The following is a 56,993-nucleotide window of genomic DNA, read 5'->3' on the forward strand; positions in this document are numbered from 1 at the left end:
CGGCGTTTGAGGCGCGGGGGTCCGGGGGCTGGCCCCCGGGAGCGGCGCCGCAGACGGACGCGGGTCCGGGGCGGAGCCCCGGGGAACGGTGGAAGGGCGGGTAGGGGACAGGCCCCGCAGGGCCCCGCCCGTCACGGCGCGCCCGGCGGGAGGAACGGGAGCCCCGCCGGCGCCCCGCCCTCGATCAGGCGAAGCAGCGCCGCGGTGTCCGCGTGCTCCTCGATCAGATCGCCCAGCAGGTCCAGCTGCTGCTCCCGCAGGGCGGAGAACGACGTGTCCGGCGCGGGCACGAAGCGGCGGCCCGCGGCCGTCGCCACCTCCCGGAGGAACGCCCGGCGGAAACCGTCCGACTCCAGCGAGCCGTGCCAGTGCGTGCCCCACACGGCCCCCACCCGGCACCCGTCCAGGAACGGCTCGCCGCCCAGGACTTCGGCCACGCCGTGGTGGATCTCGTACCCCTCCACCGGTTCGCCCAGCGCGGAACCGACCGGCCGCGCCAGGGTCTTCTCCCGCTCGAAGCGGACGCGTACGGGCAGCAGCCCGAGGCCGTCCACCACCCCCGCCCGGGACTCGACCTCGTCGGAGATCCGCTCGCCCAGCACCTGGAAGCCGCCGCAGATCCCGAGGACGGGGCGGCCTTCCGCGGCCCGCCGCACCAGCGCGTCCGCGAGCCCCCGCTCCCGGAGCCACTCCAGCGCCTTCACCGTGCCCCGGGTACCCGGTATGACGACGAGGTCCGCGTCGGCCAGCTCCTCGGCACGGTCCACGAACCGCACCACGACCCCCGGCTCGGCCGCCAGCGCGTCGACGTCCGTGAAGTTCGACATCAGCGGAACCGCGCAGACCGCGACCCGCAGCACGTCCTCGCCGACCGGCGGCGCCACCACCGATTCCCGCACGGCACCCCGCAGGGAGACCCGCAGGCCGTCCTCCTCGTCGATGCCCAGCCCGTGCCGGAACGGCAGCACCCCGTACGTCGATCGCCCGGTCAGCCCCCGCAGCATCTCCATGCCCGGTTCCAGCAGCGAGACGTCCCCGCGGAACTTGTTCACCATGTAACCGGCGATCAGCGACTGGTCCTGCGGCGACAGCAGCGCCGTCGTCCCGAAGAAGGACGCGAAGACCCCGCCCCGGTCGATGTCCCCGACCACGACCACCGGGAACCGCGCGGCCCGCGCGATGCCCATGTTCACGATGTCGGTCCGGCGCAGGTTGATCTCGGCCGGACTGCCCGCCCCCTCGCAGATCACGGCGTCATACGTGCCCCGCAGCTGCTCCAGGCAGTCCGTGACGATGCCGAGCAGCTGCTCCTGCCGGCCCCCGTGGTAGCCGCGCGCGCTCATCTCGCCCACCGGCTTGCCCAGCAGCACCACCTGGCTGCTGCGGTCACTGCCGGGCTTGAGCAGCACCGGGTTCATCAGGGCGGTCGGCTCCACCCGGGCCGCCTGGGCCTGCATGGCCTGGGCGCGGCCGATCTCGGCGCCCTCCCGGGTCACGAAGGAGTTCAGCGACATGTTCTGCGCCTTGAACGGCGCCACCTTCACGCCCTGCCGGGACAGCCAGCGACAGATGCCCGCCGTGACCACGCTCTTGCCCGCGTCCGACGTGGTGCCCGCGACCAGCAGTCCGCCGCCGCGCTTCGCGCCGCTCATGCCCCCGCCCTCCTCATGTGCCGGCCCTTCCGTCCTCGTGTGGCCAGCGCCCGGACCGCCACACAGGCGCCCAGGGCCAGCCAGGTGACCTGCCGCGACAGCCGCACGGCCCGCTCGATGTCCGCGACCTCCACCGGCCGGCCCGCCGCGCCGTTCAGCACCGCCCGGTGCTCGACGCGCCCGCCGTAGGACAGCGTTCCGCCGAGCCGTACGCCGAGGGCCCCCGCGAAGGAGGCCTCCACCGGTCCGGCGTTCGGGCTCGGGTGTCCGGCGGCGTCCGCGCGCCACGCCCGTACGGCTCCCCGCCGGTCGGGGCCGGCCAGGACGGCGGCCAGCGCGGTCAGCCGGGCCCCCGGCCAGCCCGCCAGGTCGTCGAGCCGGGCGGAGGCCCAGCCGTAGCGCAGGTAGCGGGGGGACTTGTGGCCGACCATCGCGTCCAGGGTGTTCACGGCGCGGAAGGCGAGCAGCCCGGGGACCCCGGCGACGGCGCCCCACACCAGGGCGCCGACCACGGCGTCGGAGGTGTTCTCGGCGACCGACTCGACGACGGCGCGGGCCATCTCCTGCTCGTCCAGGGCCTGCGGGTCGCGCCCGCACAGGTGCGGCAGCCGCTCCCGGGCCACTTCGGCGTCCCCGGCGCCGAGGGCGCCGCCGATGGCGCGGGCCTCCCGGCCGAGCGAGGTGCCGCCGATGACGGCCCAGGTGGCGGCGGCGGTCAGCGCGATACGGGCGGCCGCGGGCCGGGAGCGCACGGCGCGGGCGCCGAGCGCGCCGACGGCGGCCGCGCCCCCGGCGCAGATCAGGGTGTGCAGGACGCCCGGCGCGCGGTCGTCGCGCCACAGGGCGCCCTCGACGGCGGCGGCGGCTCGTCCGAAGGCGGCCACGGGGTGCCCCCGGCGCGGATCCCCGAGGATCCGGTCGCCGATCAGGCCCGCCGTGACGCCGTACGCGAAGACGCGGTCGGCACGCATGGTGGCAGGTATGTCCTCACTCAGGGTCCGCGCCCTGGTTCGACGTGTCCGGCGGCGAGAGTTCCTGGCTCCCGGGTCGCGCAGGCGGTGTGCGCTGCCCGGTGACAGTGGCGGGACCGCGCCGGATTCGCACCGGACTTCCTCTCCATGCCGCCGTATTGGCTCGGGCAGTCCACCACGCACCGCGAACGCCCGTCAACTCGCCGTTGACCTGCGGTCGCGCCGGGCCGGGGCCGCCCTGCTGCCGGCCGCGCCGGGGCATGCGAAAGCTCCCCCCGGGAGAAACCCGGAGGGAGCGTTCACCGCTGGTGTGTCAGGCGACGATCAGGTAGATCCCGTACGCCACGGCCGCCGCGACGAGCGCGAAGCAGGCGTACGCACCGCTGCGGGCCAGGGTGGCGGTGCCGCCCTGCTCGGTGGCGGTCTCGTGCTTGGAGAGGCCCACCAGACCCAGGGTGAACAGGGCCACGAGCGCGACGGTGGCGGAGAGGCTGACCCCGAAGACGGAGCCGAGTGCTGCCCAGTCGATCTTCATACTGCCGCTTTCTGAGTGTCTCGGTCTCTGCAGGTCTCGGTCAGACCGCGGCGGCCGGAGCCGGGGCGGTCGTCGGGGCCGGCGTCTCGGCCGGGATGGTGGCCTTGAGGTCCTCGTCCGTGACCGCGGCGGTGGTACCGGCAGCGGCGACGGTCGGCGGGACGGTGACGGCGGCCATGGCCGTGGTGACGACACCCGGCTCCTCGTCGCCGGCCGGCCGCACGTCGTTGACGTTGTGGTGGTCGACGACCTGGCGGCGCGAGATGAACCAGATGGCGGCGCAGGCGGCGACCAGGAAGACCGCGACGGCGGCGACGCCCACGTCACCGGTGCGCATGACCAGCTCGGCGCCGGAGGCGACGAGGGCGGCGGCCGGCAGGGTCAGGCCCCAGGCGATGAACATGCGGGTGGCGGTGGACCAGCGGACCACGCCGCCCTTGCGTCCCAGGCCCGCACCCATGACCGCGCCGGAGCACGCGTGGGTGGTGGAGAGGGAGAAGCCGAGGGTGGAGGAGGCCAGGATGACGCTGGCGGCCGAGGTCTGGGCCGCGAAGCCCTGCTGCGGCTGGAGGTCGGTCAGGCCCTTGCCCATCGTCCGGATGATGCGCCAGCCGCCCAGGTAGGTGCCCATCGCGATGGCCATGCCGGCGGAAACGATGACCCAGACCGGCGGGTTGGAGCCGGGGGAGAGGGCGCCACCGGCGACGAGCGCCAGCGTGATGATGCCCATCGTCTTCTGCGCGTCGTTGGTGCCGTGGGCGAGGGAGACGAGACCGGCCGAGGCGACCTGACCGGCGCGGTAGCCCTTGGTGGAGGTCTTCTCGCCGACCTTGCCGCCCAGCTTGTACGTGACCTTGGCGGCCAGCATCGCGGCCGCACCGGCCACGATGGGCGCGGCGACGGCGGGGATGAGCACCTTGGTGACGACCACGCTGCCGTTGACGGCGTCGATGCCGGCGGAGGCGACCGCGGCGCCGATCAGGCCGCCCATCAGGGCGTGGGAGGAGCTGGAGGGCAGTCCGACCAGCCAGGTGACGAGGTTCCAGAGGATCGCGCCGACGAGGGCGGCGAAGATCACCTCTGGCTGGATGCCTTCCTCGTTGACCAGGCCCTTGGAGATCGTCTTGGCGACCTCCACGGACATGAACGCGCCGACGAGGTTGAGCACGGCGGACATGGCCACCGCCGTCTTGGGCTTGAGGGCGCCGGTCGAGATGGTGGTGGCCATCGCGTTGGCTGTGTCGTGGAAACCGTTCGTGAAGTCGAACACGAGAGCGGTGATGATCACGATCCCGAGGAGAAGCGTTATGTGCTCCATTTACCCAGGCTTCTGTTTGGCGTCAGTGGCACGGCGACCGTAGGCAACCTGGATGAACGGAAGGTGAACTGGCCCGGGCGGATCGGTGTACTGGAGCGGCGTGTGATCGGGCCGTTCGTCCCGATTCTGGCGTAGATATATCGATTAATGCACGTCAAAGCGGGGTGAACGAACCCCTCCGCGCGGCCGGCCGGCCTCCTCGGCGGTCCCTCCGGGGACCTCGGAGGAGACCTACATCACTCCCTCGCGCCCCACGGGCACCAAAACCGGAACATTCGCCTCCGGTGGCCCGCCGGAGCGTGCGCCTCGACACTGGAGCGGTGCGTACCGCCACAGCGACGGCAGCGGCCGTCACCACCACGCTCCTGGGCGCCGGCGCGGCCGCGGTCGCGGGCGCCCGGTACGCCGCCGACGCGGCCCTGCGCCCCGAACCCGGGCGCCCCCTGCCCGGCGGCCCGCGCCTCAGCGTCCACTCCACCGCCGCCGGCCGGATCGCCCTGACCCGCACCCTCGGCTCCCTGCGCCCCGGTACGTACGGACTGGACGCGCCCGGGGTGCACGCCGTGGTCGGGCCGGTCCTCCCCGACGTGGAGCACGCACCGGACACCGTCGTGCGCCGGCTGCTCGCCGTCACCCACGGCAGCCTCGACCCCGGCACCCGCGTCACCCTCACCCCCCAGGTCCACCTTGGGAACCCGCGCACCGCCCTCGGCCTCGACCACGCCGACGTGGACGTCCCCGGGGAGCTCGGCGCGCTGCCCGCCTGGTTCGTGCCCGCCGCCCGCGACGTCTGGGTCATCACCGTGCACGGGCTCGGCAGCAGCCGGGAGCACCCGATGGTGGTCATGCCGTTCCTGCACCGCCAGCGGCTGCCCGTCCTCGACCTCGCCTACCGCGGGGACCTCGGCGCCCCCGCCTCCCCGGACGGCCTCGGTCACCTCGGCGAGTCGGAGTGGCGGGACGTCGACGCCGCCATCCGCTACGCCGTGCGCTACGGCGCCCGCCGCGTGATCCTGCACGGCTGGTCCACCGGCGCCGCCATGGCCCTGCACGCCGCCGAGCGCTCGGCGCTGGCCGACCGGATCGCCGGACTGGTGCTGGACTCGCCCGTACTCGACTGGCACGCCACCCTGCGCGCCCTCGCCGCGGCGCGCCGCACCCCGGCCGCGGTGCTGCCGCTCGCGGTCCGGGCCGCCGAGGGCCGCGCGGGGCTGCGCGCCGATCGCCGGGCCCCGGGCGCGGACCCCGGCGCGCTGCGCGTCCCCGTACTGATCTTCCACGGCCCGGACGACACGTTCGCCCCCTGGGAGCCCTCCCGCCGGCTCGCCGCGGCCCGCCCCGACCTCGTCACCCTGCGCACGGTGCGCGAGGCCGGGCACGGTGCGATGTGGAACGCCGACCCGGCCGGTTACGAGGAAGCGCTGCGCCGTTTCCTCACCCCCCTCATGTGACGCGGCGGTGAAGGCCGTGTGGCGGCCAGGGAACCGGGGGCCGTTCGTGCCGGTATGCACCCCGGGTGAGGAGTGGAAACGGCCGATTCCGTTTGGGCTTTCGGCCAGTGACGGGCGAGACTGCTTCCGTGACGTCCCGAAAGCCTGATGAGCAGTTGGCTCGCGACTCCAGACTCCGACTCGTCTACCCGAGGTCCGTTGGTATGGCCCGCAAGGCGGTGACGGACCGGCGTACCCGGCCCGCCCAGAGGCCTCCGGCCGGCACGCCCGCCACGGCCGACCTCGCGAACCGGGCCCGGGCCTCGCTCGCCGACGCCGTACGCCTGACCCGCTGGGCCGAACGCAACCTCGGCGCCGGGGACGGGGGGCGGCCCGCCCCCGCGGGTGCCCTCCCCGCCGCCGACGTCGAACGGGCCGCCGACGACCTGAACCTGACGCACGGCCAGATCAGAGTCGGCTGGGACCGCGCCCGCCTCGCCGGCCTCGTCGAGGTCCACGGCGGCCACGCCCGGCCGGGCTGGCGGCTGCGCGCGTGGGACCGCGACGACGCTGCCGTACTGCGCGGCTGGGTCGCGCTCTTCGACGCCTGGTCGCTCGTCCACCCGGCCCCCGCCGACATCGCCCCCGCGGCCGTCGCCGAAGTCGTCGAGGCGATGCCCCAACTCCTTTCCCTGCTCCAGCTGTCGGCCGGTCCCGTGACCGTCCCCGACCTCCTCGACCTGCTCGGGCAGCGCGTCACCGAACTGCGCGACGAGCGGTGCGAAGTCCCGTACGACGCGGAGCCCGCGGCCGCCGGCTCCGCCGAGAGCCGGCCCGTTCCGCTCGCCCGGCTGCTGCGCTGGGCGCTCGGCGGGCTCGCCGCCGTGGACGCCGTCACCCTCGGCCCCGCCCGGGCCACCCTCACCCCGCTGGGCAGTTGGGCGGTCTGGGTCAAGCTGGAACAGATCTGCGTCGCCGCGCAGAGCCCCGCCGGGAACATCGAGCAGTCCGCCGCCGCCATGCTGCACGGCTGCGCCCGGCTCACCCCCGGCCCGGCCCGTGCCGAGTACCAGGCCTGGCTCGCTGCCCGCCCCGTCGGCCACGCCGTGGCCGAGCTCCTGCAGGCCGCCCGGGGCGAGGACGCCCTGCTGCGCGGCCTCGCCTTCGAGGCACTGCGCGTGGTCGGCGCCCCCGCCGAGCCGGAGGTGCGCGCGAGCGTACGGGAACCCGCCCTGCGCCCCTACGCCCTGCTGTGGCTCGCCGAGCACGACGGGGTCGACCCCGACGAGGCCCAGGACGTCCTGACCCCCGAGGAGTCCACCTGGCTCTGGGTGGACACCGCGGCCGCCATCGCCGACCACGGCGAAGCCGACCTGCTGGCCCGCCACCTCGACTCGGCCGTCCGGACCACGGTCCCCCGGCTGCTCGACGAGGTCCGGGCGGTCGGACACCCGCGCACCGTGCAGGTCCTGGTCGCGCTGGCCGCGGCCCACCCCGATCCGGCCCTGGCCAAGGCGGTCCGCCGGGCCGCCTTCCAGGTCCACACCGGCGGCGCCTAGCGAAGGGACGCGCCGGGGGGGCTCAGACCTGCGGCGCGTACGTCCCGAAGCTCCAGATGTTGCCCTCGGCGTCCTTGGCCATGTAGTCGCGGGAGCCGTAGTCCTGGTCGGTGGGCTCCATCAGGATCTCCGCACCGTGCTCCGCGGCCCGCCGGTGGTGCGCGTCCACGTCCTCCACCACCACATAGACCCCCGAGGGCCCCGCGTCCCCCATGGCCTTGTCGAAGACGCCGCCCTTCCCCTTGCTGCCGAGCATGACCAGGCCGTTGCCGTAGGCCAGCTCCGCGTGCACCACCGAGCCGTCCTCACCCTCGTACACCGCGACCTGGCTGAAGCCGAAGGCCTCGGTCAGCAGCCTGATGGCCGCCTTCGCGTCGCGGTAGAGCAGCGTGGGACAGATGGACGGAACGCCTGCCATGACGATCACTCCCTCTCGTGACGGTGACCCGCGTCACAGCATGGCAGGCGTCACCGGCCGTCAGCCGAAGGTGTTGCACTGGGCCATGTCACCCGTGCGGTAGCCCTGGTAGAACCACTGCTGCCGCTGCTGGGCCGACCCGTGCGTCCACGACTCCGGGGTGACGCGGCCCTGGAACTTCTCCTGGATCCGGTCGTCGCCGACCGCGGCCGCCGCGTCCAGCCCGTCCTTGATGTCCTGGTCGGTCAGGTTCGTGATCAGCGGCCTGCCCGTGGACTCGTCCGGGGTGCGGGTCGCGTTGTGCGCCCACACCCCCGCGTAGCAGTCGGCCTGGAGCTCGACCTTGACCGCGTTGCTGTTCGCCCCCGGCTGCCCGCCCCCGGCCCGCTGGAGCGTCCCCGTCAGGTTCTGGATGTGGTGCCCGTACTCGTGGGCGACGACGTACGCCTGGGCGAAGGGGCCGCCGCTCGCCCCGAACTTCGTGCGCAGGTCGTTGAAGAAGCCCAGGTCCAGATAGACCTGCCGGTCACCGGGGCAGTAGAAGGGGCCGACCGCGGAGGTCGCCGCCCCGCAGGCCGTGTTCACCCGGCCCGTGAAGAAGACCGTCGACGCCGGGGTGTAGGTGCCCCCGCGCCTGGTGAACTCCTGCCTCCAGAAGTCCTGCGTGCTGTTGACCACAGCGACCTGCCGGCAGTCCTCCCGCGTGTTCGCGTCCCGCCCGGTCCTGCAGCTCTGCTGCACCTGGTTGACGGACGAGGCGGAAGGCGCGGGCTCCTGGTCCCCGGAGGAGAGCCCCAGCTCCTCCGGGCCCACACCGAAGAACAGCCCCAGGAGCAGCGCGACGAAGCCGATGATGCCGCCGCCGACCGTGGCCCTCCCGCCGGGGATGCGGCTCCCGCGCACGTCCTTGACCTCGGACGTGTCCAGATCGGCGTCGTCGTCGAACTGCATCCCGCACCGCCCTCCATTCGTGGACCGGGGACGGTCGCGCCGCCGCCCCTGCGGCGAGTATCAACCCGTTCATCCCGATACGCGCCCCGGCCCGCCGGGGCCGCCCGGGGGCCGGACGGGGGACACCGGGAAGTGGCGTCCGGGGCCCCGGTACCCCGAAAAGTGGTTGCGCACCCCCGGTAGAATGAATCCCATGGCAAATCTCCTCGCGGATTAGCGGCGCTGAAGCTCGCGTCCTGCCCCCTTTCCGCCGTCCCCCCGCCCTGGAGTATTTCCGTGATCACCGCCACCGGCATCGAGCTGCGCGCCGGCGCCCGCGTCCTCATCGAGTCCGCCTCCTTCCGCGTCGCCAAGGGCGACCGCATCGGCCTGGTCGGCCGCAACGGAGCGGGCAAGACCACGCTCACCAAGTGCCTCGCCGGCGAGGGGCAGCCCGCCGCCGGCTCCATCACCCGCTCGGGCGAGGTCGGCTACCTCCCGCAGGACCCGCGCACCGGTGACCTCGACGTCCTGGCCCGCGACCGGATCCTGTCCGCCCGCGGTCTCGACGTGCTGATCAAGAAGATGCGGATGAACGAGGAGCGCATCGCCAACGGCTCCGGCGCCACCCGGGAGAAGGCGCTCAGGCAGTACGAGCGCCAGGAGACCGAGTTCCTCACCAAGGGCGGGTACGCCGCCGAGTCCGAGGCCGCGACCATCTCGGCCGCCCTCAGCCTGCCCGACCGGGTCCTCGGCCAGCCGCTGCACACCCTCTCCGGCGGTCAGCGCCGCCGCGTCGAGCTCGCCCGGATCCTCTTCTCGGACGCCGACACCCTGCTCCTCGACGAGCCCACCAACCACCTCGACGCCGACTCGATCGTGTGGCTGCGGGACTACCTGAAGAACTACCGCGGCGGCTTCATCGTGATCTCCCACGATGTCGACCTGGTCGAGACCGTCGTCAACAAGGTCTTCTACCTCGACGCCAACCGCGCCCAGATCGACGTCTACAACATGGGCTGGAAGCTCTACCAGCAGCAGCGCGAGGCCGACGAGAAGCGCCGCAAGCGCGAGCGCCAGAACGCGGAGAAGAAGGCCGCGGCCCTGAACTCGCAGGCCGACAAGATGCGCGCCAAGGCGACCAAGACCGTCGCCGCGCAGAACATGGCCAAGCGCGCCGAGCGGCTGCTCTCCGGTCTGGAGGCCGTCCGCGTCTCCGACAAGGTCGCCAGGCTGCGCTTCCCGGACCCGGCGCCCTGCGGCAAGACCCCGCTGACCGCCGAGGGCCTGTCGAAGTCGTACGGCTCACTGGAGATCTTCACCGACGTCGACCTCGCCATCGACAAGGGCTCGCGCGTGGTCATCCTGGGCCTCAACGGCGCCGGCAAGACCACCCTGCTCCGCCTCCTGTCGGGCACCGAGAAGCCCGACACCGGCACGGTCATCCCCGGTCACGGCCTCAAGCTCGGCTACTACGCCCAGGAGCACGAGACCCTGGACCCGGAGCGCACCGTCCTGGAGAACATGCGGTCCTCCGCTCCCGACCTGGACCTGGTCGCCGTACGCAAGACGCTGGGCTCCTTCCTGTTCTCCGGCGACGACGTGGACAAGCCGGCCGGGGTCCTCTCCGGTGGCGAGAAGACCCGCCTGGCCCTGGCCACGCTGGTCGTCTCCTCGGCGAACGTGCTGCTGCTCGACGAGCCCACGAACAACCTCGACCCGGCCAGCCGCGAGGAGATCCTGGGCGCGCTGCGCACCTACAAGGGCGCCGTCATCCTCGTCACGCACGACGAGGGCGCCGTGGAGGCGCTGGAGCCGGAGCGGATCATCCTGCTCCCGGACGGCGTCGAGGACCTGTGGGGACCGGACTACCGGGACCTGGTGGCCCTCGCCTGACCGGCCCGGGACCCTGATCCAATTCCTTATGGATCATTCGGCTCAGGGGTGATCCATCATCTGAGTGAGACGGTCTCGTACCGTTGCACGGCGTACGACGGCCCCGGCCGCACCCCCGAGCGGGCGCGGCCGGGGTCTTGCGTTGCCGGGTGTCCCGCCCCTGACCTGGCGATTCACCGTGAGGGCGGCGAAGTGTGACGGAGGTCATGCGGCGGAAGAGGAGATTCCGTTCTGCTCGGGTGTCCACCAGTCGAGAAATGCCGCCGTACCGACCTTGCTGAATGGGTGGCCAGGAAGCCGGGGAGGGGTGATCATGAGAAGTCCAGAGCGCACTTCCCATGAGGAGGCACGGGTGGCCGAGACTCTGAAGAAGGGCAGCCGGGTAACCGGCGCCGCGCGCGACAAGCTCGCGGCAGACCTGAAGAAGAAGTACGACTCCGGGGCGAGTATCCGGGCGCTGGCCGAGGAGACCGGCCGGTCCTACGGATTCGTCCACCGGATGCTCAGTGAGTCCGGGGTTTCGCTGCGCGGTCGCGGTGGCGCGACCCGGGGCAAGAAGGCGGCTACGGCCTGACCCCGGCCTCAGCGGTTCCAATGCTTTCAACGCTTCAAGGCTCCAAAGGCGTCATGGTTCCAGCGGTACCTTCGGTGACCCCCGGTCGGCCCCGCGGTCGACTGGGTGGTTACTGTGCAGTCACTTAGGCCGGGCTTGCGGCCGACTGCACACCGGAGGCACACGGATGACTCTGCTCGACAAGGACGGCGTACGACTCACCGTCGACGACACGCTCGCCACGGTGACACTGACCAATCCGGCCAAGCGAAACGCCCAATCCCCCGCGCTCTGGCGGGCTTTGGCGGAGGCCGGACGGTCGTTGCCGGGCAGCGTCCGCGTCGTCGTGCTCCGCGGCGAGGGCAAGTCCTTCTCCGCCGGACTCGACCGGCAGGCGTTCACCCCCGAGGGTTTCGAGGGCGAGCCGTCCTTCCTCGACCTGGCACGCGGTTCGGACGAACTGCTCGACTCCACCATCGCCGAGTACCAGGAGGCATTCACCTGGTGGCGCCGTAACGACATCATCTCCGTCGCCGCCGTGCAGGGGCACGCGATCGGCGCCGGCTTCCAGCTCGCGCTCGCGTGCGACCTGCGCGTGGTCGCGGACGACGTGCAGTTCGCCATGCGCGAGACCAGCCTGGGTCTGGTGCCCGACCTGGCCGGCACCCAACCGCTGACCTCGCTGGTCGGCTACGCCCGCGCCCTGGAGATCTGCGCCACCGGACGCTTCGTGCACGCCGAAGAGGCGGAGCGGGTCGGCCTCGCCAACCTCGTGGTCCCGGCGGAGGAGCTCGACGCGGCCGTCCAGGACCTCGCCACCGCGCTGCTGGCCCCGCCGCGGGACGCCGTGATCGAGACCAAGGCCCTGCTGCGCGACGCGCAGTCCCGGCCGTACGACGACCAGCGCACCGCCGAACGCGCCGCCCAGGCCCGCCGGCTCCGTGACCTGGCGGGCCTCTCCGACTGAGCCGGCCGGGGGCCCGGGCGGAGCCCCGGGCCCACGCCGACCGGCGTAGTCCCGGCGCGGGAGCGGCGTCGCGCGCTTAACGTGGTGCGCAGTGAGTCCGCACGCGTGAAGGGACGATCGATGAGCGAATCCGCACCCGCACCCGCATCCGGTGGCTCCGGCAAGGCACCCGGCGACCGGGGCCGCACCAGCATCGCCGACGGAGTGGTCGAGAAGATCGCCGGGCTGGCCGCGCGCGAGGTGGTCGGCGTACACGCCATGGGCAGCGGCAGCGGCCTCTCCCGTACCTTCGGCGCCGTCCGCGACCGCGTCCCCGGCGGCCAGAAGGCCTCCGTCAGCCGCGGCGTCAAGGCCGAGGTCGGCGAGGTGCAGACCGCCCTCGACCTGGAGATCGTCGTCGATTACGGCGTGTCGATCCGCGAGGTCGCCCGGGAGGTCCGTGAGAACGTGATCGCGGCGGTCGAGCGGATGACCGGCCTGGAGGTCGTCGAGGTCAACATCGCGGTCAGCGACGTCAAGCTGCCCGACGAGCCGGACGAGGAACCGGAGACCCGGCTCCAGTAGCCGGAGCCGAGAGGAGCCACGCAATGAGCATGGCGGTCGCCGGCCTCTTCGCCGGCATGGCCCTGGCGTTCGCCGGCTACTTCGGCGGCTTCGGAGCCTTCCTGCTGGTGGGCGCACTCGGCGCCATCGGCTTCGTCGTCGGCCGGTTCCTCGACGGGGACCTGGAACCCGGGGACCTCTTCCGCCGCCGCGACGACCGGCGCGGGTGAGGCCCCGATGAGCACGCCGTCCCGGGAGACACCCTCCCGGGAGACACCCTCCCGGGCCACACCCTCCCGGGTGCCACCCGCCGAGCGCGGGGCCACCCGTATCGCCGACCGGGTCGTCGCCAAGATCGCGGCCCAGGCCGCCCGGGAGGCGCTTGCGCCACGACCGGAGCAGGCCGCCGCTCCGCACGCGACCGTCACCGTGCACCACGACATCGCGCGCGTACGGGTGAGCCTGGAGCTCGACTACCCTTCCGACCTCGCCGCCCAGTGCGCCTCCGTACGCCGCCGGGTGGCGCTGCGCATCGAGGAGTACGCGGAGATGGCCGTACCCGAGGTGGACATCGACATCGAGCACCTGCACTCCACCCACACCCGGTCCGCCGCCGGCCGGGACCGGCGGCTGCGGTGACCGGCACGCACCGGTTCCGTTCCGCCCGGCGGATCCCGGCCGCGCTCGTCGCGCTCGTGCTGCTGGGGGCCGCGGGGCTGTTCCTGTACGACCTGGCCGCCGTACGGGCCGACCGGCCCGGCATGGGCTGGCGGCGCGAGCTCGGCCGCCAGCTGGACCGGCACACTCCAGCCGACCTGGGGGTGATCCTCGGCGGCGGGGCCCTCGCCCTGGCCGGGGCGGTGCTCCTGCTGCTGGCGCTGACCCCGGGGCTGCGCGGGATCCTGCCGATGCGGAACCCCGATCCGGCCGCGGGTGCCGCCGTACGGGCCGGGCTCGGCCGGAAGGACGCGGCGCAGGTGCTGCGGGACCGGGCGCTGGAGGTGTCCGGGGTGCGGTCGGTCCGCGTCAAGGTGGGCCGGTCCCGCGTGGGGGTGCGGGCCACCTCGCACTTCCGGGAACTGGACGACGTACGGGCCGACCTGGACGCGGTGCTCGGCGTCGGCATCGAGGAACTGGGACTCGCGCACCCGCTGCACCGGCGCGTACGGGTCAGGAGGTGAGCGGATGCTCGGGGTGGTGAACCGGATCCTGCTGGCGCTGGCCGGAGTGGTCCTGCTGGCGGCCGGGGTCTCGGTGCTGACGGCGTCGTGGCCGCTCGGCGGCCGGCACGCGCCGCTGCTGACGGCCGAGGCCCGCCGCCGGTACTGGCATGCCGAGGGCTGGTGGTGGTGGGCGGTGGCCGCCGGGCTGGGGCTGTGCGTGCTGCTCGCGCTGTGGTGGCTGCTGTCCCAATTGCGGCGCGCGCGGCTGCCGGCGGTGGTGGTCGACACCGGGGACGGGGCCTTCGCCGTGCTGCGGGGGCGTGCCCTGGAGGAGGCGGTGGCGGCGGAGGCCGGTGCCCTTGAGGGGGTTGCCGGGTGCCGGGTCGCCCTGCGCGGGCGGCGGGGCGCGCCGGCCCTGCGGGTCGCACTGGAACTGGAGCCCCACGCGGTCCCCGCCGACACCCTGGCCGCCCTCGCGGGCCCGGTGCTCACCCACGCCCGCACGTCGGCGGGCCTCGCCGCCCTCCCCACGGAGGCCCGCCTGAGGGTCACCCCCCACCGCCCCCAGCGCGTGACGTAGCGCGGCGGAACCCGTCCCGGCCGGGCGCCCCGGGGCTCCGCCCCGCACCCCGCGCCTCAAACGCCGGCGGGGCTGGAATTGCCCCGCCGGGCAGGCGGCATCGGCCATATCCAGCCTCGCCGGCGTTTGAGGCGCGGGGTTTGGGGCGGAGCCCCAGGACGCGGCGCGTCGGTAGCCGTGGACGGGACGTCGCTCGGGTTGGGGCGGAGCCCGGGAGACGGCGGGGCTGGAATTGCCCCGCCAGCAGGCGGCATCGGGCATATCCAGCCTCGCCGGCGTTTGAGGCGCGGGGTTTGGGGCGGAGCCCCAAGACGCGGCGCGTCGGTAGCCGTGGACGGGACGCCGCCCGGGTTGGGGGCGGAGCCCGGGAGACGGCGGGGCGGGAGCCCCGCCGGGTTGGGGCGGAGGCCCGGGGACGGGTGCTCAGAAGCCGTGGCGGGAGCCGCCGTCCACCGGCAGCATGACTCCCGTCAGGTACGACGCGGCAGGGGACAGCAGGAAGGCCGCCGCGCGGCCGAACTCCTCCGGGGCACCGTACCGCCGCAGCGGGATGCGGGACTCGTGCCCGGCCCTGGCGGCAGCGGCGTCGCCGGACATGGCGTCCAGCTCCCGCACCCGGTCGGTGTCGATCCGCGCCGGCAGCAGGCCGACCACCCGGATCCCGCGCGGGCCGAGGTCCACGGAGAGGGACTTCGCGAAGCCCGCCAGCCCCGGGCGCAGCCCGTTGGAGATGGTCAGTCCGGGGATCGGCTCGTGCACCGACCCCGACAGCACGAAGCCGATGACCCCGCCCTCGCCCAGCTCGGCGGCGGCCGCCCGCGCCAGCCGGACCGCACCCAGGAAGACCGACTCGAAGGCCGCCGACCACTGCTCGTCGGTGTTGTCCGCCGCCAGGCCCGCCGCCGGGCCGCCGACGCTGATGAGGATGCCGTCCAGGCGGCCGAACCGCTCGCGCGCGGCCGTGACGAGCCGCCCGGCCGCCTCCGGGTCGGCGTTGTCGGCGGCGATGCCCGCGGCGTTCGGGCCGAGCGCGGCGGCGGCGTCGGCCGCCCGCTTCTCGTCCCGGCCCGTCACGAGGACCTTCGCGCCGTCGGCGGTCAGTTCCCTGGCGGAGGCGAAGCCGAGGCCGCGCGTGGCCCCGGTGACGATGTAGACACGGTCCTTCAGTCCAAGATCCATGCCGACACGCTACGCCGTCGTCGTCGCCGGCTCCGACCCGGCGGCGGATCCGGCGGCCGATCCGGCGGCGGCCGCCGCCTCGCGGTCGCGCTTCTCGCGCCGTACGAGGACCAGCCAGCCCACCGGCACGGCGGCCGTGAACAGCCACCACTGCACGGCGTACGCCATGTGGGGGCCGATCGAATCGTGGTCGGGCTCGGCGATCGTCTCGGGGCTGCCGTCCGCGGGGGCCGGAGCGGTGAGTTCGAGGTAGCCGCCGAGGACGGGCCTGCCCAGGTACGCCGCCTGCTGCTCGCTGTTGATCAGCATCACCTGGCGGTCCGGCAGCCCCTTGCGGTCCTTGATGCCGCTGCCGCCGCTGGTCTCGTCGGCCTTCAGCCGGCCGGTGACCGTGACCTCGCCCCCAGGGGCGGCCGGCACCGGCGGGTAGGCGCGGGGGTCGTCACCGCCGGGCACCCAGCCCCGGTTGACCAGCACCACCCGGCCGTCGCCGAGCACCAGCGGGGTCACGACGTGGAAGCCGACCTTGTCATCGCCCGAGGTCCGCATCCGTACGACCACCTCGTGCGCGGAGTCGTACGTACCGGTCGCGGTGACGGAGCGCCAGAAGTCCGCGCGCGGGACGGTGTGGCGGGGGGAGGTGACCTCGGTCACGGGGACGGGCTCCGCCCGCAGGTTCGCTTCGATGAGCCGGTTCTGCGCGACCCGGTGCTCGTGGCGGTGGAACTGCCAGAAGCCCAGCTTGATCGTCACGGGGATGAGGACGAGGGCGAAGAGGGTGAGGCACACCCACTGCCGGGTCAGCACAAAGCGGTACACGCCCACGACGGTACCCCCAGCGCGGTCGACCCCGGCGGCCGGGTGGCCGTCCGGGGTCGAGGTGTACGGGGAGACGTGACGGAACTCGCAGGGAGGGCCGTACCGGGAGTCGTGCGGGCGGGAGGTGGCTCAGACGCGGTCGATAACGCCCACCTTCCCCTCGGAGCGGGCGCAGTGCGCCCCGCAGAACCACTGCCCCTCGACCTCGACGCCCTGCCCGATGATCTGGACCCGGCAGTGCTCGCAGATGGGCGCCATGCGGTGAATGGCGCAGGAGAAGCAGTCGAAGACGTGCACGGCGCCCTGCGCGTGCACCTCGAAGGACATGCCGTAATCGTTTCCGCAGACCTCACAACGTGCCATGCGCCGCATGCTCCGCACGGCAGCCGGCCGGAACAAGATCCACCGGGGTGAGTCGCCGTGCCTGCACCCGCCCGGCGCAACGCCCGCCCGGATCCGGTGCTCTGCGAGCCCCGCCCGGCCCCGCTCAGTCCTCGGCCGCCGCCACGTCCCGCAGGAGCTGGGTGAAGGCCGCCTCGTCGAGGACCGGCGTGCCGAAGGCCTTGGCTTTGACCGTCTTCGAGGTCGCCGAGTCGGGGTCGTTCGTCACGAGCAGGCTGGTGAGCCGCGACACACTCGTCGCGACGTGCAGGCCCGCCTCGACCGCGCGGTCCTCCAGCAGTTCGCGGTCCACCGAGGTGTCACCGGAGAAGGCGATGCGCATGCCCTGCTTCAGCGGCTTGCCGTCTTCGAAGCGCCCGGGGTTCGGATACGGGCACGGCGGCCGCTTGCGCGAGGCCCGCCAGGTGCCGCCGCCCCCGTAGGAGGCCTGGTAGCCCACCCGGGGGGTGGCGGGGGAGTCAGACCATTCGGTCAGCGGCCGGCATTCGAGCAGGGGCAGCCGTACGCCGTCCCGCGCGGCCGCGTGCAGCGACGGACGGAAGGCCTCCGCCAGCACCCGGGCGTCGTCGAGCGCGTGGTGGGCCCGCTGCTGGACCACGCCGAAGTGCGCGGCGAGCGACTCCAGCTTGTGGTTGGGCAGCGGCAGGTTCAGCTCCTTGGACAGGGCGATGGTGCACAGCCGCTGACGGACCGGCGCGGTCTCGGCGGCCCGCGCGTACTCCCGCGCGATCATCTGCCAGTCGAAGATGGCGTTGTGCGCGACGAGCACCCGGTCCGCGAGCCGGCCGGCGAACTCCTCGGCGATGTCCTTGAAGAGCGGGGCGTCGGCGAGCATCGCACTCGTCAGACCGTGGATCCACACCGGTCCCGGATCGCGCTGCGGGTTGACCAGGGTGTACCAGTGGTCCTCCACGTTGCCCTGGGCGTCGAGCCGGTAGACGGCGGCGGAGACTATCCGGTCGTCGCGAGCGAGCCCGGTGGTCTCCACGTCGACGACCGCGTACCCCTGTGGGTACGCGGTCGGCCACGTCGTCTCTGCGGTCGTACGGTCGTCGAGCATGGTCACAGAGGATATCGGCACGGACTGACACCGCCTGCCGCCCGGGATCAGCCCAGGGCCGCGACGAGGTCCCCGGCGGCCAGCTGTTCGAGCCCGCAGCCGTCAACGGGCCCCGGCAGCAACCGGTATACCGCTCCCCGCGCACCGGCCGGTGCCACGCCCCCGTCCACCAGCGCGAGGAGGGCGGACCGCCCCGAGGCGGCGGCTCCCGCGAGGGCCTCAACGTCCGGCGAAGCCAGGGCGGTGTCCGGATCGCCCAGCCCGACGAGCCGCTCGGCGAACGCCGCGGTGTCCTCGTGCGCGCGCCGGCGGTAGGTCCACAGCTCGTCGGGGTCGCTAGGCCGGGGCGTGCGGCGCAGTACGACGACCTCGCCGCAGCGGGCGGCGGCGTGCCAGCCGGCCAGCTCCCAGAGGGTGGTGCGGCCGGTGGAGAAGTACTGGAACAGGTCGCGGCCGATCCGGGCGAGGTCGTCCTGGTGGGCGTACACGCTGTGGTAGCCCTCGTCGTCCGGCAGGTGCACGTCGGTCCACAGGAAGCCGCGCCGCTCCAGGTCGACGAGGAGCGGTACGTGGATCCGCGAGTTGCCGACCAGGTCGTAGCGCTGCCGGACGGTCCGCGGGTCGTAGCGCGAGGTGCGCCCGTTGCGGCTGGGCAGCGCCATGAAGCCGGCGAAGGCGTCGGGCAGCAGCTCGAAGGGGATGTTGTTGTAAGAGAAGACGACCGGCATGGCGAAGCGCACGCCGGTGTCGGCGAGGGCGTCGAGGTCGATGTCCACGTACTCGCTCGCCCCGGCGGGCGCGGGGGCGGAGGTGAGGTCACCGGAGTGGACGACGGCCCGCCCGCCGTACACCAGGTTCGTGTAGTCGCACAGGCCCGCGTAGTTCCAGTCGGCGTCGAAGAGCACCACCGACAGGTCGAGGTCCACGGTCTTCTTCGGCGGTTCCATCCAGTGCAGGAACATCCGCAGCACCTCGCCGTCGGGCAGTGCCTGGAAGCTGCCCTTGGGGACGGTGACCAGCGCCTTGGCCGCGGCCCGCTCGGCGGAGGGCACGTGCAGGTGGGCCAGGCGCGAGTCCAGCACCGCCACGTCGTACGGCTCGGCCGCAGACAGCCGGCGCAGTACCTCCCGCTCGAACAGTGCGCTCACCGCGCGGGTCACCGGCTCGGCGAGCGGGGCGCGGGTGTCGTCCACGGTGAAGGAGTGCGCGACCTCGCCGCGGGGGAAGAACACCCGCCGGGTGCCGGGCAGATGGCGGATCCGCAGCCGCCCCAGCGCGGACAGCACCGGGCCCGGTCCGGCCTTGGGCAGCCGCTCCTCGAGCACCGCCGCGACCTGTTCGGGCAGGGCGTCGGCGCAGTAGCGGCGCAGCAGGTGGTCGAGGCGGCGTACGAGTTCCCCGGGCCGCTCCGCGAGGACCGCGAGGGCGCGGTCCGGGTCCCCGCCGCGCAGGGCCTCCTCGGCGCGCCCGGTCCAGGTGGCGGCCCTGATGCGGGAGCCGTCGACGCGTACGGCGTGCGGGTGGGCGGCGGCGGTGGCCAGCAGGGCGTCGCCCAGCGCGGTGCCCCGGACGTCGGTCTCCCGCAGTACGGCGAACGCCAGCGCGGCCCGCGGGTGGCGGCCGTGGTGCTCGAAGGGGTGCAGGATCTCGGCGGCGCGCTTCCAGGGGTCGGGGTGGCGCAGTACGTCCTCGACGAGCAGCGCGGGGTCCAGCCCGTCCAGCAGGCCGAGCAGTTCGCGCCGCAGCGCGCGCGGCAGGGAGCGCATCCGGGGCGGTGCCAGCAGGTCGGCCCCGCCGCCGGACCACACGGCCAGCAGCCGCAGGACGTCCGTGGCGGTGGTCAGCCACCGCGGCAGCAGGGCGCGTACGGCCTCGCGGGTGCGGCGCTCCAGCAGCAGGGTGCCCAGGACCAGGGCCTTGGTCTCGCGCACCGGGATGGTCTCCGGCAGCCAGCCGAGGCCGGGCGGCGCGCTCGCGAGGAGCACCCGCGCCTCCTCGGTGTCCTGGGGCGACAGCGGGGTGCGGCGGGCGAGCAGCCGGCCGAGGGCGGTGACCGCGTCCGCCGCGCGGTCGGTGCCCAGGGTGAGCAGCCGCAGCGGGCCCGCGGAGTCGGCGGGGGCGGGGCGGCCGGGCCGGACGGCCGGTACCAGGAAGGGGTCCTCGGGGTCGATCCGGCGGTGGCAGATCGGGCAGCCCGTGTAGACGCCGCCGTCCCAGCAGCTGCGGCAGACCAGGTGGGCGCAGGGCGAGACGGGGTGGACGCTGCCGACGGTCGCGCACAACACGCACGGCTGGGCGGGCCACTGGAGGAGGAGGGTGAAGACCCGGTCGATCCACAGGCCGTACGTGTCGTCGGGCACGGAGGCCGGGAAGGTGCGGAACAGCGGCATGTGGGTGCGGTCCGCTCCCAGCAGGACGTCGATGTCCCGGACCAGGCGGGTGCCGGCGTCGGCCAGCCCGCGGGGGCCGAGCCAGGCGAGCGCGGAGCGCAGCGGAGCCGTCAGGGCGAAGCCCCGGTCGAGGAGTTCGGCCTCCAGGGCCGTCAGGCCCTCGGTGGTCGAGGGGTCGCCCGGCCGCGGCCCGGCCTGGTCGACGTACACGGTGTGGAGACGGCGCAGCAGAACGGTCGACAGCTCGGGCAAAGGGGGGATTCCTCCGGAACCGGGGAGAGAGGTGGGGCGGGGGCGGAGAGGGGACGCGCTGCGGTTTTCAGAGTGGGATGAGAAGGAAGCACGTCGCGGAGCCGCCCCCGCGGACCAGATCCAACCACGGAGGCGGGCCGGCGCAAACCGATTTAGGGGGTGTCTTACGGATCAGGCCGGGCGGGACGTCGACGACACGGCCTAACGGCCCGTCCGCGGAGCCGGTGGGCCCGGTGGCAGCAGGGTCGCCACCAGGGCCCGTACGGAGAGCAGGAGGAGGCGTTCCGGGTCGGCGGGGCGGGCCAGGGCGCGGGCGAGCGCCGGGTCGTGGGGGGCGGCGGCCGGGTCCCAGAGCTCGCTCTCGGCCGGGGACTGGGCGGGGGAGCGCTCGCGGTTGCGCTCCACCAGAAGGAAACCGACGATCTGGAACTGGATCGCGCGCACCGCGTCGGCCGCCCGGGCGCCGCGCAGCCCGGCGGCGTGCACCTCGTGCACGAGCGCCTGCTGCGCGGGCAGGAACATCCGCTCGGTGAGGCCGCGTTCGTGGACCATCGCGATCAGGTGCGGGCGCTCGCGCAGTTCGCGCCGCAGGGTCCGGGCCACCGACAGGATCCGGTCGGCGGGGGTGCGGCCGGCGGGCCTGATGGCGCCCATTTCCTCGACGGTGCGTTCCACGAGGGCGTCGAGCAGTGACTCGCGGTTGCCGACGTGCCAGTAGATGGAGGTCACGGCCGTGCCCAGTTCGGCGGCGAGTTTGCGCATGGTGAGGGCGGCGGGGCCGTGCTGCTTGACCAGGGAGGCGGCGGCGTCCAGTACCTCGTCGCGAGTGAGCGTGGTTCTGGCCATGTCTGCGGTTCCACCGATCTGTCGATGTGTCAGTTCTCGTGTGTGCACGGGTCTTTACCCTTCATCGGTGGCGGTGTAACTGTGTTACAGAACCGACTCCGCCCGAGACGAGGGATGGTCGAATACATGGCACGCGTACGGTACGGAGCGCGCACGGAGGCCGAGATCGCGGCGTCGCGCGAGAAGAGTTCCAACCTCCCCGACATCTGGTCCACCGGTGTGGTGGCCGTCTGGGAGAGCGACCCGGACGTGGTGGCGGCGGTCCTCCCGCCGCCGCTCAAGCCGGCCGACCGGCCCCTCGTACGGGCCAACATCAGCAAGGTCGAGCTGCCCGGCTACCCGCTCGGCGCCGGTTCAGTGGCCGTCGCCGCCCGGCACGGCGGGGTCGAGGGCTGGTACCCGCTGGTCATGCCGATGAGCATGGAGCGCGCCCTGACCGGCGGCCGCGAGGTGTTCGGAGAGCCCAAGAAGCTCGGCGAGATCACCGTCGAGCGCGACGGCCTCGTCGTACGGGCCTCACTCGCACGGCACGGGATCGCCTTCGTGGAGGTGCGCGGGGCCGTGGACCGCGAACTGCCACTGCCCGAGCCCACGGAGAAGACCGACTTCTACTTCAAGTTCCTGCCGGCGGTGGACGGTTCCGGCTTCGACGCCGACCCGGTGCTCGTCCATTGCACGCGCCACGAGAAGGTGCGCAAGCTGGAGCACATCACCGGTGACGTGGTGCTCCGCGAGTCGATGTTCGACCCCGTCGCCGACCTCCCCGTCCGCCGGGTCGTGGAGATCACCATCGGGGAGAAGACCACCGACCAGAAGGGCCGGGTCGTCGAGCGGGTCAGCGCCCAGGCCCTCCTTCCGTACATCCACCAGCGCTACGACGACCCGATGCAGATCCTCGACGCGCCCCCGGAGGGATCGACAGGGGGGAGGGGCTGACATGCGACTCGAACCGGGACAGGTGGCCGTCGTCACCGGCGCCGCCAGTGGCATCGGCCTCGCCATGGCCCGCCGCTTCGCCGCCGAGGGCCTGAAGGTGGTCCTCGCCGACGTGGAGGAGGGCGCCCTGCGCAAGGCCGCCGAGGAACTCCTCGCCGAGGGCGCCCAGGTCCTCGCCAGGACCGTCGACGTCAGCGACCGCGACTCCGTGCTCTCGCTCGCCGACGCCGCCTACGAGACCTTCGGCGCCGTGCACGTGCTCTGCAACAACGCGGGCGTCGGCTCCGGCGCCGAGGGCCGCATGTGGGAGCACGAGCCCAACGACTGGAAGTGGGCCTTCTCCGTCAACGTGTGGGGCGTCTTCCACGGCATCCAGGCCTTCGTCCCCCGCATGATCGCGGGCGGCGCCCCCGGCCACGTCGTCAACACCTCCTCGGGCGACGGAGGCATCGCCCCGCTGCCCACCGCCTCCGTCTACGCCGTCACCAAGGCGGCCGTGGTCACCATGACCGAGTCCCTCTACGCCCACCTCAAGGCGGAGGGCGCGGCCGTCGGCGCCTCCGTCCTCTTCCCCGGACCGCACATGCTGCGCACCGGACTGTGGGAGTCCCACCGCAACCGGCCCGAGCGCTACGCGAAGCAGCGCCCGCGCAAGACCCCGTACCGCAGCCTCGACCAGTACGAGGCGGCGATGAAACAGGCCGGCCACGAGGTGAACTTCACCCCGGTCGAGGAGGTCGCCGAGCACGTCGTCGACGGCATCCGCGCCGACCGCTTCTGGATGCTCCCGGCGAGCGAGCACAGCGACCGGCAGATCCGCGCCCGGTCGCAGTCGATGCTCGACCGCGCCAACCCCGCCTACCTGGAGAGCTTCATCCTCGACTGAGGAGCCACGCCGTGAGTGACACACCGTACGAAGACCCGTACCTGATCATCTCCTCCGACTGCCACGCGGGCCTGCCGACCGAGCGGTACCGCCCCTACCTCGACTCCCGTTTCCACCGCGAGTTCGACGAGTTCCTCGGCGAACGCGACGCCCGCCGCGCGGAGGCCACCCGCCTGGGCGTCCGCAACGAGGCCTTCGCCGAGAAGTGGTTCCACGACCACGAGGAAGGCCTCAAGGGCGGCTGGGACACCGCGCAGCGGCTGAAGGAACTCGACGGCGACGGCGTGGCCGCCGAAGTCGTCTTCCCCGACGCGGACGCCGTCGACAGCCAGACCGCGGCCCCCTTCGGGGTGGGGCTGGGCCTCTCCGGCGACCAGGACCCCGAGCTGGGCATGGCGGGCGCGCAGGCGCACAACCGCTGGCTCGCGGAGTTCGTCTCCGAGAACCCGGAACGCCACTGCGGCGTCGCACTCCTGCCCATCACCGGTGAGCCGGACAGGGTCGTCGCCGAGATCCACCGGGCCAAGGAGTCCGGTCTGGGCGCGCTGATGATCCCCTCCATGTGGGTGGACAAGGCGCCCTACCACGACCGCCGCTACGACCCCGTCTGGGCGGCGGCCGCCGAGACGGCGATGCCGATCGTGACGCACTCCGGGGCCGCGCCCCGTCACGAGTACGGCGACCACCTCGGCATCTACGTCTCCGAGGTCACCTGGTGGCCCGCCCGCCCGCTGTGGTTCCTGCTCTGGTCCGGGGTCTTCGAGCGGCACCCGGGCCTGAAGTTCGGCGTCGCCGAGTCGGGCTGCTGGTGGCTCCCGAACCAGCTGTGGTTCATGGACCGGCTCTACCTCGGCGCCCACGGCGGCAAGAAGCTCTCGCCCTTCGCGGAGCTGAAGCGCCCGCCGAGCGAGTACCTCGACCGCCAGGTCTTCATCTGCGCGACGAACACCAAACGCCGGGAGCTCGCCCAGCGCTACGAGATCGGCGTGGACAACATCCTGTGGGGCTCGGACTTCCCGCACCCCGAGGGCACCTGGCCCGCCACCCGGAACTGGCTGGAGAAGACCTTCCACGACATCCCGGTCGCGGAGACCCGCCGGATGCTGGGCCTGGCGGCGGCCGAGGTCTTCGGCTTCGACACCGGGAAGCTGGCCCCGATCGCCCGCCGCATCGGCCCCACCCCGGCCGAGCTGGGCCAGAGCCCCGACCAGGCGGCGGTGGAGGCCTCCTGGGCCCGCTCCCGCGAGGTGGGCCGGCACTGGCTGACGGACCACGACTTCCCGGTCCTGGGTGTGTCGTCATGACCGACCGGACGGAGGACCGCTACACGGTCATCTCGGCGGACTGCCACGCGGGCGCCGACCTGCTGGACTACAAGCCGTACCTGGAGAAGCGGTACCACGACGAGTTCGACGCCTGGGCCGCCGGCTACGTGAACCCGTACGAGGACCTCCTCGCGGACACGGCGGACCGCAACTGGAACTCGGCCCGCCGGCTGGCGGAACTGGAGGCGGACGGCATCGTCGCGGAGGTCGTCTTCCCGAACACGATCCCACCGTTCTTCCCCAAGGCCTCCCTGATGGCCCAGCCTCCGACGGCCGCGGAGTACGCGATGCGCTGGGCCGGACTCCAGGCCCACAACCGCTGGCTGGCGGACTTCTGCGCGGACGCGCCGGGCCGGCGTGCGGGGGTGGTCCAGATCCTCCTCAACGACGTGGACGCGGCGGTGAAGGAGATCCGCCGCACGAGGGAGGCGGGCCTGACGGGCGGCATCCTGCTGCCCGGGGTCCCGCCCGGCTCCTCGGTCCCCGAGCTCTACTCGGACGCCTACGACCCCATCTGGGCGGTGTGCGACGAGCTGGACGTGCCGGTCAACCACCACGGCGGCTCGGCGTCCCCGCCGCTCGGCGACGAACCGGCGGCCCGGGCCGTCTTCATGGTGGAGACGACCTGGTTCTCCCACCGGGCCCTGTGGCACCTCATCTTCGGCGGCGCGTTCCGGCGCCACCCGGGCCTGAAGCTGGTCCTGACGGAGCAGGGCTCCGGCTGGATCCCGGGCGTGCTCGACATGCTGGACTACTACCACGGCCGCCTGGTCGCGGCCTCCGCCACGGCGGAGTCCAAGTTCGGGGCCGGCCTCGCGGAGTCGATGGGCCGGGGCCCGAGCGAGGTCTGGCGGGACAACTGCTTCGTGGGAGCGAGCTTCATGCGCCCGCACGAGGTGCCGCTGCGGGAGCGGATCGGCCTCGACAAGATCATGTGGGGCAGCGACTACCCCCACGACGAGGGCACCACCCCCTTCTCCCGCGAGGGCCTCCGCATCGCCTACGCGGGCCTCCCGCGCGAGGAGGTCGTCGCGATGGCCGGCGGCAACGCGGCCCGCGTCTACGGCTTCGACCTCCCCTTGCTGGACGCCCTGGCCGCCAAGCACGGCCCGCTGGTCTCGGAGATCGCCGAACCCCTGACGGAGGTCCCGCCGGAGGCCACCAGCCCGGCCTTCGCCCGAGGGGGGTCGGTCCGGGTCTGGTGACCTTCGGCTCCCGCCGGGAGCGGCTCAGGCCCTGAACGCGAGCCGCTCCGGCGGGATGGTCTCTGCACCCGTGACGGACGTGGCGCCGTGGACCTTGATCTTGAGTTGGTCCAGGTCCGACAGCGGAGTGAGATCGACCGTCCCGCTGGAGCCGGTCAGGAGAAGGGTCCTGAGTTCGGGCAGGGACCGCAGCGGAGCCAGGTCGAAGTCAGAGCACTGGTGCAGTGTCAGGTAGGTGAGTCGGTCGTGCGGGAGAACGTCGGTGAGGTCCGGCGCCGCATTGCTGATGAACAGGTTCGTGATCGGCGGTGCGGCGATGGTCGCGAGATCGTGGACCTGATGGTCGCCGGTGACCGTCAGGCTCCACAGCCGAGGCCAGCGGTCCAGGCCCTCGAGCGACAGGTGGCTGCTTTCGTTGTGCAGCGTGAGTGACTCCAGCCCTTCGGTCACCGGTAGGTCGGCAACGCGGTCCACCGGCAATCGGGATCCCAGGGTCAGATCGGTCAGTGCCAGACCGCGAAGCGGTCCCAGGGGCGTGCCGTCAGCAAGGTCGTACAGGCTCAGTTGGCGCAGCGGCAGTTCGGTGAGGGGAGCGAGGTCTCGCACGTTCGGGCATATCGACAGGCCGAGGAAGTTCAGGCGATCGAGGGGCGCCAGCAGGGACAGATCGTTCAAGGCGTCATTGCGGAAGACGAAGAGCCATTCGAGGTCGGGGCGTCGCGCCACCAGCCCCGGGAGGCCCGGGGCCCAGTGCAGGTTGATCCGCTTCAGATGGGTGAGCCGCCCGACCTCGGCCGCCTGCTCTTCGGTGTTCACGAGCAGGCTCGCTCCCGGTAGCTGAGCCGCCGACAGAACAGCGTCGGCGTACTCGGCCGCGTCGAACCGTGCCCAGTTGTCCGCCAGGGCGTAACCCACGCTCAGCCGGGTGTCCTGGCAGAACCGGGCGGTGATCTCCAAGGCACGCGGCCCGCCGACCCGCCCTGCCGTGAGCACGACGGCTTCCGCTTCTTCCTCGCTGAGGTCTTCGTCCAGCGGGAGGAGTTCCAGGACCAGCTCACCGGCCTTCGCCAGCTCCTCCGCCTCTCGGAGGGACCGCGGCGGCAGCAGTTTCGCGGTGCGCTCCTGCACCTCGGCGCGTATGGCCTGGTCGATCTCGGGAGCGTGCTCCAGAGAAGCTGCCGCCAGCAGGACGAGGCGGTCGTGCGCCGACTTCACCTTGTCCGCGCGGCGGAGCAGCCCCCGTAGCAGACGGACACGCTCGTCGGGACGCGCGTGGCCCACCGCCATCCGCACCACGTCGTCCCACGTGTCGTCCTGCGCGTTCTTCACCAGGACGCCGAAGTCCCGCGACTCCACCGCCGCCTTGGCGCCCAGGTAGTCCTGGAACGTGCGGTGGACGAAGACCACGGAGCCCGGCGCCGGTTCCAGGAGCAGTCCGCTGCGGATCAGCAGGTGCGAGAAGACCTGCTCCGCGCCGCCCTGCTCGCGCACCTGCGGCATCGCCTCCAGCCACTCGCCCACCAGCTCGACGGCCTCGTCCCGGCCCGCCTCCACCTGCCCGTTGCGGATCAGCCAGTACGCGAACCGCTGGAGCAACACGATCTGCTCGTCGCGGGTCAGGTAGACCCCCTCGACCCCGCCGATCTCCCGCTCCGTGTCCCGCCGGACCAGCAGCATGTCCAGGGCCGCGTCGTACAGCTCCTTCCTCGCCCGGGGGAGCTGCATCCGCCGGTCCTGGTTCAGGGCGCACAGCAGCGCGCACATCAGCGGGTTGGTCGCCAGCCGGGCCAGGTCCCGCCGGGAGGCGACCGCCTCCAGCAGGGAGGCCTCGTACACATCGACCTCCTGGCCCTCCGCCCGGGCCGCCGCGTGCCAGTGCGTGACGAAGGCCCGGATGTCCTTCTGCTCCATCGCCAGCATGGAGTGCGTCGCGAAGCCCAGCCCCGCGAGCCAGTCCTCCGGGACCGCGGAGGGCCGGGTGGTCACCACGTACCGGGCCTTGGGGAAGGCGGAGACCAGCGAGCGCAGCCAGGTCTCGGTACGGGCGCGCAGCCGCTGCGGGACCTCGTCCACGCCGTCGACGAGCACCAGCGCCCGTCCGCTGAGCATGAGGTCCTCCACCCAGCCGGGCGGGGCCGAGAGCGGGACGCCACAGGCCCGCAGGAAGTCCTCCGGCAGCGGCAGGTCGCCGGACGAGGTGAAGGAGCGCAGGCGCAGGACGAACGGGACGGAGGTGCTCCACGGGCCGTCCGTCCGCCGCGCCGCGTTGAGGGCCAGCCACTGCACCAGCGTCGACTTCCCGGAACCCGCCGGACCCCGCAACAGCACCCGGTCCGCGGACGCCAGGGCCTGTTCGGCCCGTACCGGAACCTGGTGGAGCTCCGGCTCGCCGGGCAGCATCGGCTGGTCGCCCGCCACGGCAAGGCTGATGTAGGCCACGTCCAGCGGCCATTCCCGCCGGGAGCGGCTGAGGGTGAGGCCGAAGAGCTGGAGGCGGCCGTGGGTATCGGCGACGTACCGCGCGTACCGCTCCTCGAAGGCGTACGCCGCCCCGTCCCCGCCCTCCTGAAGCCGGTCCACCGCCCGGGCCAGCTCACCGGTCCGGCGGACGAGTTCCACATCGGCCCGGGCCCCGAACCCCGGCAGTGTCGTCAGGTACTCCACCGCATGGGCGCAGGTCAGCCGGATCAGGTCCCGGCAGGCGGCCTCGGCCGCCGGGCTGAGTCCGGCGGCGGGCGGCACGGGCAGCAGGGACGCCAGGGCCACAGGATCCAGGTCCGCGGCGAACAGGGCGTCGGCGTCGACCGCGCCCAGTGCGGCGAAGGCGTCGGCGACCGCGTCCAGCGCCGCCAGCCGTTCGTGTTCCGGCAGCCGGGCCGCTGCCGCCCCCAGCCGGTCCGCCAAGCCCGCCGCGAGCCGGCGGAGTTCGGGTGTACCGAGCTGCGCCGGGCGGCGCCAGCGCTGCGCCGGACGTACCGGATCGCTCGCGAGCCCGGCGCCCGGGACCTGCCCGAGACGCGACCTCAGCAGCGAACCCGCCGCCGTGCTCGCCACGCGTAAGACAGCCGTTTCGAGGCCTGCCATTCCCCACCCCTCCGTCGCTTCCCCTGGGCCCGGACCCTACAGCGCGAACCGTCGGTAACCTTTATGGATACCGATCGGTAACAACCCCTAGCGGCACCCCGGAGACCGCCTCTATGGTGCCGACATGCCGAACCTGCCCGATGTCGTGCTGTGGTCCATACCCGCCTTCGTGCTGCTCACCGTCATCGAGTTGGTGAGCTACCGGATCCATCCCGACGAGGACGCCGCCGGGTACGACGCCAAGGACGCGACCACGAGCATCACCATGGGGCTCGGGAGCATCGGCTTCGACCTGCTCTGGAAGATCCCGGTCGTCGCCGTCTTCACCGCCGTCTACGAACTGACCCCGCTGCGGGTGCCGTTCCTGTGGTGGACCGCCCTGTTGATGCTGCTCGTCCAGGACTTCCTCTATTACTGGCAGCACCGGCTCCACCACGTCATCCGCATCCTGTGGGCCTGCCACGTGGTCCACCACAGCAGCCGCCGGTTCAACCTCACCACCGCCCTGCGCCAGCCGTGGACCAGCGCCACCACCTGGTGGTTCTACCTCCCCATGGTGGCCCTCGGCGTGCACCCGGCCGCGATCCCGTTCTGCTACGGCATCAACCTCCTCTACCAGTTCTGGGTCCACACCGAGCGCATCGGCAAGCTGCCGCGCCCCTACGAGTACGTCTTCAACACCCCCTCCCACCACCGCGTCCACCACTCCTCCCAAGGCGGCTACCTGGACCGCAACTTCGGCGGGATCCTGATCGTCTGGGACCGGATGTTCGGCTCCTGGGTGGGCGAGACCGACCGGCCGGTCTACGGCCTCACCAAGAACATCAACACCTACAACCCGCTCCGCGTGGCCACCCACGAGTACGCCGCCATCGCCCGCGACGTCCGCGCCGCCACCACCTGGCGCGAGCGCGCCGGCCGCGTCTTCCGCGGCCCCGGCTGGCAGCCCCTGGCCTCGCCGGCCAAAACCCAGGCCCCGGCCACGGCTTCGGCCCCCGTGTCGGCGGCGCCCGTCGACACGGCCCCGGCCGCGGAGCCCGCCGCGTGAGCGCCGCCGAGTCGCCGTCGGCCCGTACGCCCTCCTGGGCCCGGCCCACACCCGCGGGAGCGGGAACGGTCCCGCGGATCATGCTCATCGGCTTCGCCGCCGCCACCGCCGTCGACCTCGGCTCGCTGCTCTTCGGCTGGCACCTCGGCCACGTCATCGCCAAGCCGCTGCTGATGCCGCTGCTCGTCGGCCACGTAGCCCTGCGCGGAGCGCCCCGGCTGCTGGTCGCCGCCCTGCTCTTCGGCTGGGGCGGGGACCTCGCCCTGCTCTTCGACGCCGAGCCGGCCTTCCTCGTCGGCATGGGCTCCTTCGCCGCCGGGCACGTCTGCTACCTGGTCCTCTTCGGCCGGCGCGCAACGAATCCGCTGCTCGGGGGTGCCTACGGACTCGCGCTCGCCGGGACCGTCGCGCTGCTCTGGGCCGACCTCCCGGCCGATCTGCGCATCCCCGTCGCCGGATACAGCCTGCTGCTCACCGCCATGGCCTACCGGTCCAGTGCCCTCGGCCGCGCCGCCGGGCTCGGCGGGGCGCTGTTCCTGCTCTCCGACACCCTCATCGCCACCGGCGTCGCCGCATGGCCCCAGCTGCCCCGCCCCGACTTCTGGATCATGGCCACCTACCTCGCCGCCCAGTACCTCCTGGCCTCCGGCACGCTCACCCGCGAGGCAGGCGTACGGTAGGGGAGGTCTTACAAGACTCAACCATTCCCGATCCGGAGGACAGCACCACCATGCGCGCCACCGTCATCCACGCCCCGCACGACATCCGCGTGGAGGAGGTGCCCGACGCTGCGATCCAGCGCCCCGAGGACGCCGTCGTCCGCGTCCTGCGTGCCTGCATCTGCGGCAGCGACCTGTGGGCCTACCGCGGCGAGGCCGAGCGGCAGCCCGGCCAGCGCATCGGTCACGAGTTCCTCGGTGTCGTCGAGGAAACCGGCTCCGCGGTGTCCGGCCTGCGCGCCGGGGACCTCGTCGTCGCTCCCTTCATGTGGTCCGACGGCACCTGCGACTACTGCTCCGAGGGCCTGTACACCTCCTGCGTGCACGGCGGCTTCTGGGGCTCGGTCGGACACGACGGCGGCCAGGGCGAGGCCGTCCGCGTCCCGCACGCCGACGGCACCCTCGTGAAGCTGCCCGCCGCGGCCCTCTCCGACGACCACCTGCTCACCGGGCTGCTCGCGCTCTCCGACGTGATGGGCACCGGCCACCACGCCGCCCTTGGCGCGGGCGTGCGCAAGGGCTCCACCGTCGCCGTCGTCGGTGACGGCGCGGTCGGCCTGTGCGGCGTCCTCGCCGCCAAGCGCCTCGGCGCCGAGCGGATCATCGCACTGGGCCGCCACAGCGTCCGTACGGACATCGCCAAGCTCTTCGGGGCCACCGACGTCGTCGCCGAGCGCGGCGAGGCCGCCGAGGCCGCCGTGCGCGAGCTCACCGGAGGCCAGGGCGCCCACGCCGTCATCGAGGCGGTCGGCACCGAGCAGTCCATGCGCACGGCCGTGAACATCACCCGCGACGGCGGCGCCATCGGCTACGTCGGCGTCCCGCACGGCAGCGGCACCGGTCTCGACCTCGGCGTCATGTTCGACCGCAACATCACCCTGCGCGGCGGTGTCGCCCCGGTCCGCGCGTACATCCCGGAGCTGCTCGAGGACGTGCTCAGCGGCGCGATCGACCCGGCGCCCGTCTTCGACCGCGCCGTGTCCCTGGACGAGGTCCCGGACGGCTACCGCGCGATGGACGACCGCAGCGCGCTCAAGGTGCTGATCAAGCCCTGACCCCCGGTCCCGTACGTAGGAAGGGCCCGGGCGGGGATCACCCCCGCCCGGGCCCTTCCCGTCAGCCGGTCGCCTACTGGACGGCCTTGAGCGCGTCGACCACGCCGTAGCCGTAGTAGCCCGTCTGGCCCCACTTGCTCGCGCAGGTGGTCGCGTTGATCAGCGTGCCCGTGGCGTCGTAGATCTGCGCCGGGCAGGCCGTCTTCGTGGCCTGGCCCTTGAGCATGGCCTGGATCTGCGACGGGGTGGCACCCGGGTGGGCGCTCTTGAGCAGCGCCGCGACGCCCGCGACGTGCGGGGCGGCCATCGAGGTGCCCTGCTTGTAGCCGTAGCCGCCGCCCGGGACGGTCGACAGCACGCGGCCGTTGGCGTCCGGCGTGGCCGGTATCTGCCACTTGTCGCCACCGGGGGCGGCGACGTCCACGACCCCGAGGCCGTAGCTGGAGTAGTACGACCGCAGGCCCTTGTCGCCGGTCGCCGAGACCGTGACCACACCCGGGAGCTGGGTGGGCAGGTCCAGGCAGACCTTCGGGTCGATGGTGCGCGGCACCGGGGTGGCGTCGTCCGGGCTGGTGTCGTCGGTGAGGGAGTCGGCGGCCAGGTCCTGGTTGGAGTTGCCCGCCGAGGCCACGTTGAGGACGCCCTTGCGCTCGGCGTACTTGCTGGCCCGCCCGATGGCCTCCACCAGCGCCTTCTGGTCGTCGTCCGTCTTGCAGTTGAAGAGCCAGGGGTCGACGTAGTAGCTGTTGTTGGTCACCTCGATCCCCTTCTCGGCGGCGAACATGAAGCCGCAGACGACCGCCTCGGTGAAGAAGAGGCTGGTGCCGGGCTCGCTCACCTTGATCGCGGCGACCTTCACGCCGGGCGCCACGCCGCTGACGCCGACGCCGTTGCGCGGGGCCGCGATGGTGCCCGCCACGTGCGTGCCGTGGTCGCTGCCGTCGGCGTACGGGCGCCAGGCGCCCTCGGTGGTGTCCGCGACACCGCCGACGCAGTTGGCCGACTGCTCCTTGGAGAAGTTCGCGGCCAGATCCGGGTGGGTGTCGTCGATGCCCGTGTCGATGACGCCGACCGTGACGTCCCGGCTGCCGTCGTTGATCTTGTGTGCCTGGTCGGCCTTGATCGTCCGCAGGTCCCACTGGTTGGGCTCCAGCGGCTCCTGACCCTCCTGGGCCTGCGACGCCGCCTTGGCGGCGTCCGCCGCGCCCAGCTGCTGGGTCGTGCCCTCCTCGGTGGTCTGCACCGTCTGGAGGGGGGCCGTACGGGTGGCACCGACCGACACGAAGAGGCCCCGCTGCGTGCGGAGCTGCTTGGCGAAGTCCGGGTTCTGGGAATGTGCGACGACGACCCCGATCTGCTCATAGGACGTCACCACCGTTCCACCGGCGCGCTCGATGGCCTTCCTCGCCTGCTTCACGGTTCCGTACGTGGTCAGGTTCGCCACGTAGGACAGCTTGGGGCCGGTGGTGTCTGCCTTGGAGGCCGTTGCCGCGTCCGCCGTGTTGCCGAGCGGAGCGGCGGAGGCCGACACCGAGGGCAGGAGGGCGAGCGAGGCGGTGAGCACCAGGCCGACCGGAACGGCGAGAGCACGCCGGCGGCCGGATCCCAGATGAGCCATGGGTTCTCCAGATCATCCTTGAAAAAGCCGTCCTGCCGCGGTCGCGGGGGACGGGTTCATGACAAGGGAACCTAGCGTCGCCGTTCCCCTCTACGCCATCAGTTCGAGGAATGAGTTTTCAAAGAAACAGTGGGTGTTGAACCGTCCCGACACGCCGGCCGTGCCGTTGACAGGGGGGATCAGCACCATCGTCCCCCGCACGGAGGTTGTTTTGTCCGTCGTCCCCACCGCACCCGCGTCACAAGGAGAGCCCCCCGTGACCACCGAAGCAGCGCCGCCGCCGGGCGGCGCGGGAACGCCGTTGGCGGGCCCCACGGCCGAAGAGTTCGGACACGTCCAGCAGAGCCCCGAGTTCGCCGAACTGCGCAGCTCCTACCGCTCCTTCGCCTTCCCGCTCACCGTGGCCTTCATCGCCTGGTACCTGCTCTACGTCCTGCTGTCCAACTACGCGGGCGGCTTCATGGGGACGAAGCTCTTCGGCAACATCAACGTCGCGCTCGTCCTCGGCCTCGCCCAGTTCGCGACGACCTTCCTGATCGCCTGGCTGTACTCGCGGCACGCCGCCGCCGAGCTCGACCCCAAGGCCGCGGCCATCAAGAAGCGGATGGAGGGCGGGGCATGAGCGCGGTGCCGCACCACCTGACGGTCGCCGCGGGAGCGAGCGAGCACCGTCCGCTGATCATCACCCTGTTCGGGCTGTTCGTCGTGGCCACCCTGATCATCACGATCTGGGCCGGCCGCCAGACCAAGGACGCCGCCGACTTCTACGCAGGCGGCCGCCAGTTCACCGGCTTCCAGAACGGCCTGGCCATCTCCGGCGACTACATGTCCGCCGCGTCCTTCCTCGGCATCGCCGGAGCCATCGCCCTCTTCGGCTACGACGGCTTCCTCTACTCCATCGGGTTCCTCGTCGCCTGGCTGGTCGCCCTGCTGCTCGTCGCCGAGCCGCTGCGCAACTCCGGCCGCTACACGATGGGCGACGTCCTCGCGTACCGGATGCGCCAGCGGCCCGTCCGTACCGCCGCCGGCACCTCCACCATCGTCGTCTCGATCTTCTACCTGCTCGCCCAGATGGCCGGCGCCGGCGTGCTCGTCTCGCTGCTGCTGGGCATCACGAGCGACGGCGGCAAGGTCGCCGTCGTCGCACTGGTCGGCGTACTGATGATCGTCTACGTGACCATCGGCGGCATGAAGGGCACCACCTGGGTCCAGATGATCAAGGCCGTGCTGCTGATCGCCGGCGCGCTGCTGATCACCTTCCTGGTGCTGCTGAAGTTCAACTTCAACATCTCCGCCCTGCTGGGCCAGGCCGCGGAGAACAGCGGACAGGGCACCAAGTTCCTGGAACCGGGCATGAAGTACGGCAAGGACTCCCTCACCAAGCTGGACTTCCTCTCGCTCGGCCTCGCCCTGGTCCTGGGCACCGCCGGCCTGCCGCACATCCTCATCCGCTTCTACACCGTCCCCACCGCCAAGGCCGCCCGCAAGTCCGTGAACTGGGCCATCGGCATCATCGGCGCCTTCTACCTGATGACGATCGCCCTCGGCTTCGGGGCCGCCGCCCTGCTCAAGCGGGCCGACATCCTGGCCTCCAACAAGGCCGGAAACACCGCGGCCCCGCTGCTCGCCCAGGAGATCGGCGGAGGCGCGGGCTCCACCGGCGGCGCCATCCTGCTCGCCGTGATCTCCGCGGTCGCCTTCGCCACCATCCTCGCGGTGGTCGCGGGCCTGACCCTGGCCTCCTCCTCGTCCTTCGCGCACGACCTCTACGTGAACGTCATCCGCAAGGGCAAGGCCACCGAGCAGGAGGAGGTCCGCGCGGCCCGCTGGTCGACCGTGGTCATCGGCGCCGTCGCCATCGGCCTCGGGGCGCTGGCCCGCGACCTGAACGTGGCCGGCCTCGTCGCCCTGGCCTTCGCGGTCGCCGCGTCCGCCAACCTGCCGACGATCCTCTACAGCCTCTTCTGGAAGCGCTTCACCACCCAGGGCGCGCTGTGGTCCATCTACGGCGGCCTGATCTCGGCGGTCGGCCTGGTGCTCTTCTCGCCGGTCGTCTCCGGCAAGCCCACGTCGATGTTCAAGGACGCCGACTTCTACTGGTTCCCGCTGGAGAACCCGGGCATCATCTCCATCCCGCTCGGCTTCCTCCTCGGCTGGCTGGGAACCGTCCTGTCCAAGGAGGAGGCGGACCCCGCGAAGTTCGCCGAGCTGGAAGTGCGCTCCCTCACCGGAACTGGGGCTCACTGAGATCCTCCGAACACCCAGCGTGGCCGCGTCGTACTTCCCTACGACGCGGCCGCGCCACGTCTCGTTCGTTCGGGCGCCCCTGCGCGCCACCGGCGTCGCGTAGGCTCGATACAGCGCATGCAGTGCATCCACGACTGCGCGCACCTCTACGATCCGGACAGGGGAGGGGGCCCACAGTGCTTCTCGACACCTACGGCCGCGTGGCCACTGACCTGCGCGTCTCACTCACCGACCGGTGCAACCTGCGCTGTACCTACTGCATGCCCGAGGAGGGACTGCAGTGGCTCGGGAAGTCCGATCTGCTCAGTGACGAAGAGATCGTCCGGCTGATCCGCATCGCGGTCACCCGTCTCGGCATCACCGAGGTCCGTTTCACCGGCGGCGAGCCGCTGCTCCGTCCCGGCCTCGTCGGGATCGTCGAGCAGTGCGCGGCCCTGGAGCCCCGCCCCAAGATGTCCCTGACCACCAACGGCATAGGCCTCAAGCGCACCGCGCAGGCCCTGAAGGCCGCCGGCCTGGACCGGGTGAACGTCTCCCTGGACACCCTGCGGCCCGAGGTCTTCAAGACCCTCACCCGCCGCGACCGGCACCACGACGTCATCGACGGCATGGCCGCGGCCCGCGAGGCCGGTCTCACCCCCGTCAAGGTCAACGCCGTGCTGATGCCGGGGCTGAACGACGACGAGGCCCCCGACCTGCTGGCCTGGGCCGTCGAGAACGAGTACGAGCTGCGCTTCATCGAGCAGATGCCGCTCGACGCGCAGCACGGCTGGAAGCGCGACGGCATGATCACGGCAGGTGACATCCTCCAGTCGCTGCGCACCCGCTTCACGCTCACCGAGGAGGGCGCAGAGGAGCGCGGCTCCGCCCCCGCCGAGCGCTGGCTGGTCGACGGCGGCCCGGCCACGGTCGGCGTGATCGCCTCGGTCACCCGCCCCTTCTGCGGCGCCTGCGACCGTACGCGGCTCACGGCCGACGGCCAGGTCCGTACGTGCCTGTTCGCCACCGAGGAGTCGGACCTGCGCGGCGCCCTGCGCTCGGGCGCCCCGGACGAGGAGATCGCCCGGCTGTGGAAGCTGGCGATGTGGGGCAAGAAGGCCGGGTCCGGACTCGACGACCCGTCCTTCCTCCAGCCCGACCGCCCGATGTCGGCGATCGGCGGCTAGGCGGCGCCGGCGCTAGCGCTCCGAGCCCTCCGGCTGCACCCACTCGTCGAGCTTCACGACGTCCTTGAGGAAACCGCGGACGCCCAGGAACTGGGAGAGGTGCTCGCGGTGCTCCTCGCACGCCAGCCACGTCTTGCGCCGCTCCGGCGTGTGCAGGGTGGGGTTGTTCCACGCCAGGACCCAGACGGCCGCGTCGCGGCAGCCCTTGGCGGAGCAGGTGGGGGTTTCGGCACCGGGGCCGGGGAAGTCGGAGGAAGTCACGACCTCACCCTAGGGCCTGTCGTCACACTCCCGTCGTCGCCTGCGGGGCAGACGGGAGTGTGACGACGGGCCCTGGAACGGAATGGCGACGCCGGGCAGCCACGGGGGGAGCTGCCCGGCGTCGGTCCGTCGCTCCGACGGGGGATGCGGAGCGCGTAGGCAGTATGTCACGCAGGACCCGGTGCGGTGCACCGGAACTTCATGATTGATCTGAGCTCTTCTTGAGGTTTCCCGCGCCCAGCGCCGGCCGCACGGGAGCCGGGATGAAATTCGAGGGCAGCGAGGGGGCCGATTCGCGGCCCGCGTTCGCGATGACCACGGCGACGTAGGGCAGCAGGGCGCCCGCGATCAGCGTCACGATCGCCACCGGCCGCTGCACGTTCCACAAGCCCACGGTCGCGATGACCGACAGGGTCCTGATGCCCATCGACACGACGTAGCGGCGCTGGCGGCCCCGCACGTCCTCGGCGAGACCCATCCGCGCTCCGGTGATCCGGAAGACCTCGGCCCCGCTCCGCTTCTGCCGTTTCGTCCGCTCCACGCTCCACCACCCGATCGACGGCCGGACGTTCCCCGGTCCGGACCCTCCCACGGTACGCCGCCGCCCCGGCCGCGAGGAGAGCGGGTGTCCCCCGAATGGAGCTGCCCGAAATGCGCCGTACGCCCCGCCTGTCGAGACTGGGCCCACATGCGCACAACGCGCCACGAGGAGGCTCGACATGCAATGGTTGTGGGCGATCATCGTCGGTTTCGTGCTGGGTCTGATAGCCCGGGCCATCCTGCCGGGCAGGCAGCACCAGCCCCTGTGGCTGACCACCCTCTTCGGCATAGCCGGAGCCCTCCTCGGCAACGCCGTCTCGCGGTGGATCGGTGTCGAGGAGACCAAAGGCATCGACTGGATCCGGCACTTGCTGCAGCTTGCCGGAGCGGTCCTGGTCGTCGGCGTCGGTGACATGGTCTACCACTCGATCCGCGGCCGCAGGAGGCAGATGACCTAGTGCCGTGACCGCAGAGGTTCACGGCACTGGCTGCCCCGTCCGGGGCACGACGGAGGGGCCGGCCGGACAATGGCGTCCGACCGGCCCCTTCGCCGTGTTCCGTGCCGCTTCCGCGAGGCGCCGGGCCTCAGGCGCCGGTGACCTCGACCGCCGCCAGGTTCTTCTTGCCGCGGCGCAGTACCAGCCAGCGCCCGTGCAGCAGCTCCTCCTTGGCGGGGACCGCGTCCTCGGCCGTGACCTTCACGTTGTTCACGTAGGCCCCGCCCTCCTTCACGGTCCGGCGCCCCGCCGACTTGCTGGCGACCAGCCCGGTCTCCGCGAGCAGGTCCACGACCAGGCCCGGCTCGGCGACCCGTACGTGCGGCAGCTCGGACAGGGCCGCGGCCAGCGTGGCCTCGTCCAGCTCCGTCAGCTCGCCCTGCCCGAACAGCGCCTTCGACGCGGCGATCACGGCGGCGCACTGGTCGGCCCCGTGCACCAGCGTCGTCAGCTCCTCCGCCAGCGCCCGCTGGGCGGCGCGCGCCTGCGGCCGTTCGGCGGTCTGCGCCTCCAGCTCCTCCAGCTCCTCACGGCTCCGGAAGGACAGGATCCGCATGTAGGTGGAGATGTCCCGGTCGTCCACGTTCAGCCAGAACTGGTAGAACGCGTACGGGGTGGTCATCTCCGGGTCGAGCCAGACGGCGCCGCTCTCGGACTTGCCGAACTTGGTGCCGTCCGCCTTGACCATCAGCGGAGTCGCCAGGGCGTGCACGACCGCGCCCGGCTCCAGGCGGTGGATCAGGTCCAGACCGGCCGTCAGGTTGCCCCACTGGTCGGAGCCGCCCTGCTGGAGCACGCAGCCGTAGCGCCGGTACAGCTCCAGGAAGTCCATGCCCTGCAGGATCTGGTAGCTGAACTCGGTGTAGCTGATGCCCTGGTCGGAATCGAGCCGCTTGGCGACCGAGTCCTTCGTCAGCATCTTGTTGACGCGGAAGTGCTTGCCGATGTCCCGGAGGAACTCGATGGCGGACATGCCCGCCGTCCAGTCCAGGTTGTTCACCATGACCGCGGCGTTCTCGCCCTCGAAGGACAGGAACGGCTCGATCTGGGTGCGCAGCCGCGTCACCCAGTTCGCGATGGTCTCCGGGTCGTGCAGGGTCCGCTCCGCGGTCGGCCGCGGGTCACCGATCTGCCCGGTGGCCCCGCCGACCAGCGCCAGCGGCCGGTTCCCGGCCAGCTGGAGCCGGCGCACGGTGAGCACCTGGACCAGGTGCCCCACGTGCAGCGAGGCGGCCGTCGGGTCGAAGCCGCAATAGAACGTGACCGGACCGTCCGCGAACGCCTTGCGCAGCGCTTCTTCGTCGGTGGACTGGGCGAACAGCCCGCGCCACTTCAGTTCGTCGACGATGTCCGTCACGGTCTCTCGACTCCTTTGATGTCTGAAATTGCCAAGGTCAGTCTAGGTGGGTCAGACGCCCTTGCTGACCGAACTCATGTTGAAGTCCGGGATGCGCAGCGCGGGCATCGCGGCCCTGGTGAACCAGTCGCCCCACTCCCGCGGCAGGGTCTTCTCGGTCCGCCCCGCCTCGGTGGCCCGCGACAGCAGGTCCACCGGGGACTCGTTGAACCGGAAGTTGTTGACCTGCCCCGTGACCTGCCCGTTCTCCACCAGGTACACGCCGTCCCTGGTCAGGCCGGTGAGCAGCAGGGTGGCCGGGTCGACCTCGCGGATGTACCACAGACAGGTCAGCAGCAGGCCGCGCTCGGTGGCCGCCACCATCTCCTCGAGCGACCGGTCGCCGCCCCCGTCCAGGATCAGGTTCCCGAAGGCGGGGGAGAGCGGCAGGCCGGTCAGCCCGGCGGTGTGCCGGGTCGTGGTCAGCCGGGCCAGCTCGCCGTCCCGGATCCACTCGGTGGCCGGCACCGGCAGGCCGTTGTCGAAGACCGAGGCGTCGTCCCCGGAGCTGTGCGCCACCACGAACGGAGCCGACTCCAGGCCCGGCGCGTTCGGGTCGCTGCGCAGGGTCAGCGGCAGCCGGGACAGCTTCTCGCCGAGCCGGGTGCCGCCGCCGGGCTTGGAGAAGACCGTACGGCCCTCCACCGCGTCCCGCGCCGCCGCCGACCACATCTGGTAGATCAGCAGGTCGGCCACGGCCGTCGGCGGCAGCAGCGTCTCGTACCGCCCGGCGGGCAGCTCGACGCGCCGCTCCGCCCAGCCCAGGCGGACGGCGAGCTCCGCGTCCAGCACCGTCGGGTCCACGTCCTTGAAGTCCCGGGTGGCACGGCCGGCCCAGGCCGAGCGCTGCATGTCGGGGCTCTTCGCGTTGAGCTCCAGGGTGCCCTTGGGCTGGTCGTGGCGCAGCCGCAGGCCGGTCGAGGTGCCGACGTACGTGGACACCAGCTCGTGGTTGGCGAATCCGTACAGCTCCCGGCCGCCCGCCCGGGCCCGGGCGAAGGCCTCGCCGAGGGCCGGGGCGAAGTCCGCGAACACCGCCGAGGAGGTCTCGGCCGGGGCGTCGGCGAAGTCCGGCGACGCCGGGGTCCCGCTCACCAGCGGCTGGGCGTCCTCGGCGGGACCGGCTCCGCGCGCGGCCGCCTCGGCGGCCCGTACCAGCGGCTCCAGGTCCTCGGCGGTGACGGCGGAGCGCGAGACGACCCCCGAGGCCGTCCCCTCCGCGCCGTCGACCGTCGCGATCACGGTCAGGGTCCGGCCGCGGGTGACGCCGTTCGTGGTCAGCGCGTTGCCCGCCCAGCGCAGATTGGCACTGGACTCCTCGTCGGCGATGACGACACAGCCGTCCGCGGTGGACAGCTCCAGCGCCCGCTCGACGATCTCGTGGGGCTTCGTGTGGTTCATCGGCATCAGCGTCCGGCCTCCTGCGTGGTGTTCAAGATGTTCACGTCGCGGAACAGCGCGGACGGGCAGCCGTGCGAGACCGAGGCCACCTGGCCCGGCTGGGCCTTTCCGCAGTTGAAGGCGCCGCCCAGGACGTAGGTCTGCGGGCCGCCCACCTTCTCCATGGAGCCCCAGAACTCGGTGGTCGTGGCCTGGTAGGCGACATCGCGCAGCTGCCCGGCCAGCCGCCCGTTCTCGATCCGGAAGAACCGCTGACCGGTGAACTGGAAGTTGTAGCGCTGCATGTCGATCGACCACGAGCGGTCGCCGACCACGTAGATCCCGCGCTCCACCCCGCCGATCAGGTCCTCGGTGGACAGGCCGCCCGGGTCCGGCTGGAGCGACACGTTCGCCATGCGCTGCACGGGCACGTGCCCGGGGGAGTCGGCGTAGGCGCAGCCGTTGGAGCGACCGAGGCCGGTCAGCTTCGCGATGCGCCGGTCCAGCTGGTAGCCGACCAGGGTGCCGTCCTTGACCAGGTCCCAGCTCTGCGCCTCGACGCCCTCGTCGTCGTAGCCGATCGTGGCCAGCCCGTGCTCGGCGGTGCGGTCGCCCGTCACGTTCATGATCGGGGAGCCGTACTTCAGCTTGCCCAGCTGGTCGAAGGTGGCGAAGGAGGTCCCCGCGTACGCCGCCTCGTAGCCCAGCGCCCGGTCCAGCTCGGTGGCGTGGCCGATGGACTCGTGGATGGTCAGCCACAGGTTGGACGGGTCCACCACCAGGTCGTAGCGCCCGGCCTCCACGCTCGGCGCCCGCATCTTCTCGGCGAGCAGCTCGGGAATCCGCTCCAGCTCCGAGTTCCAGTCCCAGCCGGTGCCGGTCAGGTACTCCCAGCCGCGCCCGGCGGGCGGCGCGATGGTGCGCATCGAGTCGAACTCGCCGGTGACCTCGTTCACGGCGACCGCCGTCAGCTGCGGGTGGACCCGCACCCGCTGCTGCGTCGTCGAGGTGCCCGCGGTGTCGGCGTAGAACTTGTTCTCGTGGACGGCGAGCAGCGAGGCGTCCACGTGCGTGACCGCCTCGGCCGCCAGCAGCCGCGAGCTCCAGTCGGCGAGGAGCGCCGCCTTCTCCGCGTCCGGCACGTCGAAGGGGTTCACGTCGTAGGCGGAGATCCACGTGCGCTCCGCGTGCACCGGCTCCTCGGCCAGTTCCACCCGCTCGTCGGAGCCCGCCGCCTTGATCACCTGGGCCGACAGCTTCGCCATGGCCACGGCCTGCGAGGCCACCCGGGCGGCGGCGTCCATGGTCAGGTCCACACCCGAGGCGAAGCCCCAGCTGCCCCCGTGCACCACGCGGACCGCGTACCCGAGGTCGGTGGTGTCGGACCCGCCGGAGGGCTTGGCGTCGCGCAGCCGCCAGGAGGCGCTGCGGATCCGCTCCAGCCGGAAATCGGCATGATCGGCACCCAGCGCGCGGGCCCGGGCGAGCGCCGCGTCGGCGAGCGCCCGCAAGGGAAGCGCGGTGAAAGACGGATCGATTCCGTGGACCACGGGCGGCCTCACTCTCTCTGGCTGGGGTCATTGCGCACAGTCGGTCGGCATGGGAAGTGAATCACGACGGCGGTTGGAGCCGTAGCCGATATAGCCCGCGGGGTCCGCTGCCGTCACCTCCGGTGAATCGGCCTGACTTGGGGGCCTTCGAGACGAGAAGATGAGATGATCTATCGATGCACGCGTGGTCACGTGAACTGCGTTCCTGGGCTCTGTCTTTGACGGAGTCTGATATTCGCCTACTCCTGACACGGCATCACTGCCTGCGGGGAAAGGTCTGCGTTCACGGAGCCGGTCCCGAGGCCCATTCGCCGGCCCGGCGCGAGGTGAAAGCGGCCCGGGTGTGGCTGACGATGGCGCAACAGCCGCAGTTGGCCCGCATGGTCTCCTGCGGACTCGGCTGGTCCGTGCGGATGTTGAGCCGAGAATACGGATTCCCGGAGAAGGTGCTGGCCAGTCCCACACCGGCGCAGCTGACCGCGATGCTCGAGGTACTGCCTTCCCCCCTCGCGCGCTGTGCCCTGTACGGCATGCTGACGGCGCGGGCCGAGGAACAGCCGCTCGCCCTGCTCGCCGCGGAGCATGAGAAGACATTGAGGGCAGCGGCGGATCGTCAACCGCCCCGGGATGCCCACGCAATCGGCCGCTCATTCGCGAGCGCCGAAGCGGTAGAGGTGGAAACCGCATCCGATGCGGACGTGACCGGAGAGAGCGAGGACATGGCCATGTTGCCCAGGTCGGAGGGCGCGGCCACGCCCGCGGGCGCCCTTGAAACGCTCAAAGCGCTGGGCGGCCGCCTGGCCGCAGCCTTGCGTGCAGCCGGGGACGACGTGGAGGCGGGCCGCCTCCCCGGGTCACATGAGGAGCTGGCTCCGACGGTGGCCGCATGGTGCGACGCGCGTGCGGACCTCGTCGGCCGACTGGCTGCGCGGGGCTGCGCATGGCCGGGGGACCAGGGGTACACGGAGGTCGAGGGCGCGCTGAAGCGTCTCACCGAACGGCTGGCGACGCTGAGGCGCAAGGCGGGATCGTACGCTGCTCTGCTGGAGATGGCGGAGGGCGAGGACGAGGCGGCCAGCCTGCGCGGACTGCTCCAGGGCGTTCAGTCCGAGATAGCGGCCTTGGAGGCGGCAGGACCCGCCGGAGAAGCCGATCAGGCGGGGGGCGGCCTCCGGGAGCCGGCGGGCCCCCGTTCGGCGGACAAGGACGGGGCCGCCGGGGAGGCGGCTCCCCAAGAAGCCGTAGAGCGCGTTCCTGACCTGCCCCGCGGGTCGGACGAGGCCGACGAACCCGAACCCCAGGCGACGCGATGCGCGCCCGCCGGGGCGGAAGCCGACCCCGACATCCAGGAAGCCGAGCAGGCGACGCGGACGGACACGGAGACGGCTCCGGAGCCGCCGGCCACCGACGAGGCGAACGGCGAGACGGCCCAGTCCGAAACCGGGACCGAGGAAGGAACGGGTCCCTCCGTCGACGACGCGGAGGAAGGCTCCCCGGCCAGGGCCCCCGAGCCGCTCGTCCGGGTGGCCGAGCCGATCGAGGCGTGGTGGCCGGACGGGATCAGCACGCCCGACTGGGACCCGCGAGCGCCTTGGGAGACGGGAGAGCCCTCACCGGTGGCCCGCCTCGTACGGGACGGACGCATGGCGGAGGCCTACTGGCTGACGGGGGCCTCCGACGAGGCCGCGGTACGCTCCCAGGCCCTCGCCTTCACCGCAGCCGCGTACGCCTGCATCTCCGTGGCGGACGCCACCCCGGTGCAGATCGCCCACGACTTCGACACCGACCTCCTGTCGCAGGACCGGGAGGCCTACCTGGTCGCCTTGGCAGCGGCCTTGCGGACGGGCCTCACCGCCCGCTGGGCGCATCCCCTGGTCAGTGGATTCAGCATGCCTTCGGGGCTGACCGCCCCTTGGCAGGAACTGCTCACCGTCCTCGTGGCCGCCGTCCGCAACGGCCGTACGTTCGTCCCGGGCACCCTCCAGGCCGATGAGAGCCAGCAGGAGCTGAGCCGGCGGGAGGAGATCGGGAAGACCGCGCGGCGCCTGCTCGAAGAGCTGCCGCACCGCAAGACTCAGTACCAGCGGGCCTCACAGGTCCTCAAGTACCTCCTGGGTCCCTCGGGCAGGCTCCATGAGGCGCTGAACCGCGTCATCCAGTGGGCGGAGCACGGTGGGGGCGGCACCGCCTTCGCCGAAATGGGTGACCAGCTGCTGAGGGAGGGACCGGTCCGCCATCTCATCGAGGAGACGGACGCACAGTTCCGTACGCCCAAGCAGGCCAAGGAACCGATCACGGCGGGCGCGTTCCGGCAGCTCCTCGGCATCTGCAGGTCCGTCGGGGAGCTCGTCATGAAGGCTGAGGCGGCGCGTGCCGCCACGCGCCCGGCCCTCGGCAGCGAGCCGGGGGTGGCGGGCCTGTCCGCCGCCCTGCGGGAGCTGCGCAGTGTGCGACCTCTCCCCGGCGTCGGCGGGGCCGCCTTGGGCGTGCTGCGAGCCTGGTTGGCCGGTGACGTACCGAATCGCGAGGGCGGCGTCGAACGGCTCCGGGAGGACGGCGGGATCATCCCGCCCGAGGACTGCCTGCTCGGCCTCCCGGACCTGCCGCGCGACAGCGAGGGGCATCCGGTGCTGGACGACCCCCGGACGGCTCGGCTGCTGGCCGGGCTCCTCGGCTCCGCAGACGCGGAGACGGCCCTGACGCGCTACATGGAGGTGGGCGACCTCCACTTGGCCAAGGCGCTTGTCACGGCCGCCGAAAGGGTCCCCTCGGCCTACGGCTCCCTCGATCCCGAGTGGGTCGAGGGCGCTGCCCGCCGCTGCGCCCAGTCGTACGAGGACTGGCGCATTGCGCTCGCCGAACGGCACCGTGCCGCCGCGGGCCTGCTGGCGGAGATCCGGACCCTGAACCTGAATCTCGCGCCCGACATCGAACGGGACTTCACCGGCCGGCTGCAGGAGTTCGCGGACGGTGAAGAGTCCGGGCGCTACCGCCTCGCCCTGGAATCCCTCGAAGCCCTGGAGACCGAGCTCAAGGCGCTGGTCCGGGAATCCACGATCCGGCTTCGCGAGGACCTCGAACGGCTGCGGGCCGATTCAGACCTCGCGCTTACGGCCGAGGACCACGGACGGATCGCCCGCCTCATCGAGGAGGGCGACACCGTCACGGCCCAGGAGTTCCTGGCGCTCGCCACCAGCCGCCAGGCGCTGCCGGAGCGACCGGAGGACGACGGGTCGGAGCTGGTGGAGTTCGTGGCGGGTCTCGCCGACGCAAGTGCGCCCAAGGCCGGGGGCGACGGAGTGGACGCCGCGTGGTGGGCGGACCGGTTCGGCGGGGGTGACGAGGCGTCCCTCACCCAGGCGGCCAAGGCGGGCTTGGAGTCGTGGAAGGGCCTGTGCACCCAGCCGGGCCGTACCAGTCAGTGGCAGCAGCACATTCTGCAGGTCCTGCGGCTGCTCGGCCTGGAGATGACCAACAACCAGTTGAAGTCCGAGCGGCTCGTGCGCGGGCACGGCATGCGCACGTTCCGCGCCAAGGCGCGGGTGGCCGAACGGCCCGGCTACGTGGCGGCTCTGGGCTCGCGTGCGACGTCCTACACGATCATGCTGATCTGGGAGGAGCAGCCTGCGGACGGGCCGCTGGCGCACCTCGAGGACGCCGATGTCGGTGCCAACATCATCCTCTACATGCACCCGCTCGGGGTGGAAGGCCGCCGGGGGCTGGCGGTCGCGGCACGGAAGAACACCCAGCAGGCGCTCGTCGTCGACCCGGCGGTGCTGGGGTGGATGGCCGCCCGCGCCCCCGGCTCCTTCCGCTCGCTCCAGAGGGTCACCCTTCCCTGGACCGCCTACAACCCGTACACCCCCTTCGTCGCCGGTCTCGTCCCGCAGGAGGTGTTCTACGGGCGGGACAAGGAGATGGGAGAGGTGATGGGCCGCGACAGCGGCATGTTCCTGTACGGCGGCCGGCAGCTGGGCAAGTCGGCGCTGCTGCGGCGGGTCGCGGAGATCTTCCCCAGTAGGCCCGACGAGAACGTCGCGGTCTACCTCGATCTGCTCAAGGCCGAGATCGGACACGCGGAGGCGCCGGATCAGATCTGGAGCCGGCTGGTCGAAGCGCTCAAGCGGGAGGGCGTCTTCGACAACAGGATGTCCGACCGGGCGGGCCCGGAGATCGTCGTCAAACGCATCCGTGAATGGCTGGATGAGGACGAGAGCAGGCGGATGCTCGTCCTGGCCGACGAGGCGGACTCGTTCCTGAACACGGACTCGCGGCGGGCGTACAAGCTGGGCAGCGAGACAACCTTCCCCAACGTCATGCAGTTCCAGCGTCTCATGGAGCAGACCGAACGGCGCTTCAAGATCGTCTTCGCGGGTCTCCACCAGGTACAGCGCTTCAGCCACCTGTCCAACGTGTCGACCGTGCACGGCGGACCGGACGTGCTCGTCGGCCCGCTCATGCAGGCGGCCGCCATCCGTCTCGTCACGGAGCCGACAGCCGCCCTCGGCTACACCTTCGAGAGGCCCGAACTGGTCTGGCGGATCCTCGCCATCACCAACTACCAGGCCAACCTCGTGCAGATCTTCTGCCGGGAGTTGGTGGAGACCCTGCACGCCCGTCCGTACGACTTCACGGACGGCCCCGTGCAGATCACGGAAGCCGACGTCCAGTGGGTGGCGGCGTCCGAGACGGTCCGCCGGCGCATCGCGGAGCGGCTGCGATTCACGATCAATCTGGACGACCGCTACCGGGTGCTTGCCCTCGTGATAGCCCTGCGCAGCCTGGAAGACGGGTACCGGGGCGACTACACCCCCCGCGAACTTCTCCAGCTGGCGCGCGAGGCATGGCCGGCGGGCTTCGAGCCGCTCAGCGTCAAGCAGGTGCAGATCTTCCTTACGGAGATGGTCGGGCTCGGACTGCTGTACCAGCTCGGGGACCACTCCAGGTTCGCCGTCAGGAGCCCCAACGTCGTCAACATGCTGGGCACCCACGAGGAGCTGGAACTGGAGCTCCAGGAGACCGAGTTCACCCAGCCCTACGAGTACAACCCCCGGTCGGCGCGCCGCATCCTCGGACGGGACGCGCAGCAGATCCAGCGCTACAGTCCGCTGACCGAGGGCCAGCTGCACGAGGCTGCCCAGCCCGGCGTCAGCGTGGTCGGCGTCACCGATCTGCACCGCCCCAACCAGGTGTTGAAGGCCGCCGAAGTGTTCGCGCAGTCGCGCGGTGTGGAGATCGTCAAGCACGTACAGGGCGGCGACCTCGGCAAGCTGCTTCAGGGTCGGCGCAAGGCCTTCGTCCTCACGGCCGACCTCCGCGGCGCCTCCTCCGAAGAGCTGCGCGAGAGGCTCCGAATGCTGGTGAAGCAGGCCGGCCCCGCCGCGGAGAAGCTGGTACCCCACGCCGAACGGCGAGGATCGGGCAAGGAGAACCGCTCGGTCGTGGTGCTCGCCGACGCCGCACAGGTGGGCGAGGTGCTGGGGGGCGGGCAAGGAGAAGAGCTCTCCCTGAGGGTGCTGAGCCCCGACCGCTGGACCGCCGACGCCCTGCGTGCCTGGTCGGAGTGCCCGTTTGTGGCCAGCGAGGACCGGGAACGGCTGGTCGCGGCTACGGGTGGCTGGCCCCACTGGACGGAGGTCGCGGTCGCCGACGTCGCCCAGCACGGTGCGACGCTCGACAGCGCCCTCGAACGGATCAGGCTGACCATTGAGAAGCCGGCCAACATCGAACATCACCTCAAGCAGTCGGGGCTCGACCGCAGGGACCTGGAACTGGCCGCCGCATGGACCGAATACGTCGGAGAAGGTCAGGGCGTCCCAAGGGACGACGTGGAGGCGGCGATAGAACTCTCCGCGGAGGAGGCGGAGAGCTGGCTCGTCAGGCTCGATCACCTGGGACTGCTCGACGAGGTCGAGGGAGGGTTCGCCGTGGAGCCGGTCACCTACCGGGCGGTCCGCTTCTGGGCCTCCAAGGAGCGGTGAGGTGTCGGCCCACGAACCCCGCTCCTGGCAGCTCACCGATCTGCCGGGGGCGCGGGGTCAGATCCACGACGTCGCGACGGACCTTGCCGCGGGCCAGAACTGCCTGTGGCTCCTGCCCGACCGCATGGTGGACGAGGGCGATGCCGACCGGTTGTACGGCGAGGCTCTCTTCAGCTTGCCGAGGGTGCTGGACCTGCCGGCATCGCCGGAACCGGCTGACGGCGGTGGGGCGGGCGGCCCGTATGAACGGGAGGAGACGTCCGAGGCCGGGCATCCGAGGCCCTGGACCGATGACGACCTGCCGTACCTGGAGGGCTACGACGACGGGTTCGACCTGGGCTGGCCGACGGCCACACCTGCCGGGCGCGGGATGCCGTACGCCCCCCACGACCACGGCCCGGCGGCAAGTCTGCTGGCACGCATCGGCAAGGAGCTGTCGGTCGAACCGGAACAGGCGCTCTCCCGCCTGGTGGTCGGCGACAACGGGAGACAGCTCGTCGTCGGCATCCGCGCCTGGGCCGAGGGCGACACCCCAGCCGGCCGAGGCGGAGGAATCCAGAGGCTGTTCCAGACGCTGACGGCCGCCGTGAAGGAAGCCGGACTGTCTCCCGGCGAGCGTCCGCTCCTGTTCGTCGCCGCCCGGCTCCAGGACCTTCCGGGGGGACTCCCCGACGAACTGGGACTCGATGTCGCGAACACCTCGGTGCGTTGGTGGTGGGGTGTGGTGGGACGAGCGGACACTGCGATGGTCGTCGCGCCGCGTGCCGCCGGAGCCCGCCGCCCGGAACGCCGGCACAGCGACGCTCTGCGGGACCGGGTCGTACGAACGGTCCGTGCCGAGATCGTGGTGGAGGTCAGCGGACCGGACCTCTCCCTGGCAGAACGTCTTTCAGAGCTCTGGGACGGAAAGGATCACAGCCTGCTCGGAGCCTTGACCTCCGCCCTCGCGGACGTGCCTGGCCCCCGCGCCGACGTCTGGCCGCGCGGACTCGCCCAGACGGGCGCTAGGCGCAAGCCCGACGCGTGGCTGCGGGAAGCCTGGGCCGCAGGGGCGGTCGCCGCGTGGGAAGGGCGATTGCGGATCCACCCGGCGTCCTGGCACGCAGGGCCCCGGGCGCAGACCCGGGCCAGGCTCGACGCGCTGGTGTCCCAGGCACAGCAGCGTGTCGTCCTCCCCTGGATAGAGGACGCCCGGGGCCGCCTGGCCGCACGGGCCGTGGCCCATCTCACTCGGCCGGTCGAGGCCGTCGTCCTCGATCCCGAGTTCCGGGCGTCCCGGGGCTACCTGCGCGACGACCCGGAGCAGGCCTTCCTGGAATGGGAGGTCGGGCAGCTGCTCTCCGCCCATATCAAGGGATACCTCGCCCTGCCAGCGGAGGACGCGGGCCTGCTCAGGCTTCTCGTCAGCAGCCGGAACGCGCTCGCACACCGAGGTGTGCTGCCTGACACAAAGCTGCACGATCTCTGCGGCGAGCTGTCGAAGGCCGACCGCAGGCGGCCCTGACCCGCGCTACTTCTGTAGGGACTCGACATACCCCGTCGCAAGGCCCTGTCGGAGGTCGATTCTCCGTACGAGGGGTGCGGCCTATAGGTTTCCGGTATTCAGACCGCTAGCGAAAGGGTGATCCGTTGAGCCGCTCGGTTCTCGTCACCGGAGGTAACCGGGGCATCGGCCTCGCCATCGCCCGAGCCTTCGCGGAGGCCGGCGACAAGGTCGCGATCACGTACCGGTCGGGTGAGCCGCCCGCGGAGCTCACCGCGCTCGGCGTCCTGGCGGTCCGCTGCGACATCACGGACTCCGAGCAGGTGGAGCAGGCCTACAAGCAGATCGAGGACGCGCACGGCGCGGTCGAGGTGCTGGTGGCCAACGCCGGCATCACCAAGGACACGCTGCTGATGCGCATGTCCGAGGAGGACTTCGCCTCCGTCGTCGACACCAACCTCACCGGCACCTTCCGGGTGGTCAAGCGCGCGAACCGCGGCATGCTCCGCGCCAAGAAGGGCCGCGTCGTCCTGATCTCCTCGGTCGTCGGCCTGCTGGGCTCGGCGGGCCAGGCCAACTACGCCGCCTCCAAGGCCGCGCTGGTCGGCTTCGCCCGCTCCCTCGCCCGCGAACTGGGCTCCCGCAACATCACCTTCAACGTGGTCGCCCCCGGTTTCGTGGACACCGACATGACGAAGGTGCTCACGGACGAGCAGCGCGCCGGCATCGTGGGCCAGGTGCCGCTCGGCCGTTACGCGCAGCCCGAGGAGATCGCGGCAGCCGTGAGCTTCCTGGCGTCCGACGACGCCGCGTACATCACCGGAGCCGTCATTCCCGTTGACGGCGGATTGGGCATGGGTCACTGATCACCATGAGCGGAATTCTCGACGGCAAGCGCATCCTCATCACGGGGGTGCTGATGGAGTCGTCCATCGCCTTCCACGCCGCCAAGCTGGCCCAGGAGCAGGGCGCCGAGGTCATCCTCACCGCGTGGCCGCGGCCGACGCTGACCGAGCGCATCGCCAAGAAGCTGCCCAAGCCGGTCAAGGTGATCGAGCTCGACGTCACCAACGACGAGCACCTGGCCCGCCTGGAGGGCCTCGTCCGCGACGAGCTCGGCGGCCTCGACGGCGTCGTCCACTCGATCGGCTTCGCCCCGCAGGACGCCCTCGGCGGCAACTTCCTGAACACCCCGTTCGAGTCGGTGGCCACGGCCATGCACGTCTCGGCGTTCTCGCTGAAGTCGCTGACCATGGCCTGCAAGCCGCTGTTCCCGGCGGAGGGCGCGGCCGTCGTCGGCCTCACCTTCGACGCGCAGTACGCCTGGCCGCAGTACGACTGGATGGGCCCGGCCAAGGCCGCGCTGGAGGCCACCAGCCGCTACCTCGCCCGCGACCTGGGCAAGGAGAACATCCGCTGCAACCTGGTCTCGGCCGGTCCGATCGGATCCATGGCCGCGAAGTCCATCCCGGGCTTCGGTGAGCTGGCCGACGTCTGGAACTCCCGCTCCATGCTGGAGTGGGACATGAGTGACCCGGAGCCGGCGGGCAAGGGCGTCGTCGCCCTGCTGTCGGACTGGTTCCCGATGACCACCGGCGAGATCGTGCACGTGGACGGCGGTCTGCACGCCATGGGTGCCTGAGCCCCCTCGCGTCCGTACGGCGGCGGCCGCGCTTCCCTCCGGGGAGGCGCGGCCGCCGCCGTTTTCGCGCCTCCGGGGGGAACCGCGGCGCCGGGTTCGATCAGATGTTCACCGGCCGACCGGATCTTCCCGAGTCGAAAAGCGGGACAGATGCCTGCAAACTGGCCGAGCCGGGATCTTCCCGGCTCCTGCGGGGAGGAGGTACGGGAGTGCGCGCCAGGCCGAACCGAGTGGTATCGCTGCTGGTCACCTCGGTGATCCTGACAGGACTCATGGTTCCGGGCGCGGCCGCGCAGCCCGAGGGCGGCGAGCCCGCCACCGGCCCCGAGGCGGGTGCCCCGGCCGTCGTCGACCTCGCCGAGATCCCCGTCGAGCCCCCCGTACAGCCCGCGCGGCCCGCCCCGCGGGAGCTCTTCGGGGCGGACTGCGACATCGAGATCAACGGCTCGCAGGTGACGGCGTACTGTCACAACGGCTACCCGGAGACCGACCTCGTACGGCTGCACGTCGAGTGCGACCGCTGGTGGGACCTGGACGGCGACGGCGCCGCCGTGGCGGTCGGCCCGGCCGGGCGCACCGCGCTGACCAGCCGCTGCTGGAAGGAGGTCCGCTCCGCCTGGGTCAGCCACCAGCGCCCCTGAGCGGTTCTCAGGCGCTGTCCCGGCCGAGGCAGGCGAACGGATAGCCGGCCGCCTCCGAGGAGGCCGCGTCCCCGTCCCCGCGCCGGATGGCCTCGATCAACCGGGCGTGGTCCAGATGGGCGGCCGGATCCAGTTCCGTGCCGACATCGGAGCGCAGCCAGTCCGCCACCAGATCGCCGAGGTCCGCGTACAGCTCGATCAGCACGTCGTTGTGCGAGGCCGTCACCACGGCCATGTGCAGGCTCACGTCCGCCGCCACGAACAGCTCCGCGTCCCCGCTCGCCCACGCCTCCTCACGCCGCGCCAGCAGCGCGTCCAGCTGTACGAGGTCCCGCTCGGTGCGCCGTTCCGCCGCGAGGCGGGCCGCCGAGGACTCCAGCGTCGAGCGCAGCTCCGCGATGTGCCGGGGCTCGGCCCCCGCGAAGCGGCGGTGCATCACCCCGGCCAGCTCGCTGGTGGCGATGACGTACGTGCCCGAGCCCTGGCGGATGTCCAGCAGGCCGTTGTGCGCGAGGGCCCGTACGGCCTCGCGCACGGTGTTGCGGGCGACGCCGAGCAGCTCCACCAGTTCCGGCTCGGTGGGGATGCGGGCGCCGACCGGCCACTCGCCGGAGGTGATCTGGTTCCGCAGCTGGGCGATCACCTGGTCGACGAGCGCGGAGCGCCGGGGCGAGGTCAGCGGCATGTGCTTCCTGGTTCCTCTCAAGGGCTGACTGGACAACCAATCATCCCATGATTCTATGATGGTTGAATGCACGACGAAGAGATCCGGACCCTCAACCGGCCCGCCGCGTCCCACAAGGCCCTCCGGCAGGCCCCCGAACAGGCCCCGACCACCCCCGCCCACCAGTCGGGTGCTCCAGGCTGGCTCGGCCCCCTGCTCATCGCCGGCATCGTGCTCGCCGCCCTCAACCTGCGGCCCGCCATCACCAGCCTCGGCGCCCTCTTCGAGGAGACCCGCACGGGCCTCGGCATGAGCGGCACCGTCGCCGGGCTGATCACCTCCGTCCCCGCCCTCTGCTTCGCCGTCTTCGGCGTCACGGCACCCCGGCTCTCCCGCCGCTTCGGCCCCACCGCCGTCGTCTGCGCCGGCATGGCCGCCGTCGCCACGGGCCTGCTGATCCGCCCCTTCGCGGCGGGCCCCGCCGGCTTCCTGGCCGCCAGCGCGCTCTCGCTCGCCGGCATAGCCCTGACCAACGTGCTGCTCCCGGTGATCGTCAAGCGCTACTTCCCGGACCGCGTCGGCACCATGACCGGCCTGTACTCCATGGCGCTGGCCGCCGGCACCTCGCTCGCCGCCGCCGCCACCGTCCCGCTGGCCGACGCCATCGGCGGCAGCTGGCGCACCGGCCTGCTGGTCTGGGCCGTCCTCGCGCTGCTCGCCGTACTGCCCTGGCTGCCCATCGCCGCCGCGAGCCGCCGCGAGAAGGCCGCCGCGCCCGCCGCCGTACGGGAGGCCGCCGGCCCGTCCGTCGTCCGCAGCCGCACCGCCTGGGTCCTGGCCTGCTACTTCGGCCTCCAGGCCACCGGCGCCTACATCACCATGGGCTGGCTCCCGCAGATCTTCCGCGACGCCGGGGTCTCCGCCTCCGCGGCCGGGGTGCTGCTCGCCGTCACCATGGTCATGGGCGTCCCGCTCGCCTTCGTCATCCCCGGCCTCGCCGGCCGGATGCGGCACCAGGGCCCCATCGCCGCCGCCCTCGGCCTCTTCGGCCTCGCCGGCTACCTCGGGCTCTACCTCGCGCCCGCCGCCGGCGCCTGGGCCTGGGCCCTCATGCTCGGCGTCTCCAACTGCGCCTTCCCGCTCGTCATCACCCTCATCGGACTGCGCGCCAAGTCCCCGGCCGGCGTCGTCAAGCTCTCCGCCTTCGCCCAGAGCACCGGCTACCTCATCTCCATCCCCGGCCCCCTCCTGATCGGCGCCCTCTACCAGCACAGCGGCGGCTGGGACCTGCCGCTGGCCCTGATGGCTGGGCTGCTCGTCCCGCAGATCGGCCTCGGCATCATGGCCGGCCGGGACCGCACGATCGAGGACGAATGCGGCATGCGAGACTGACCGGCATGTCGCCCGTACTTGAACCGAACCCCCAGAACGGCCACAAGAAGCTCGGCCTCGTGCTCGGAGCGATGCTCCTCGTGAGCGTGGTCATCGCCGTGATCGCGACGATCGCCTCCCCGTGACGCAGCCGCCCCCGGGAGGGCTTGGTAGGGCTACCCCCACCAGCCCCTAGGGGGCCAGGCTCAGGGTGAACTGGGGTGCGCCCCCGATGGGAGCCGGCTCCTCGGATCCATAGATTCGAGACAGCGAGCCAGCCCACCCGCAACCCACGGAGGCGACCATGTCGGCCACCACGCATCCCCGGTCCCTCCCGTCCCGCCACGACGCCGGCGCCGCCGCCCCGGCGGGCGTCGCCGACACCCGTCTGCGCTGGTGGGCCCTGGCCCTCCCCGCCCTGGCCTTCGGCCTCCTGCTGCTGCTCCTCGCCGGTCCGGGCGAGGCCCACGCGGCGACCGGCGAAGCCTCCGGACTGCTCCAGGTCACGCAGCAGTTCCTGCGCGCCATCGGCTGAGAGCCCGCGCACGCCGGGGCGCGTCACACCGGCGGGTGCGGCCTCTCAACACCCTGCGCCCCGTGGCTCGTTTCATGCGAAGCTGGGAGCCATGAGCGCCGACACACCCCGCAGGATCGCCCTCCTCCGGCACGCCAAGGCCGACTGGCCTCAGGTGTCCGACCACGACCGCCCGCTGGCGGAACGCGGCCGCAATGACGCACCGGCCGTCGGTCTGAAGCTCGCCGAAACCGGCATCGCCTTCGACCTGGCCCTCTGCTCCACCGCCGCCCGCACCCGCGAGACATGGAAGCTGGCCGTCCAGGCGCTGCCGCACCGGCCGAAGACCTCGTACGAGGAGCGGCTCTACGACGCCTCGCTGGGCGAGCTCATCGCCCTGCTGAACGAGACCTCCGACGAGGTCGACAACCTCCTCGTCATCGGCCACAACCCCGGCATGCACGCCTTGGCCGACGCCCTGGCCGGGCGCGCCGAGGGAGACACCCTCGCACGGATGACCCGTACCGGATTCCCGACCGCGGCCCTCGCCGTCGTCTCCTTCACCGGCTCGTGGAAGTCCCTGGAGCACGGCGTGGGCACGCTGCTCGACTTCTGGACCCCCAAGGAGCACTGACCGCAGGAGGGCCCCGGCAGCCGGGGCCCTCCCTCGTCGTACGGACGGATCAGGCGAGGTCGGCGGCCTCGATCTCCTCGCGGGTGATCCCGAGCAGGTACAGCACCGCGTCCAGGAACGGCACGTTCACCGCCGTGTGGGCGGCCTCGCGGACCACCGGCTTGGCGTTGAAGGCCACGCCCAGGCCGGCCGCGTTCAGCATGTCCAGGTCGTTGGCACCGTCGCCGATGGCCACCGTCTGGGACAGCGGTACGTCGGCCTCCGCGGCGAAACGGCGCAGCAGCCGTGCCTTGCCCGCCCGGTCCACGATCTCCCCGGTGACCCGGCCGGTCAGCTTCCCGTCGACGATCTCCAGGGTGTTGGCGGAGGCGAAGTCCAGCCCCAGCCGCTCGCGGAGGTCGTCCGTGACCTGGGTGAAACCGCCGGAGACCACACCCACCTGGTAGCCGAGCCGCTTGAGCGTACGGATCAAGGTCCGGGCGCCCGGCGTCAGCTGCACCTCGGTGCGCACCTTGTCCACGACGGAGGCGTCCAGCCCGGCCAGCAGCGCCACGCGGGCGTGCAGCGACTGCTCGAAGTCCAGCTCGCCGCGCATGGCGCGCTCGGTGACCTCGGCGACCTCGGCCTCGCAGCCGGCGTGCGCGGCGAACAGCTCGATGACCTCGTCCTGGATCAGGGTCGAGTCCACGTCCATCACGACGAGCCGCTGGGCCCGGCGGTGCAGTCCGGCCGAGACCACGGCCACGTCGACGCCGATGTGCGAGGCGGCGGTGGCCAGCGCGGTGCGCAGCGGCTCGGTCTCCACACCGGAGACGGCGAATTCCACCGCCGTCACCGGATACTTCGCCAGCCGGAAGATGCGGTCGATGTTGCCGCCGGTCGCGGTGATCCGGGCGGCGATGGCGGCCGTGGACTCGGCGGTGAGGGGGTGCCCGAGCACGGTGACGTGGGAGCGGCCACTCCCGCGCGGCCGGTTGTCACCGGTACCGGAGAGGATCTCCGCCTGCAGCTTCAGGGACTCGGCCCAGCTGTGGACGGTGGCCCGCAGCTCGCCTTCGGAGCCGGCGGTGGGCTTGGTGACGAGGGCGCACAGGACGATGCGGCCACGGGTGACGACCTGCTCGATGTCGACGACGTCGACGGAGTAGGCGGCGAGGGTGTCGAACAGCCCGGCGGTGATCCCGGGACGGTCCTTGCCGAAGATCTTGACGAGGAGGGTGGGGACGTCGGAGGTCTGCGATGCGCTCATGGTGCTCTCACCGTATCTTCCCCACCCCCCGACCAGGACCCCCGTCCCATGTGTCGAACGCCCCTCCACCGGCGGCCCCGCCTCCGCACCCCTGTGCGTCTGCGGCGCCGCTGCCGGCGTTGCGGCCCCGCCGGCGTTCGAGGCGCGGGGTCTGGGGCGGAGCCCCTGGGGGCACCTCCCAGCGGTAGCCGGGGGAGGAACGGTGGAAGGGCGGGTAGGGGACCGGCCCCGCGCAGCGGCAACAACGGCGTGCGGCCCGAAACAACGGCGTGCGGCCCGAGCCGGCCGGACGAGAAGTCCCGTATCTCACCCTCCGGGTGGCTTTCGACCCCGCCAACAGGCCGTCGCAGACGCCTCCGCAAGGCCCGGATTCCACATACGGCTGTGGGCCTGAAATAGTTCCCCCGGATGTTCGCCATCCCTAGACTCCCTGACGTC

Annotated in this window: 50 protein-coding genes, 1 pseudogene and 1 riboswitch (1 of these 52 only partly in view); of the genes and pseudogenes, 30 read left to right on the plus strand and 21 right to left on the minus strand. The window is 72.2% G+C overall.

Annotated elements, in window-relative coordinates; translation table 11 throughout:
* The 4 genes and pseudogenes from ACIP5M_RS25420 to ACIP5M_RS25435 form a co-directional block, all read right to left on the minus strand.
* Nucleotides 1–1,652, minus strand: a pseudogene (locus tag ACIP5M_RS25420) (cobyric acid synthase); it reaches 228 nt to the left of the window's first position.
* Complete coding sequence (locus ACIP5M_RS25425) at nt 1,649–2,623, minus strand: cobalamin biosynthesis protein (protein ID WP_401200997.1); 975 nt, start codon at nt 2,621–2,623, stop codon at nt 1,649–1,651. Before ACIP5M_RS25425 ends, ACIP5M_RS25420 begins: the two are co-directional and overlap by 4 nt.
* 58 nt (nt 2,624–2,681) lie before the next feature.
* Nucleotides 2,682–2,768, minus strand: a riboswitch (cobalamin riboswitch).
* A gap of 168 nt (nt 2,769–2,936) precedes the next feature.
* Complete coding sequence (locus tag ACIP5M_RS25430) at nt 2,937–3,158, minus strand: hypothetical protein (RefSeq protein WP_401201000.1); 222 nt, start codon at nt 3,156–3,158, stop codon at nt 2,937–2,939.
* A 40-nt stretch (nt 3,159–3,198) separates the two neighbouring features.
* Nucleotides 3,199–4,476, minus strand: coding sequence for an anion permease (locus ACIP5M_RS25435; RefSeq protein WP_401201002.1), 1,278 nt, complete (start codon nt 4,474–4,476; stop codon nt 3,199–3,201).
* A gap of 320 nt (nt 4,477–4,796) precedes the next feature.
* On the opposite strand from ACIP5M_RS25435, the gene ACIP5M_RS25440 reads away from it, so the two are divergent.
* Both ACIP5M_RS25440 and ACIP5M_RS25445 read left to right on the plus strand, forming a co-directional pair.
* Nucleotides 4,797–5,927 carry an alpha/beta hydrolase family protein gene (locus tag ACIP5M_RS25440; RefSeq protein ID WP_401201004.1) on the plus strand — a complete coding sequence of 377 codons (1,131 nt, stop codon included), beginning with the start codon at nt 4,797–4,799 and terminating at the stop codon, nt 5,925–5,927.
* A gap of 128 nt (nt 5,928–6,055) precedes the next feature.
* Nucleotides 6,056–7,465: a hypothetical protein gene (locus ACIP5M_RS25445; RefSeq protein ID WP_401201007.1), complete on the plus strand. Its 1,410-nt coding sequence runs from the start codon at nt 6,056–6,058 to the stop codon at nt 7,463–7,465.
* A 22-nt stretch (nt 7,466–7,487) separates the two neighbouring features.
* On the opposite strand, the gene ACIP5M_RS25450 is transcribed toward ACIP5M_RS25445, so the two are convergent.
* Both ACIP5M_RS25450 and ACIP5M_RS25455 read right to left on the minus strand, forming a co-directional pair.
* Nucleotides 7,488–7,883, minus strand: a complete 396-nt coding sequence (locus ACIP5M_RS25450) for a VOC family protein (RefSeq protein WP_401201009.1) — start codon at nt 7,881–7,883, stop codon at nt 7,488–7,490.
* 60 nt (nt 7,884–7,943) lie between these two features.
* Nucleotides 7,944–8,834: a neutral zinc metallopeptidase gene (locus ACIP5M_RS25455; protein WP_401201011.1), complete on the minus strand. Its 891-nt coding sequence runs from the start codon at nt 8,832–8,834 to the stop codon at nt 7,944–7,946.
* A 276-nt stretch (nt 8,835–9,110) separates the two neighbouring features.
* Between ACIP5M_RS25455 and ACIP5M_RS25460 the strand changes: the two genes are divergently transcribed.
* The 8 genes from ACIP5M_RS25460 to amaP all read left to right on the plus strand — a co-directional run bounded on the left by ACIP5M_RS25460 (nt 9,111) and on the right by amaP (nt 14,515).
* The gene (locus ACIP5M_RS25460) at nt 9,111–10,709 is read left to right on the plus strand and encodes an ABC-F family ATP-binding cassette domain-containing protein (RefSeq protein WP_401201014.1); all 1,599 of its coding nucleotides are present in this window, start codon (nt 9,111–9,113) and stop codon (nt 10,707–10,709) included.
* Nucleotides 10,710–11,061: 352 nt separating this feature from the next.
* Entirely contained in the window at nt 11,062–11,283 is a 222-nt protein-coding gene (locus tag ACIP5M_RS25465) for a helix-turn-helix domain-containing protein (protein WP_030010789.1), read from the plus strand.
* 166 nt (nt 11,284–11,449) lie between these two features.
* Nucleotides 11,450–12,229 carry an enoyl-CoA hydratase/isomerase family protein gene (locus tag ACIP5M_RS25470; RefSeq protein ID WP_401201017.1) on the plus strand — a complete coding sequence of 260 codons (780 nt, stop codon included), beginning with the start codon at nt 11,450–11,452 and terminating at the stop codon, nt 12,227–12,229.
* Nucleotides 12,230–12,349: 120 nt separating this feature from the next.
* Nucleotides 12,350–12,793, plus strand: a complete 444-nt coding sequence (locus ACIP5M_RS25475) for an Asp23/Gls24 family envelope stress response protein (protein ID WP_401201019.1) — start codon at nt 12,350–12,352, stop codon at nt 12,791–12,793.
* A gap of 23 nt (nt 12,794–12,816) precedes the next feature.
* Nucleotides 12,817–13,002 (plus strand): hypothetical protein, encoded by a 186-nt coding sequence (locus ACIP5M_RS25480; protein ID WP_401201021.1) that lies wholly within the window; start codon nt 12,817–12,819, stop codon nt 13,000–13,002.
* 7 nt (nt 13,003–13,009) lie between these two features.
* A complete protein-coding gene (locus ACIP5M_RS25485; RefSeq protein WP_401201023.1) occupies nt 13,010–13,411 on the plus strand; it encodes a hypothetical protein in 402 nt (133 codons plus the stop codon).
* A complete protein-coding gene (locus tag ACIP5M_RS25490; RefSeq protein WP_401201025.1) occupies nt 13,408–13,953 on the plus strand; it encodes a DUF6286 domain-containing protein in 546 nt (181 codons plus the stop codon). The genes ACIP5M_RS25485 and ACIP5M_RS25490 overlap by 4 nt, the downstream gene beginning before the upstream one ends.
* Before the next feature lie 4 nt (nt 13,954–13,957).
* Nucleotides 13,958–14,515, plus strand: coding sequence for an alkaline shock response membrane anchor protein AmaP (gene amaP, locus ACIP5M_RS25495; protein ID WP_401201028.1), 558 nt, complete (start codon nt 13,958–13,960; stop codon nt 14,513–14,515).
* 423 nt (nt 14,516–14,938) lie between these two features.
* Here the strand turns inward: amaP and ACIP5M_RS25500 are convergent, their stop codons facing one another.
* From ACIP5M_RS25500 to ACIP5M_RS25525, 6 genes are all read right to left on the minus strand, one after another.
* Complete coding sequence (locus tag ACIP5M_RS25500; protein ID WP_401201031.1) at nt 14,939–15,694, minus strand: SDR family oxidoreductase; 756 nt, start codon at nt 15,692–15,694, stop codon at nt 14,939–14,941.
* A gap of 9 nt (nt 15,695–15,703) precedes the next feature.
* The gene (locus ACIP5M_RS25505) at nt 15,704–16,513 is read right to left on the minus strand and encodes an SURF1 family protein (protein WP_401201033.1); all 810 of its coding nucleotides are present in this window, start codon (nt 16,511–16,513) and stop codon (nt 15,704–15,706) included.
* A 129-nt stretch (nt 16,514–16,642) separates the two neighbouring features.
* Nucleotides 16,643–16,876: a hypothetical protein gene (locus ACIP5M_RS25510; protein ID WP_401201036.1), complete on the minus strand. Its 234-nt coding sequence runs from the start codon at nt 16,874–16,876 to the stop codon at nt 16,643–16,645.
* 124 nt (nt 16,877–17,000) lie between these two features.
* Nucleotides 17,001–17,975: a DEDDh family exonuclease gene (locus tag ACIP5M_RS25515; RefSeq protein WP_401201038.1), complete on the minus strand. Its 975-nt coding sequence runs from the start codon at nt 17,973–17,975 to the stop codon at nt 17,001–17,003.
* 47 nt (nt 17,976–18,022) lie between these two features.
* Nucleotides 18,023–20,617 carry an MXAN_6230/SCO0854 family RING domain-containing protein gene (locus ACIP5M_RS25520; protein WP_401201040.1) on the minus strand — a complete coding sequence of 865 codons (2,595 nt, stop codon included), beginning with the start codon at nt 20,615–20,617 and terminating at the stop codon, nt 18,023–18,025.
* Between the two features lie 201 nt (nt 20,618–20,818).
* Entirely contained in the window at nt 20,819–21,463 is a 645-nt protein-coding gene (locus ACIP5M_RS25525) for a TetR/AcrR family transcriptional regulator (RefSeq protein WP_401201043.1), read from the minus strand.
* Between the two features lie 126 nt (nt 21,464–21,589).
* Here ACIP5M_RS25525 and ACIP5M_RS25530 point away from each other — a divergent pair, with 126 nt between their 5' ends.
* The 4 genes from ACIP5M_RS25530 to ACIP5M_RS25545 are packed head-to-tail and all read left to right on the plus strand — an operon-like array spanning nt 21,590 to nt 25,815.
* Nucleotides 21,590–22,399 (plus strand): acetoacetate decarboxylase family protein, encoded by an 810-nt coding sequence (locus tag ACIP5M_RS25530; protein WP_401201045.1) that lies wholly within the window; start codon nt 21,590–21,592, stop codon nt 22,397–22,399.
* 1 nt (nt 22,400) lies between these two features.
* A complete protein-coding gene (locus tag ACIP5M_RS25535; protein WP_401201047.1) occupies nt 22,401–23,285 on the plus strand; it encodes an SDR family NAD(P)-dependent oxidoreductase in 885 nt (294 codons plus the stop codon).
* Nucleotides 23,286–23,296: 11 nt separating this feature from the next.
* Nucleotides 23,297–24,589: an amidohydrolase family protein gene (locus tag ACIP5M_RS25540; protein ID WP_401201050.1), complete on the plus strand. Its 1,293-nt coding sequence runs from the start codon at nt 23,297–23,299 to the stop codon at nt 24,587–24,589.
* Nucleotides 24,586–25,815, plus strand: coding sequence for an amidohydrolase family protein (locus ACIP5M_RS25545; RefSeq protein ID WP_401201053.1), 1,230 nt, complete (start codon nt 24,586–24,588; stop codon nt 25,813–25,815). The genes ACIP5M_RS25540 and ACIP5M_RS25545 overlap by 4 nt, the downstream gene beginning before the upstream one ends.
* Nucleotides 25,816–25,839: 24 nt before the next feature.
* On the opposite strand, the gene ACIP5M_RS25550 is transcribed toward ACIP5M_RS25545, so the two are convergent.
* Complete coding sequence (locus tag ACIP5M_RS25550) at nt 25,840–28,899, minus strand: NACHT domain-containing protein (protein ID WP_401201055.1); 3,060 nt, start codon at nt 28,897–28,899, stop codon at nt 25,840–25,842.
* A 124-nt stretch (nt 28,900–29,023) separates the two neighbouring features.
* Here ACIP5M_RS25550 and ACIP5M_RS25555 point away from each other — a divergent pair, with 124 nt between their 5' ends.
* Genes ACIP5M_RS25555 through ACIP5M_RS25565 form a run of 3 tightly spaced genes read left to right on the plus strand, consistent with a single transcriptional unit; the run spans nt 29,024 to nt 31,721 of the window.
* Nucleotides 29,024–29,947 carry a sterol desaturase family protein gene (locus tag ACIP5M_RS25555; protein ID WP_401201058.1) on the plus strand — a complete coding sequence of 308 codons (924 nt, stop codon included), beginning with the start codon at nt 29,024–29,026 and terminating at the stop codon, nt 29,945–29,947.
* Nucleotides 29,944–30,627, plus strand: coding sequence for a lysoplasmalogenase (locus ACIP5M_RS25560; protein WP_401201060.1), 684 nt, complete (start codon nt 29,944–29,946; stop codon nt 30,625–30,627). Before ACIP5M_RS25555 ends, ACIP5M_RS25560 begins: the two co-directional genes overlap by 4 nt.
* Before the next feature lie 50 nt (nt 30,628–30,677).
* Entirely contained in the window at nt 30,678–31,721 is a 1,044-nt protein-coding gene (locus ACIP5M_RS25565) for a zinc-dependent alcohol dehydrogenase family protein (RefSeq protein ID WP_401201062.1), read from the plus strand.
* Between the two features lie 73 nt (nt 31,722–31,794).
* Here the strand turns inward: ACIP5M_RS25565 and ACIP5M_RS25570 are convergent, their stop codons facing one another.
* Entirely contained in the window at nt 31,795–33,339 is a 1,545-nt protein-coding gene (locus ACIP5M_RS25570; protein WP_401201065.1) for a S8 family serine peptidase, read from the minus strand.
* 256 nt (nt 33,340–33,595) lie between these two features.
* Here ACIP5M_RS25570 and ACIP5M_RS25575 point away from each other — a divergent pair, with 256 nt between their 5' ends.
* The 3 genes from ACIP5M_RS25575 to moaA all read left to right on the plus strand — a co-directional run bounded on the left by ACIP5M_RS25575 (nt 33,596) and on the right by moaA (nt 36,752).
* On the plus strand, nt 33,596–33,961 hold the full coding sequence (locus ACIP5M_RS25575; RefSeq protein WP_401201068.1) for a DUF485 domain-containing protein: 366 nt from the start codon (nt 33,596–33,598) through the stop codon (nt 33,959–33,961).
* Nucleotides 33,958–35,586, plus strand: coding sequence for a cation acetate symporter (locus ACIP5M_RS25580; RefSeq protein WP_401201070.1), 1,629 nt, complete (start codon nt 33,958–33,960; stop codon nt 35,584–35,586). The genes ACIP5M_RS25575 and ACIP5M_RS25580 overlap by 4 nt, the downstream gene beginning before the upstream one ends.
* Before the next feature lie 176 nt (nt 35,587–35,762).
* Complete coding sequence (gene moaA, locus ACIP5M_RS25585) at nt 35,763–36,752, plus strand: GTP 3',8-cyclase MoaA (RefSeq protein WP_401201073.1); 990 nt, start codon at nt 35,763–35,765, stop codon at nt 36,750–36,752.
* Between the two features lie 12 nt (nt 36,753–36,764).
* Here moaA and ACIP5M_RS25590 read toward each other — a convergent pair whose 3' ends face one another.
* Nucleotides 36,765–37,013 (minus strand): hypothetical protein, encoded by a 249-nt coding sequence (locus ACIP5M_RS25590; RefSeq protein WP_401201076.1) that lies wholly within the window; start codon nt 37,011–37,013, stop codon nt 36,765–36,767.
* Between the two features lie 199 nt (nt 37,014–37,212).
* On the minus strand, nt 37,213–37,491 hold the full coding sequence (locus tag ACIP5M_RS25595; RefSeq protein WP_401201172.1) for a DUF3099 domain-containing protein: 279 nt from the start codon (nt 37,489–37,491) through the stop codon (nt 37,213–37,215).
* 241 nt (nt 37,492–37,732) lie between these two features.
* Between ACIP5M_RS25595 and ACIP5M_RS25600 the strand changes: the two genes are divergently transcribed.
* Nucleotides 37,733–38,011 carry a GlsB/YeaQ/YmgE family stress response membrane protein gene (locus tag ACIP5M_RS25600; RefSeq protein WP_401201078.1) on the plus strand — a complete coding sequence of 93 codons (279 nt, stop codon included), beginning with the start codon at nt 37,733–37,735 and terminating at the stop codon, nt 38,009–38,011.
* A gap of 127 nt (nt 38,012–38,138) precedes the next feature.
* On the opposite strand, the gene tyrS is transcribed toward ACIP5M_RS25600, so the two are convergent.
* From tyrS to ACIP5M_RS25615, 3 genes are read right to left on the minus strand one after another with little or no spacing between them, the layout of a single operon-like run.
* On the minus strand, nt 38,139–39,407 hold the full coding sequence (gene tyrS / locus ACIP5M_RS25605) for a tyrosine--tRNA ligase (protein WP_401201081.1): 1,269 nt from the start codon (nt 39,405–39,407) through the stop codon (nt 38,139–38,141).
* A gap of 51 nt (nt 39,408–39,458) precedes the next feature.
* Nucleotides 39,459–40,853, minus strand: coding sequence for a metallopeptidase TldD-related protein (locus ACIP5M_RS25610; protein ID WP_401201084.1), 1,395 nt, complete (start codon nt 40,851–40,853; stop codon nt 39,459–39,461).
* Nucleotides 40,853–42,376, minus strand: a complete 1,524-nt coding sequence (locus ACIP5M_RS25615) for a TldD/PmbA family protein (protein ID WP_401201087.1) — start codon at nt 42,374–42,376, stop codon at nt 40,853–40,855. Before ACIP5M_RS25615 ends, ACIP5M_RS25610 begins: the two co-directional genes overlap by 1 nt.
* 698 nt (nt 42,377–43,074) lie before the next feature.
* Here ACIP5M_RS25615 and ACIP5M_RS25620 point away from each other — a divergent pair.
* From ACIP5M_RS25620 to ACIP5M_RS25640, 5 genes are all read left to right on the plus strand, one after another.
* Nucleotides 43,075–48,357: a hypothetical protein gene (locus ACIP5M_RS25620; RefSeq protein ID WP_401201090.1), complete on the plus strand. Its 5,283-nt coding sequence runs from the start codon at nt 43,075–43,077 to the stop codon at nt 48,355–48,357.
* Nucleotide 48,358: 1 nt separating this feature from the next.
* Entirely contained in the window at nt 48,359–49,861 is a 1,503-nt protein-coding gene (locus ACIP5M_RS25625; RefSeq protein WP_401201093.1) for a hypothetical protein, read from the plus strand.
* A 125-nt stretch (nt 49,862–49,986) separates the two neighbouring features.
* Entirely contained in the window at nt 49,987–50,706 is a 720-nt protein-coding gene (gene fabG, locus ACIP5M_RS25630; RefSeq protein ID WP_385179410.1) for a 3-oxoacyl-[acyl-carrier-protein] reductase, read from the plus strand.
* A 5-nt stretch (nt 50,707–50,711) separates the two neighbouring features.
* Nucleotides 50,712–51,482 carry an enoyl-ACP reductase FabI gene (gene fabI / locus ACIP5M_RS25635; RefSeq protein WP_401201097.1) on the plus strand — a complete coding sequence of 257 codons (771 nt, stop codon included), beginning with the start codon at nt 50,712–50,714 and terminating at the stop codon, nt 51,480–51,482.
* A gap of 209 nt (nt 51,483–51,691) precedes the next feature.
* Nucleotides 51,692–52,123, plus strand: a complete 432-nt coding sequence (locus ACIP5M_RS25640) for a hypothetical protein (RefSeq protein ID WP_401201100.1) — start codon at nt 51,692–51,694, stop codon at nt 52,121–52,123.
* A 7-nt stretch (nt 52,124–52,130) separates the two neighbouring features.
* Here the strand turns inward: ACIP5M_RS25640 and ACIP5M_RS25645 are convergent, their stop codons facing one another.
* Nucleotides 52,131–52,808, minus strand: coding sequence for a FadR/GntR family transcriptional regulator (locus tag ACIP5M_RS25645; protein ID WP_401201103.1), 678 nt, complete (start codon nt 52,806–52,808; stop codon nt 52,131–52,133).
* A 66-nt stretch (nt 52,809–52,874) separates the two neighbouring features.
* Here ACIP5M_RS25645 and ACIP5M_RS25650 point away from each other — a divergent pair, with 66 nt between their 5' ends.
* The 4 genes from ACIP5M_RS25650 (at nt 52,875) to ACIP5M_RS25665 (ending at nt 55,306) form a co-directional block, all read left to right on the plus strand.
* Nucleotides 52,875–54,179, plus strand: coding sequence for a CynX/NimT family MFS transporter (locus ACIP5M_RS25650; RefSeq protein WP_401201106.1), 1,305 nt, complete (start codon nt 52,875–52,877; stop codon nt 54,177–54,179).
* A 5-nt stretch (nt 54,180–54,184) separates the two neighbouring features.
* Nucleotides 54,185–54,304, plus strand: a complete 120-nt coding sequence (locus ACIP5M_RS25655) for an SGM_5486 family transporter-associated protein (RefSeq protein ID WP_401201108.1) — start codon at nt 54,185–54,187, stop codon at nt 54,302–54,304.
* 158 nt (nt 54,305–54,462) lie between these two features.
* The gene (locus ACIP5M_RS25660) at nt 54,463–54,693 is read left to right on the plus strand and encodes a hypothetical protein (protein ID WP_401201111.1); all 231 of its coding nucleotides are present in this window, start codon (nt 54,463–54,465) and stop codon (nt 54,691–54,693) included.
* 91 nt (nt 54,694–54,784) lie between these two features.
* Nucleotides 54,785–55,306, plus strand: coding sequence for a SixA phosphatase family protein (locus ACIP5M_RS25665; RefSeq protein ID WP_401201113.1), 522 nt, complete (start codon nt 54,785–54,787; stop codon nt 55,304–55,306).
* Between the two features lie 49 nt (nt 55,307–55,355).
* Here ACIP5M_RS25665 and serB read toward each other — a convergent pair whose 3' ends face one another.
* Nucleotides 55,356–56,555, minus strand: coding sequence for a phosphoserine phosphatase SerB (serB, locus tag ACIP5M_RS25670; RefSeq protein WP_401201116.1), 1,200 nt, complete (start codon nt 56,553–56,555; stop codon nt 55,356–55,358).
* Nucleotides 56,556–56,993 lie beyond the last annotated feature (438 nt).

Origin of the sequence: Streptomyces sp. NPDC088762 (assembly GCF_044750905.1) — a bacterium.
Taxonomy (GTDB): Bacteria; Actinomycetota; Actinomycetes; order Streptomycetales; family Streptomycetaceae; genus Streptomyces.

Coding starts and splice junctions, on each gene's coding strand:
- ACIP5M_RS25425 (WP_401200997.1), bottom strand. CDS start 2,623: ATGCGTGCCGACCGCGTCTTCGCGTACGGCGTCACGGCGGGCCTGATC.
- ACIP5M_RS25430 (WP_401201000.1), bottom strand. CDS start 3,158: ATGAAGATCGACTGGGCAGCACTCGGCTCCGTCTTCGGGGTCAGCCTC.
- ACIP5M_RS25435 (WP_401201002.1), bottom strand. CDS start 4,476: ATGGAGCACATAACGCTTCTCCTCGGGATCGTGATCATCACCGCTCTC.
- ACIP5M_RS25450 (WP_401201009.1), bottom strand. CDS start 7,883: ATGGCAGGCGTTCCGTCCATCTGTCCCACGCTGCTCTACCGCGACGCG.
- ACIP5M_RS25455 (WP_401201011.1), bottom strand. CDS start 8,834: ATGCAGTTCGACGACGACGCCGATCTGGACACGTCCGAGGTCAAGGAC.
- ACIP5M_RS25470 (WP_401201017.1), top strand. CDS start 11,450: ATGACTCTGCTCGACAAGGACGGCGTACGACTCACCGTCGACGACACG.
- ACIP5M_RS25475 (WP_401201019.1), top strand. CDS start 12,350: ATGAGCGAATCCGCACCCGCACCCGCATCCGGTGGCTCCGGCAAGGCA.
- ACIP5M_RS25480 (WP_401201021.1), top strand. CDS start 12,817: ATGAGCATGGCGGTCGCCGGCCTCTTCGCCGGCATGGCCCTGGCGTTC.
- ACIP5M_RS25485 (WP_401201023.1), top strand. CDS start 13,010: ATGAGCACGCCGTCCCGGGAGACACCCTCCCGGGAGACACCCTCCCGG.
- amaP (WP_401201028.1), top strand. CDS start 13,958: ATGCTCGGGGTGGTGAACCGGATCCTGCTGGCGCTGGCCGGAGTGGTC.
- ACIP5M_RS25500 (WP_401201031.1), bottom strand. CDS start 15,694: ATGGATCTTGGACTGAAGGACCGTGTCTACATCGTCACCGGGGCCACG.
- ACIP5M_RS25510 (WP_401201036.1), bottom strand. CDS start 16,876: ATGGCACGTTGTGAGGTCTGCGGAAACGATTACGGCATGTCCTTCGAG.
- ACIP5M_RS25515 (WP_401201038.1), bottom strand. CDS start 17,975: ATGCTCGACGACCGTACGACCGCAGAGACGACGTGGCCGACCGCGTAC.
- ACIP5M_RS25525 (WP_401201043.1), bottom strand. CDS start 21,463: ATGGCCAGAACCACGCTCACTCGCGACGAGGTACTGGACGCCGCCGCC.
- ACIP5M_RS25530 (WP_401201045.1), top strand. CDS start 21,590: ATGGCACGCGTACGGTACGGAGCGCGCACGGAGGCCGAGATCGCGGCG.
- ACIP5M_RS25535 (WP_401201047.1), top strand. CDS start 22,401: ATGCGACTCGAACCGGGACAGGTGGCCGTCGTCACCGGCGCCGCCAGT.
- ACIP5M_RS25545 (WP_401201053.1), top strand. CDS start 24,586: ATGACCGACCGGACGGAGGACCGCTACACGGTCATCTCGGCGGACTGC.
- ACIP5M_RS25550 (WP_401201055.1), bottom strand. CDS start 28,899: ATGGCAGGCCTCGAAACGGCTGTCTTACGCGTGGCGAGCACGGCGGCG.
- ACIP5M_RS25555 (WP_401201058.1), top strand. CDS start 29,024: ATGCCGAACCTGCCCGATGTCGTGCTGTGGTCCATACCCGCCTTCGTG.
- ACIP5M_RS25565 (WP_401201062.1), top strand. CDS start 30,678: ATGCGCGCCACCGTCATCCACGCCCCGCACGACATCCGCGTGGAGGAG.
- ACIP5M_RS25570 (WP_401201065.1), bottom strand. CDS start 33,339: ATGGCTCATCTGGGATCCGGCCGCCGGCGTGCTCTCGCCGTTCCGGTC.
- ACIP5M_RS25580 (WP_401201070.1), top strand. CDS start 33,958: ATGAGCGCGGTGCCGCACCACCTGACGGTCGCCGCGGGAGCGAGCGAG.
- ACIP5M_RS25595 (WP_401201172.1), bottom strand. CDS start 37,491: ATGGGTCTCGCCGAGGACGTGCGGGGCCGCCAGCGCCGCTACGTCGTG.
- ACIP5M_RS25600 (WP_401201078.1), top strand. CDS start 37,733: ATGCAATGGTTGTGGGCGATCATCGTCGGTTTCGTGCTGGGTCTGATA.
- ACIP5M_RS25610 (WP_401201084.1), bottom strand. CDS start 40,853: ATGCCGATGAACCACACGAAGCCCCACGAGATCGTCGAGCGGGCGCTG.
- fabI (WP_401201097.1), top strand. CDS start 50,712: ATGAGCGGAATTCTCGACGGCAAGCGCATCCTCATCACGGGGGTGCTG.
- ACIP5M_RS25645 (WP_401201103.1), bottom strand. CDS start 52,808: ATGCCGCTGACCTCGCCCCGGCGCTCCGCGCTCGTCGACCAGGTGATC.
- ACIP5M_RS25650 (WP_401201106.1), top strand. CDS start 52,875: ATGCACGACGAAGAGATCCGGACCCTCAACCGGCCCGCCGCGTCCCAC.
- ACIP5M_RS25655 (WP_401201108.1), top strand. CDS start 54,185: ATGTCGCCCGTACTTGAACCGAACCCCCAGAACGGCCACAAGAAGCTC.
- ACIP5M_RS25660 (WP_401201111.1), top strand. CDS start 54,463: ATGTCGGCCACCACGCATCCCCGGTCCCTCCCGTCCCGCCACGACGCC.
- ACIP5M_RS25665 (WP_401201113.1), top strand. CDS start 54,785: ATGAGCGCCGACACACCCCGCAGGATCGCCCTCCTCCGGCACGCCAAG.
- serB (WP_401201116.1), bottom strand. CDS start 56,555: ATGAGCGCATCGCAGACCTCCGACGTCCCCACCCTCCTCGTCAAGATC.